Here is a 43,172-nt window from a genome sequence, read left to right on the forward strand (position 1 = left end):
CGCCTGGATGGTGACGTCGTCGTGGATGAGCGGATGGCTCTCGGGATAACCGGTGACGCCGACGTGCGCGAAGGGCCTGCCCAGCTCGCTCAGCCGACGCAGCACCGGCAGCGCCCCGTCGTAGACCCCTGCAGGCGGGTCGGCGTCGCCGGCCGGGACGAAGACGTCGTCCACGCCCGCCTCGCGCAGCCGGCCCGTGACCTCCTTCAGGTGCAGGTCGTCCCGCAGCAGCCGCGCCGGCACGTGCGGGACGACCCGGTAGCCGTGCGCCGCGAGCCGGCCGGCGAGATCGAGGGTCGGTTCCAGGCCCTTGACCGGCGACGCCGTCACGGTGACGACGACGTCGCGCGGGACATGGGCGAGGACCTTGTCCTCGGTCGCCTTTGCGGGCAGCACCTCGTAGCGGACGCTGTCCAGCAGCGCCCGGAGCCCTGCGGCGCCCAACGCCTACTCCGCCTGCTTCTGGACGTCGCGGTGGCGGTAGTACGCGGCCTTCGACGGCGCCGGCGGCTCCTTGCCGAGGATCAGATCGGCGGCCTTCTCGGCGATCATCATCACGGGCGCGTAGATGTTGCCGTTGGTGACGTAGGGCATCACCGACGCGTCCACCACGCGCAGGCCCTCCAGGCCGTGCACCCGCATGCTGGTGGGGTCGACGACGGACATCTCGTCGGTGCCCATCTTGCAGGTGCAGGACGGGTGCAGGGCGGTCTCGCCCTCCTTGGCGACCCAGGCGAGGATCTCCTCGTCCGTCTCCACCTTCGGACCGGGCGAGACCTCCCCGCCGTTGTAGGGGGCGAGCGCGGGCTGGTTGAGGAGCTTGCGGGCCACGCGGATCGCCTCGACCCATTCGCGGCGGTCCTGCTCGGTGGAGAGGTAGTTGAAACGGAGCGCCGGGTGCTCGCGCGGATCCTTGCTCTTGATCTTCACCGAGCCGATGGCGTCCGAGTACATGGGCCCGACGTGCACCTGGTAGCCGTGGTCACCCGCGGGAGAGGAGCCGTCGTAACGGACCGCGACCGGCAGGAAGTGGAACATCAGGTTGGGGTAGTCCACGTCCTCGTTGCTGCGGGCGAAGCCACCGGCCTCGAAGTGGTTGGTGGCGGCCGGGCCCTTGCGGAAGAGCCACTGCAGCCCGATGAAGGGGGCGCGCCACTTCGCCATGTACGGCTGCATGGAGACCGGCTGCTTGCAGGCGTACTGGACATAGACCTCCAGGTGGTCCTGCATGTTCTCGCCGACGCCCGGGAGGTGGTGGACGACGTCGATGCCGAGGGCGCGCAGTTCCGCGGCGTTGCCGACCCCGGAGAGCTGGAGCAGCTGCGGGGAGTTGATGGCGCCGCCGCAGAGGATGACTTCCCTTGCACGGACCTGCTGGAGGGCGCCCCGGCCGCGCTGGAACTCGACGCCGACGGCGCGCCTGCCCTCGAAGAGGACGCGCGTGACGAGCGCGCGGGTCTTGACGGTGAGGTTCGGCCGCTTCATCGCGGGCTTGAGGTAAGCCTTCGAAGCCGACAGGCGGCGTCCACGATGGACATTTCGGTCGAACTCGGCGAAACCCTCCTGCCGGTAGCCGTTGACGTCGTCCGTGGGCGCATAGCCCGCCTCCTCGGTCGCCCTGAGGAAGGCACCGAAGAGTGGGTTGGTCGCCGGACCGCGTTCGAGCACGAGAGGGCCGTCGTGGCCGCGGAACTCGTCGTCCGGATCGGCTGCCAGACAGTTCTCCATGCGCCGGAAGTAGGGCAGACAGTGCGCGTAGCCCCAGGTCTCCATGCCCGGGTCCGCCGCCCAGCGCTCATAGTCCATGGGGTTGCCGCGCTGGAAGATCATGCCGTTGATGCTGCTGGAGCCGCCCAGCACCTTGCCGCGCGCGTGGTAGATGCGCCTGCCGCCCATGTGAGGTTCGGGCTCGGACTCGTACTTCCAGTCGTAGAACCGGCTGCCGATCGGGTAGGTCAGCGCCGCCGGCATGTGGATGAAGACATCCCACGGGTAGTCCGACCGGCCTGCCTCCAGGACCAGCACCCGGTTGGCCGGGTCAGCGGAGAGTCTGTTCGCCAGTGCACTGCCGGCCGAACCGCCACCGACGATGACGAAGTCGTATTGCAGGGGAGCCATGGTGCCTCGTCTCGCTCGCGCCGTAGATATGCGAGGCATGCTAAACCCGGTCGCGTTATACGCACTAGGTTGCGAACAGCGCAACTTCCAACGTCTTCGTTTCGGTACGGTTACTTGCAAGGGCGTTGTTTACTACGCGTATAGTTTCACTGTGAGCAACTACAGCCCTGACACAGAAACGTCGAATTCGCAAGCCGGCGGCGTGCAGTCGGTGGACCGCGCCATCAGCGTCCTGGAGATCCTCGCCCAGCGTGGCGAAGCGGGCGTCAGTGAGGTGGCGGGCGAGATCGATGTGCACAAGTCCACCGCCTTCCGCCTTCTCGGCGCCCTGGAGGCGCGCGGCCTGGTGGAGCAGGCCGGCGAGCGCGGCAAGTACCGGCTCGGCTTCGGCATCGTCCGCCTGGCCGGCGCGGTCACGGGCCGTATCGACATCACACAGCAGGGCCGCCCGGTCTGCGAACGCCTCGCCGCGGAGATCGGCGAAACCGTCAACATCGCCGTCATGCAGGAGCACTACGCGATCAACCTCTACCAGGTACGCGGCCCGGGCGCGGTCACCGCGCACAACTGGGTCGGCCAGCTGACGCCGCTGCACGCCACGTCGAGCGGCAAGATCCTGCTGGCCCACCTGCCCGCGAAGGAGCGCGCCGCGCTGCTGTCCGCCGCTGGCATGAAGAAGGTCACCCCGCACACCATCACCGCGAAGACGAAGCTCGAGAAGAACCTCGCCGAGGCGCGGGAGCGGGGCTACGCCTTCACCCTGGAAGAGCTGGAGGTCGGTCTGCACGCCATGGCCGCGCCGGTCCGCAACCGGGACGGCGAGGTCATCGCGTCGCTCAGCGCCTCCGGGCCCTCCTACCGGTTCACCGAGGAGCGCCTGCACGAGCTCTCCCCGGTGCTGATCAAGGGCGCCGAGGAGATCAGCCACCGCATGGGCTACCTGGGCTGAGTCACCCCTGAGGCGTGCCCAGGCGCTCGTTCACCCAGTCGTGGAAGGCGCCGATGTGGTGCTCGCTGGGCACCAGCACGCCACCCTTGGCGTACATCCGGGAGCTCATTCCGGGCTGCGTGCGCTCGCAGGCGTCGAAGTCCTGCTGGTTGACCCGGTGGAAGAGTTCCACGGACCGGCTGACGTCCTTGCCGCTCTCGACGACGTGCGGGAGGTAGAGCCAGTCGCACTCGACGATCGTGCGGTCCACGGACACCGGATACATCCGGTGGAAGATCACGTGGTCGGGGACGAGGTTGATGAAGACCTGCGGCCGGACGGTGATGGCGTAATAGCGGCGGTCCTGGTCCTCGGCGACCCCGGGAATGCGGTCCAGGCCCTCGGAGCCGTCCACGGTGAAGCCCTGGACGTCCTCACCGAACTCGGCACCGTGGCCCACGTAGTACTGGGCGGCGTAACCGTCCGCGAACTCCGGGAGCACTTCGGTGAGTTCGGGGTGGATCGTGGCGCAGTGGTAGCACTCCATGAAGTTCTCGATGATGAGCTTCCAGTTGGCCTTCACGTCGTAGACGATCCGCTTGCCGACGGAGAGGTTCTCGATGCCGTAGCGCTCGATCGACTCGACGTCGCCGAGACGGGCGACGACCTCACCGGTGACGTCCTCCTCGAAGGAGGGCGGGTTCTCCGCCAGGCAGACCCACACATAGCCGAGCCATTCGCGCACCGCCACACTCACCAGGCCGTACTCGGTGCGGCCGACATCGGGCATCTTGGTGAGGTTGGGCGCCGCGACGAGCTTGCCGTTCAGGTCGTAGGTCCAGGCGTGGTACGGGCACTGGAAGGCACGCTTGACCTCGCCGGACTCCTCGGTGCACAGCTTGGCTCCACGGTGCCGGCACACGTTGAAGTACGCACGGATGGAGTTGTCACGCGCCCGGGTGACGAGGATGCTCTCGCGGCCCACGTCTACGGTGCGGAAGGCGCCGGGCTTCGCCAGCTCTGAGGCGCGCGCGACGCAGAACCACATGGTCTCGAATATGCGCTCCTGCTCCTGCGCAAAGATCTGCGGATCCGTGTAGGAGGAGCCGGGGAGAGTGGCGATCAGGCTGTCCGGCAGGCTGGTCGAGGTCACGGTGCACTCCTCGGGAGAACGTCGTGGAGGGGTCATTCACGCGCCGGGAAGAGCGACTCCGGACGGCGTTGTGTATGGAGCAACGATGCGTGCTATGTGAAACCGCAGCATGGGATGCCGGTGGGGCGGTGTCAAGATGCGGTGGCGGCGAGTTGCTTGCGCCAGCGCATGAACAGCCGCGGCTGGTTCATCGCGAGCACGGCGACCGGATCCCCGGCCCGCCGGTAGACGGCCAGGACGTCGTGGTCGTCCGCGGCGCCCGCCTCGATGGTCACACTGTCCGCGCCGGCCGCGTGACCGGCGAACTGGATCTTCACGCCATACTGGTCGGACCAGAAGTACGGCGGCCTGGGCACACCCGGTTCCACCGCACCCCCCGCCAGCAGCGTGGCGACCGCGGCGTCAGGGCGCTCGCGCGCACCGGTCCAGTGCTCGACACGGCGATGGAGGCCCGCGCGCGGGTCGTACCAGTTGGCGCAGTCACCGACCGCGACCACACCGGCCAGGCTGGTGCGACCGTCCGCGCCGCACTTGACGCCGTTGTCGAGAACGATGCCGGAACCTTCCAGCCACTCGACGCACGGGCGCGCGCCCACACCGACCACGACGATGTCGGCGGGGATGCTGCGGCCGTCCTCGAGCAGGACGGCGTCGACGCGGGTCTCCCCGCTCAGCCCCTTGACGCCCACGCCGCACAACAGCCGTACGCCGTGGTCGGCGTGGAGGGCGGAGACGATGGCACCCATGGTCTCGCCGAGCGGACCGGCGAGCGGTGTCGGGGCCGCCTCCACGACGGTCACCTCGAGTCCGAGGGCGTACGCGGTGGAGGCGACCTCGGCTCCGATGAAGCCTCCGCCGATCACCACCAGCCGTCCGCCGCGGGCCAGTTCGTCCCGCAGGGCGCGGGCGTCGTCCAGGGTGCGCAGGGTGTGCACTCCGGCCAGGCCTTCGGAGCCGGGGAGGCTGCGCGCTGCGGCACCGGTCGCGATGACGAAGCCGTCGGCGTGCACCTCCCGTCCGTCCGCGAGCCGGACGGCACGCTCGGTGTGGTCGAGTCCGGTGGCACGGACGCCCAGCAGCCACTCCGCCTGCAGGTCCTCGTCGTCAGTCTCCAGGGCGAGTTCGGCCTCGCCGAGAGTGCCGGACAGGAACTCCTTGGACAGCGGGGGCCTGTCGTACGGGCGGTGGAGCTCGTCGCCGATGAGGACCAGTCGACCGTCGTGGCCCCGCTTCCGCAGTGAGCGCGCCGCCGACAGGCCGGCCAGCGAGGCGCCGACCACGGCGACGGTCCTCACGCGGGACCCCCGGCGAGCCGGGCTGCGACGCAGGGCGGCAGGTTGGGCGCCTCCGTGGACAGGCGGACGTAGATCATGCCGTCCTCGACGACGGCCTCGTGCGTCCGGACCGGAAGCTTGGCCGGCGGGGCGTCGACCACACCGGTCCTCAGGTCGAACTTCGAAGCATGCAGCGGGCATTCCACCTCGCAGCCCTCCAGCCAGCCGTCGGCGAGCGAGGCGTCCTGGTGGGTGCAGGTGTCGTCGATGGCGAAGAGTTCGCCGTCGTCGGTGTGGAACACCGAGACCGGCGGATCGATGTCGAGCCGGTGGGCCTCGCCTCGCGGGAGATCCTCGAGACGGCACGCGGGAATCATCATGACACCTCGGTGCGTATAACGAAACGGATTGCGGTAAGCGCAACATCAGTCTGGGGTCGCCCAGAACCCTTGTCAAGGCATTCAGAGGGCGCCCCGAGCCGCTCATCGTGTTGCGCGATTCAGAACGTTATTCACATAGAACAACAGCAGCCCGCCGCATCGGCTCGCGATGGCAGCGAGCCGAGGGCGGGCGCGTGAGGGTCGCCGGTGGGCGTCAGAAACCTCGGTCGATCCACTCCTGGAGGTGCGGGGCCTCGGCCGCGATGCTGGTCGTCTCCCCGTGTCCGGTGTGCACGACGGTGTCGCCCGGCAGCGTCAGCAGCCGGTCCCGGATCGACTCGATGATGGTCGGGAAGTGGCTGTACGACCTTCCTGTCGCCCCCGGCCCACCGGCGAACAGCGTGTCGCCACTGAAGAGCGCCGTCAGGGCCGGCGCGTACAGGCAGACCGCGCCGGGGGCGTGGCCGGGCGTGTGCAGAACGGTCAGCTCGACGCCGGCCACCGTGAGGCCCTGGCCGTCGGTCAGTTCGGCGTCCGGCGCCTTGTCGGGGTGGGTCTGCTTCCACAGCGGCAGGTCGTCCGGGTGGAGGAGGACCGGGGCACCCGTGCGCGCCGCGAGTTGGGGCGCGGCGTCGATGTGGTCGTTGTGCGCGTGCGTGCACACGATGGCCCGCAGGGTGCGCCCGCCGACGGCCTGGGCGATCGCCTCGGCGTCATGCGCGGCGTCGATGACGATCGCCTCGGTGTCGTCGCCGACGATCCACACGTTGTTGTCGACGTCCCAGGTGCCGCCGTCCAGCGAGAACGCCCCCGAGGTGACGAGGTGTTCGATGCGGGCGGCCATCAGAGGACCACCACCGAGCGCAGCACGTCGCCGTGGTGCATCCGCTCGAAGGCCTTCTCGACCTCGTCCAGCGCGATGGTCTCGGTGACGAAGGCGTCCAGGTCCAGCCGGCCCTGCAGATACAGATCGATGAGCATCGGGAAGTCCCTGCTCGGCAGGCAGTCGCCGTACCAGGAGGACTTCAGCGCGCCACCGCGTCCGAAGACGTCCAGCAGCGGCAGTTCCAGCTTCATCTCCGGGGTCGGCACACCGACCAGGACGACCGTGCCGGCGAGGTCGCGGGCGTAGAACGCCTGCTTGTACGTCTCCGGGCGGCCGACCGCCTCGATGACGACATCGGCACCGAAGCCGCCGGTCAGCTCGCGGATCGCCTCGACCGCGTCGGCGTCCTTGGAGTTGACGGTGTGGGTCGCGCCCAGCTTCTTGGCCGTCTCCAGCTTGCGGTCGTCGATGTCCACCGCGATGACCTTCGCCGCGCCCGCCAGGTTCGACCCGGCGATCGCCGCGGCCCCGACGCCGCCGCAGCCGATGACGGCGACCGAGTCGCCCCGTCCGACGTTCCCGGTGTTGATGGCCGCGCCGATACCCGCCATCACGCCACACCCCAGCAGACCGGCGGCGGCCGCCGACGCGGTCCGGTCGACCTTCGTGCACTGCCCGGCCGCGACCAGCGTCTTCTCCGCGAACGCACCGATGCCCAGCGCCGGCGAGAGCTCGGTGCCGTCGGTCAAGGTCATCTTCTGCTTCGCGTTGTGGGTGTTGAAGCAGTACCACGGCCGTCCGCGCAGACAGGCCCGGCACTGGCCGCACACCGCACGCCAGTTGAGGATGACGAAGTCTCCGGGGGCGACGTCGGTGACCCCCTCCCCCACCGACTCCACGACACCCGCGGCCTCGTGGCCCAGCAGGAACGGGAAGTCGTCGTTGATGCCGCCCTCGCGATAGTGCAGATCGGTGTGGCAGACCCCGCAGGCCTCGATCTTCACCAGCGCCTCACCCGGACCCGGGTCGGGCACGATGATCGTTTCCAGGCTGACGGGGGCGCCCTTGCCCCGCGCGACGACAGCACGGACCTGGTGCGTCATGGCCACTCCTCGGCTGGTCGAGACTTGAATCAGATGTTGCTCATCACGGCACACATCTCATGTACCGCAACACAGCATCGTGGAGTGCCGACCGGGGGTCAAGGAGCTCGACGGGGTTCCCTCAGCCGGCCAGGAGCGCGGCGGAACAGCGCGAACGCCCGGCGGGGCCGTGGCCGCACATGTCGGTTCCACGACCCCCCGGGCACGGGTTCCTCCGGCCTCAGCGAGCGGAGGATGATGTGGACTCCCTGGGCTGCTCGGGCTCCGTGGACTCCGTGCCGTTGGTGGACGTGGCGGGTCCGATGCGGAGCTCGAAGTCGCCGTCGTACTTCTCATGGCCGGCGATGACGGCCGTTTCGATGGCTTCCTTGCATTCCCGCCCACGGATGATGAGCGGGTCGTGCCGCAGGTCGCGGGTGAGGGCGACACACAGCCCGACCATCACCACGGTGAAGGGGGCCGCCGCGAGAATGGTGAGGTTCTGCAGTCCGGTGAGCGCGTCGCCCTTGCCGCCTCCGATGAGCAGCATGATCGCCGCGACCGCACCGGTCAGCACACCCCAGAACACCACCATGGCCCGGGTCGGCTCCAGGGATCCGCGCTGCGCGAGCGTCCCCATCACGATCGAGGCGGCGTCGGCGCCGGACACGAAGAAGATCCCGACGAGGATCATCACCACAATGCTCGTCACCGTGGCGATCGGGTACTGCTGGAGCACGTCGAAGAGCTGACCCTGGGCTGTCGCGGCGTCGCTGAGGCGCCCTTCGTCCTGCAGGTGCATCGCCGAGCCGCCGAGGATCGCGAACCACAGCAGGCTGACGGTGCTGGGTACCAGGATGACCCCGCCCACGAACTGCCGGATGGTCCGGCCGCGGCTGATGCGCGCGATGAACATGCCGACGAACGGCGTCCAGGAGATCCACCAGGCCCAGTAGAAGACCGTCCAGCCGGCCAGCCAGTCGGCGACTCCCTCACCGCTCGATGCCTCGGTACGTCCTGCCATCTGAGTCAGGTCGCCAAGGAAGGCGCCGATGGAGGTGGGCAGCAGGTCAAGGATGAAGATGGTCGGCCCGACGACGAACACGAAGACCGCCAGCGTCACCGCCAGCACCATGTTGATGTTGGACAGCCACTGGATGCCCTTGGCGATCCCGGACACCGCCGAGGCGACGAACGCCGCGGTCAGCACCGCGATCACGGCGACCAGCAGGCCGGTGCCGACAGATCCCATCCATCCCAGTCCGGTGATGCCGCTGCCGATCTGCAGGGCGCCGAGCCCCAGAGAGGCCGCAGAGCCGAAGAGGGTGGCGAAAATGGCGAGGATGTCGATGACCCTGCCGCCCCAGCCGTTCGCCCGCTTCTCGCCGATCAGCGGGGTGAACACGGCGCTGATCAGCTGTCGGCGTCCGCGCCGGAAGGTGCTGTAGGCGATGGCAAGGCCGACGACCGCGTACATCGCCCACGGGTGGAGCGTCCAGTGGAAGAGGGTGGTGGCCATGGCGGTCTCCATGGCCTGGGCGGCGTCGGCCGGGTCGGTGCCCGGCGGTGGCGTGGTGAAGTGGGACAGCGGTTCGCTCACGCCGTAGAACATCAGGCCGATGCCCATGCCCGCGCTGAACATCATGGCGATCCAGGAGACGGTGCGGAACTCGGGCTGCTCGCCCTCCCCGCCCAGGGTGATCCGCCCGTAACGGCTCATCGCCAGCCAGAGGGCGAAGACGACGAAGCCCGAGGCGGCGAGGACGAATGCCCAGCCGCCGTTGCGGATGGTCCCGTCCAGCAGCTTCCCGGACACGCTCTCCAGCGTGTCGGTCGCCGTGGCTCCCCACACGACGAAGGCGAGGGTGAGGACCGCGGCGACGCCGAAGACGACAAGGTCGGTCCGGGGGCCGGCGGATGCCGGCGGGATTCCCGGCAGATCCGCCCCGACGGGATGACTTCGACTCCCGTTCCTTTCGCGGGTTTTGTTCATCAGCTCGTCCTTTCCGCAGACGGCGGTGCACTCTCTGTCGCGGACGACGGATGCGCGACCGAGCAAGAGGGGAATTCGTCGGTGATTCCGCCGTGCCCCATGGACACACCGGATCGGGTGGGAGATCGGCGAGGGAAGGGGAGGTGGAGCGGCCACCACCCGGACAGTGTTGCGAATAATGCATGACTATTCACTATGAGCAACAACAATCTGACGCCTCAGAGAGGCTGTCAAGGGACACGTCGAGGAGAGTTGCCCGACCGCGATCAACCCGTCAGCTGGTACGCAGCCGACGCCACCGCAGTACGGGCCGCGGGGCGCGGTCTCCAGCGTCGCGATGATCCGCAGCGCGCTGGACTTGGGGGCGCCCGTGACCGACCCGGGTGGGAAGGTTCCAGCCAGCAGCTCCGGCCATCCGGCGCCTTCGGCGAGCTCGCCGCGCACGGTGGGCACCAGGTGCACCGAGCCGGGGTGTTCCTCGACCGCGCACAGCTCGGGGACGGTCACGGAGCCGGTGGCGCAGACGCGTCCCAGGTCGTTGCGGACCAGGTCCACGATCATGACGTTCTCGGCGTGGTCCTTTTCGAGGAGGTCCGCGGCGGTCCGGCCGGTGCCCTTGATGGGGCCGGACTCCACCGTACGGCCGTCGCGGCGGAGGAAGAGCTCGGGCGAGGCCGTGGCGATCTCCCCACCGTGCGCGGGGAGGCGCACCGTGCCGGCGTATGGCGCCGGATTGCCGCGCACCAGCAGGGCGGTGAGGGCGTCGACGTCCGCGCGCTCCGGGTCGGGCAGCGGCGTGGACAGGACCCGGCACAGGTTCGCCTGGTACACCTCGCCGGCCGCGATGTGCTCGCGTATGCGCCGGACCCCGGTGGTGCAGGCGGCCCGGTCGAGGGAGGACGTCCAGGCGTCCGGGCCGGGCCGCGCCACGCACCGGGCTCGGCGGCGGGCACGGGTGCACGGCGTACGTCCCCGAAGCGTGCGCAGACCAGGCGCCCTCGAAGTCGGCGACCACGGCCCAGAAACCGGTGGAGTCCAGGGCAGCGGGATCACTGCTCACGTCCCGGAGGTCGGTGACGACGAGGCCGCCGCAGCGGGCCAGAGGGGCGAGGTGGTGCTCGGCTCTGCTCATCGAAGTCAAGCACTCGTGTCCGCTCCGGCGAAGACCGGTTCCAACCGAACGACGATCGACTTCGACGTGGGGGTGTTGCTGATGGCTGCGGTGGAGTCCAGGGGTACCAGGACGTTGGTCTCGGGGAAGTAAGCGGCGCAGCATCCGCGGGGCGTCGGGTACGGCACTGCCCGGAAGGCCCGCGCCCTTCGCTCCACGCCGTCCCCGTACTCACTGACGATGTCGACGAGGTCCCCATCGGCCAGACCTCGCTCGGTGAGGTCGTCGGGGTGCAGGAAGAGGACCCGGCGGCCCTGGTGGATGCCGCGGTAGCGGTCGTCCAGGCCGTAGATGGTGGTGTTGTACTGGTCGTGGGAGCGGAGCGTCTGCAGCAGCAGCCGGCCCGGCGGGACGTGGGGGCTCTCCAGCAGGTTGACGGTGAAGTTGGCCAGGCCGGTGGCGGTGGTGAACCGGCGCTCGTCGCGGGGCGGGTGGGGCAGGGCGAAGCCGCCCGGCTGCCGTACCCGGGCGTTGAAGTCCTCGAAGCCGGGGATCACGCGTTCGATGCGGTCGCGGATGCGGTCGTAGTCCGACTCGAAGTCGTCCCACGGCACCTGCGGGCCTGCTTCCCCAAGGGCGGCCCGTGCCATCCGGCAGGTGATCGCGACCTCGCTCAGCAGGTGCTCGGACGCGGGGGCCAGCCGCCCCTGCGAGAGGTGCACCATGCCCATGGAGTCCTCCACCGTGACCAGTTGGGGGCCGGTCGGCCGCAGGTCGGCCTCGGTTCGGCCGAGACACGGGAGGATGAGTGCCTGCTCCCCGGCGACGACGTGCGAGCGATTGAGCTTGGTCGAGATCTGGACGGTGAGACGGCACCTGCGCAACGCCTGCTCGGTCAGCTCGGTGTCGGGGGCCGCGGCGACGAAGTTGCCGCCCAGTGCGACGAAGACCCGTACATCGCCGTCGCGCATGGCGCGGATGCTGTCGACCGCGTCGTGACCGTGGTGCTGCGGGGGTGTGAAGGCGAACTCGGCGCCGAGCCTGTCCAGGAACGCGTCGTCCGGCTTCTCGTAGATGCCCATCGTCCGGTCGCCCTGCACGTTGGAATGGCCGCGTACCGGGCAGAGGCCGGCGCCCGGGCGGCCGATGTTGCCACGCAGCAGAAGGAAGTTGACGACGTCTCGGATGGTGGGTACCGAATGGCGGTGCTGGGTGAGTCCCATCGCCCAGCAGACGACGATCTTCTCGGCGGCCAGCACCTGGCGGAACGCGGCCCGGATCTCTTCCTCGGGCAGGCCCGCGGCTTTCAGGATGTCGTCCCACGACGCCTTGCGGGCGTGCTCGGCGAACTCCTGGAAGCCATACGTGTACTGGTCGATGAAAGACGTGTCCAGGCAGGTGCCGGGTGCTTCGTCCTCCGCCTCCAGCAGCATGCGGTTGAAGGCCTGGAACAGCGCCTGGTCTCCGCCCAGCCTGATCTGCAGGAACTGGTCCGCCAACCGGGTGCCGCCACCGACGATGCCGGAGGGCCGCTGAGGGTTCTTGAACCGGAGCAGCCCGGCCTCGGGGAGGGGGTTGACCGCGATGACGCGAGCGCCCCGACGCTTGGCCTGTTCCAGTGCGGAGAGCATGCGGGGGTGGTTGGTGCCGGGGTTCTGGCCGACGACGAGGACGAGGTCGGCCTCGTAGAGGTCGTCCAGGCTGACGCTGCCCTTGCCGATGCCGATGGTCTCCGTCAGGGCCGAACCGCTGGACTCGTGGCACATGTTGGAGCAGTCCGGCAGGTTGTTGGTGCCGAGCATCCGGACGAAGAGCTGATAGACGAACGCGGCCTCGTTGCTCGCCCGTCCGGAGGTGTAGAAGGCGGCTTGGTCCGGGTGATCGAGTGCGGCGAGTTCGCGGGCGATCACGGCGAACGCGTCGTCCCAGGAGATCGGTCGGTAGCGGTCGCTGTCGGCCGGGCGGTACATGGGGTGGGTGAGGCGTCCCTGCTGCCCGAGCCAGTAGTCGGTGCGGGGCAAGAGATCCTCGAGGGTGTGCTCGGCGAAGAAATCCGGGGTGACCCGGCGGAGGGTGGCCTCCTCGGCCACTGCCTTGGCCCCGTTCTCGCAGAACTCCGCCCGGTGCCGGTGTTCCGGCTCGGGCCAGGCGCAACCGGGGCAGTCGAAGCCCTTCTTCTGGTTGACCTGGAGGAGAGTGAGCAGGCTGCGGCGGGCCCCCATCTGCTCGCCGGCGTGCCGGAGCGAGGAGGTGACCGCTGGGATGCCGGCGGCGTATTCCTTCGGGGGGCTGACCCGCAGACGGGCGTCGCCGGGATCCTCAGCAGGTGCCTTGCGAGTCATCTGAAGCGCTACTCCGCGGTGTAGGGGAATCAGAGCCATTCCATCGCCGGGCATCGCGGCCTGTCGTACGGGGAGCCGCCACCGGAGACCAGATCAGTTGCGAATTACACAACAGTATCGCCATGCGCAACGCATCTAAAGAAGCCCGACTTGCGACCTCCTGTCAAGGCCGCTGCTCTGCCGATTCGAGGCCGGGCCCGGCCCGCGCGGTGACTCGCGGTCTCCCCGACAGCTGCGGATCAGGCGTCGGACGAGGAGGCAAGGGCCGGTCTGCTGCGCCCCCCGAAAAGGGTTACGGCGAAAGGCGGCCGACCAGGGAAGATGCCGGTCGGTCACCCTTCCTCGCACAGCCGGGACAGGCGGCCGCGTCAAGGGCACGGGATGCTGGGTGAGAAGCGACCCGGCGAGGACGGCCAGGAGATGATGGCGGTGATCGCCGTCAAAGATCGTCGGCGGGCTGCTCCGGTCGCAGAGCCTCGTCCTGGCCGGGTACACCTGGCCCGCGCCTCATGTGTCGAATGATGCCGCCACTGCTGCGGACTGACGGTGATCTTGGTGACAAGTACCCCTGTTTTGTGCCAACTTAAAGTGTGGTCGCAGCAGGCTAACGCCGTACCCGCGGCATCCCCAGACCGATCCACGAGATGATCTCCCGCTGGATCTCGTTGTTGCCGCCGCCGAAGGTGAAGATGACGGCGGAGCGGTAGCCGCGCTCCAGTTCGCCGTGGAGGACCGCGCCGGCCGAGCCCTCCTGGAGGGCTCCCGTGGCGCCCACGATCTCCATGAGCCAGGCGTAGGCGTCGCGGCGCGCCTCGGAGCCGTACACCTTGACGGCGGAGGCGTCCTGCGGGGTGAGGGTGCCGTGCTGGAGGGCGCTGACCATCTGCCAGTTGAGGAGTTTCAGGGCGTCCAGGCGGGTGTGGGTCTGCGCCAGCCGGCGGCGTACCCAGGGCAGGTCGATCACCCGGCGGCCGTCGGTGAGTTTGGTCTGCCGGGCCCAGCGCCGGACGTCGTGCAGGGCGCGGATGGCCATGGTGCCGTGCGCGGCCAGGGTGACGCGTTCGTGGTTGAGCTGGTTGGTGATCAGCCGCCAGCCCTGGTTCTCCTCGCCGACCCGGCGGGAGACGGGGACGCGGATGTTCTCGTAGTAGCTGGCCGTGGTGTCGTGCCCGGCGAGGGTGTGGATGACGGTGCAGGAGTAGCCGGGGTCGGTGGTCGGCACCAGGAGCATGGTGATGCCCTGGTGCGCGGGGGCGTTCGGGTCGGTGCGCACGGCCAGCCACACCCAGTCGGCGGTGTCGCCGTTGGTGGTCCAGATCTTGTGGCCGTTGACGACATACTCCTCGCCCTCCCGCACGGCCCGCGTCTTCAAGGAGGCCAGGTCCGTGCCTGCGTCGGGCTCGCTGTAGCCGATCGCGAAGTCGATCTCGCCGGAGAGGATCCGCGGCAGGAAGTACGCCTTCTGCTCCGACGTGCCGTACTGCATGATCGTCGGGCCGACGGTGTTCAGCGCCATCAGCGGCAACGGTAGGCCCGCCTGCGCGGCCTCGTCGAAGAAGACGAACTGCTCCGTCGGGGTCAGCCCGCGCCCGCCGTACTCCTTGGGCCAGCCCACGCCGAGCCAGCCGTCCGCGCCGAGGCGTCGGACGGTCTCGCGGTAGAACCGCTTCTGCGCGGCCCGGTCGGCGTGCCTCAGGTGGGCGTTGTCCGGCACCAGCTCGGCGAAGTAGGCGCGCAGTTCGGTGCGCAGCCGCTGCTGCTCGGGCGTGTAGTCGAGATGCACGGCGCCTCCAGGCTCCCCAAGGCCGGTCCTGACGGCGCACACGGTAGAACGTGTTTCAGTAATTGGGAATGGCGGTGGACCGTGCAGTCTTCGAAGCTCACCTCACCCCAGCGTGTTCAGGAAGTCCGTGCAGGCCCGGGCGCAGGCGCGGCAGGCCGCCGAGGCGTCCTCGGCGCCCGGTCGGCCGTCGAAGACGCGGGCGGACTCCAGGCACTGAGCCCGGCACCACTCCAGCTGGGTGCGTATCCCGGCTTCTTCGACGAGGTTCTGCTCGGCCAGCACCCGGCAGGTCGCGTCGCACACCTCCGCGCACATGATCCCTTGACGTCGTACGAGTTCCTGCTCCTCGGTTCCGTCCGGATCGACCAGGCTCACGCGCAGCGCGCACACCCGGGCACACTCCGTGCACGCCTGCGCGCAGGCGAAGCGGTCCTCCAGGAAACGGAAGAGCTCCTGCTGCGATGTCGTCACATGTCGCGGGTAGCCGTGACACACCGCACCAAACCCGGCGCGGGACGCGGGTCCGTTTTCCGCCCCCGCTCGCGGGAACCCGTCGTACCCGAGCACGGACGACCGGGAGGTGGAACAGATGCCCGGACGAGAGGAACTGCCCTCGACCCTGGAGCGCTCCTCCAAGGACGCCCAGCGCACCTGGATCAAGGCGCACGACTCGGCGGTCGAGCAGTACGGCGAGGGCGAGCGGGCGCACCGAGTGGCCTACGGCGCCCTGAAGCACATGTACGAGAAGGTCGGCGACCACTGGGAGCGCAAGGAGGGCGGCCGCAAGGGTCCTTCGGATCCGCGGTCGGCCCGGCCACGGCAGCGCGGCGGTCGCAGCGGCGAAGGCGTCGACGAGAACGCCTCCAAGGAGCATCTCTACGACGTCGCCCAGCGGCTCGACATCGAGGGCCGCTCCCGGATGACGAAGGGGGAACTGCTGGACGCGATCCGCAAGGCCAATCGTTCGCAGACCCGCACCGCCCGCTCACAGTGAGCCGGTTGGCCACCGCTTTAGGGGGTATTCGTCCGATATGAGTAACGCATCGATGCAGATCGCCGCGCCGAGCGGCCTGCTCAGTCTCGCGCTGTTCGTGATCGCTGTCGCCGTCCTGGCGCTGCTGGCGGGCAGCTTCTGGTACGGCAACCGGATCAAGCTGCGCGAGCCCCCGCGCCCACGCCCCGAGGAGCAGCCGCATCTGCCGCCGGAGGGCCCGGTCCACGAAATCCGGGAGAACCGCGAGCCCGACGAGGTCCCCAGGATCCCCAAGGGCGGTCGCCCGCTCACCCCGTACGAGCTGAGCAACATGCAGACCCGGCCGAGCGCGTCGAAGGAACGGCGCCGCTGGAGCCGCGGCAGCAGCGGATCGTTCGGCGGCGGAGGTCTCGGAGCGCACTGAGCCGCGGCGGACGCACGAAGGCGGACGTCCCGAGGAGGGGAAGATCATGGCCGACCCCGGCCGCAGCACCCTGCCGCTGCCCGACTACGACCATCTGCCGATCGGCGGGCTGGAAGCCCGGGTGCGTTCACTGACCGCCGAGGAGGTGGAGGAACTCCTCGCCTACGAGCGGACGCACGCCGATCGTGTGCCGGTGACCGAACTGCTGACCGCACGCCTCGAGCAGTTGGAGGCGGGCGCCGAGCCGACGTCCGGCGACCCGACGGCCCTGCGTCCCGAGCAGGGCGAAGGCCACACCGGCTCCCCGGTGTCGCCCGCGACCTCGCCCGAGCCGTTCAGCCCACCGCCGCACGGCACACCCGACCAGCGCGGCAAGCCGAAAGGCGACCGCACGTAGGGCACCTCGGGGCCGGCCGTCAGCGGCCGGCCTCGCGGTCGTCCATCCGTCCGATGCGGGCCACGTTCTCCCGGTCGTCGGCGTCCTCACTGGGCTCACCGGCGAACCAGGCGTCGAGGATCTCCTTCAGCAGCGGCTCCGAGGTCAGCCGCAGGCTCAGCGCCAGCACGTTGGCGTCGTTCCAGCGGCGGGCGCCGTCGGCCGTGTAGGCGTCCGTGCACAGGGCGGCCCGTACACCGGGCACCTTGTTCGCGGCGATCGAGGCGCCCGTGCCGGTCCAGCAGCACACGACCGCCTGGTCCGACGTCCCGTCGGCCACGTCCTGCGCGGCCGCCGCCGAGCACGCCGCCCACTGTGGGTCGTCGCCGGCGCGCAACGCCCCGTGCGGGCGCACCTCGTGGCCGCGCCCGCGCAGTTCCGTGACCAGCAGACGGGCCACGGGTTCGTCCATGTCCGAGGAGACGGAGATCCGCATGCCTCGGAGCGTCTCTGATTGGCTTAGCGATCCCATGGGTTGCACAGGATCAGAGTGCGGAAAACCGCTCCATGCCGCCAATCGCCTTCGTGCCCTGGTACCGATGGGCAAAGCTGTCGGCCCGCGTGACACGTCTCTCCGGACGCTGGCCGGTCAGGCAGGTTCAACACCCGACCGGGGAGGGTGCCCGACGTCGCCTGGGCGCCGAGCGTGCACGTCACACTCTGCCACAGCATCACTACGGTTGGCTAATCCAACTGGTGAGCCTACGCCGACCCGGATGGCCGGTCGTGCGGACCCGGCCCTCGTCCATGCTGATCAGCACCCGGCCGTCGTCCCACACGTACCAGGTGGGTGTGGAGACCGGCGTGCCGTCGGCGCGCAGGGTGGCCATGACGCACGGGTTGGCGCGGCGCAGCAGGGCGTCGGCCTCGGGCGGCAGTGGTGGCTTGGACATCCGAACCTCTCAGTGACGTGCTGACGTGCTGGTTTCCGGGAGTCCTGCGCTCAGGCGGACTGATCCCCGTCGAAGTCCCCGTCGAAGCTGGCGAAGTAGGCGGCGGCCATGTCCTCGTCGCCGTGTCCCTGGGCGGCGGCGCGGGTGAGGCGTTCGGCGCTCGCGGCGGCCACGTCCAGGCGGATGCCGTGCCGCTCCCCCGCCTCGACGATGAGACGGGCGTCCTTCGCGGCGGTCGCGACCGCGAACTGGGCCGGGGACAGCCGGTCGTCGAGGATGAGCCCCGCCTTGACCCGCAGATAGCCCATGTCGAGCGGGCCGCCGTCGATGGCGTCGAAGAAGCTCTGCGGGTTCACGTCGAGCGCCTTCGACAGGGCCAGGACCTCGCCGACCGCGTTGGTGGCGGCGATGACCCAGCTGTTGGCGACCAGCTTGAGGCGGGTGGCGGTGCCGGCCGCCCCGTCGTCACCGGTCCACACGGTCCGGGCGCCGACGGCGTCGAAGACCGGCGTGACCGTCTCCCGGCTCTCGCTCGGCCCCGCCGCGAGGACCAGCAGCTGTCCGGCCTCGGCGGGCTGGCGGGTGCCGAGCACCGGGGCGTCGTAGAAGACCAGCTCGTGGTCGCGGGCGAAGGCGGCCAGGTCGCCGATCGCCCCGATACCGGCGGTGGTCGACTGCACCCACGCGGTGCCGGGACGCAGTGCCGGGGCCGCCTCCCGCATGACCTCCAGGGCGGCGGCGCCGTCGTACAGCATCGTCAGGACGACGTCGGCGCCCTGGACGGCCTCGTCGGGGGTGGCCGCGACGTGCGCGCCGTCGGCGGCCAGCGGTGCGGCCTTGTCGGTGGTGCGGTTCCAGACACGGACGGTGTGTCCGGCCTTGGCCAGATTGCGGGCCATGGCGGCGCCCATGATCCCGGTGCCCAGGACGCTCACGGTGAGCGTGTCGGTCATGACGTCAACTTCCTGTCGCTCTGCGGTGCGGTGGTTGTTGCTGGGGTGGACGCGATCGGGTCCGGCCCGGTCCGACGATGCCACCGCCCGGGTGCGTCCCGCGCGTCGGGTGCACCCGGGTCTGCGGGATTTCAGCGGCCCGAGGCGGCGCGGACGAGTCCGTCGAGCCAGGCCTGATGGCCGTTGAGCATCGGGTTCGGCCTCTCCTCGGCCAGGGCTGCGGCCGGTTCGCCGATCTGGGTCTCCTGGGTCAGGATGCGCACCCGGCCGCCGGGCAGGTCCTCCACCAGCCAGGCGTGCAGCACGTCGAGCCGTTCCTCGGGCGTGCCGTCCTGTTTCGCGGTCCAGGACAGACGGCCGGGGACGTCCTCGGCAGGCGCCTGGAACTCGACGACGTGCGCGTCCAGGGGCGGGAAGCCGAATGTGCCGAACCGGAAGTGGATGCCGTCCTTCAGTACCGGGCCGGCACCGTCGGGGAAGCCGATGTCGGCGACGTTGTCGTAGTACGACTCCCAGGTGGAGGTGTCGACGAGGTGGTGCCATACGTCGGCGGCCCGCACGCCCTTGCCGATCACCTCGTTGGAGACGAAGTTGTCGCCGGTGCCGGGCAGGTACTTCTCGGGCCAGTTGATCGCGTTCTGCGTGGTCACAGGGGTGTCCTCTCGCTCTTCGCCCTGCCGCCGCCCGCTGCGGCGACGTCCTCGACGCTAGGACTGCACTCCATCGGAATACCAATAGGAGGGCCGATTCCTGCCATCGGCACTCCGATGGGGCAGGAGCTACGCTGGCCGGTATGAACAACCGGACGCTCAACGCCGACGAGGCCGCAGGCGACGACCGGCGGTTTCCGTCGCATGCCGATCTGAACCTGCTGCGCACCTTCCTGGCCGTCTACCGCTCCGGTTCCTTCACCGCGGCCGCCCCGCTGCTGGGGCTCTCCCAGCCGACCGTGACCGCACAGATCCGTACGCTGGAGCAGCAGAGCGGGCGCACACTGTTCACCCGGCTGCCGAGGGGCGTGGAGCCCACGGCGCTCGCCCATGAACTGGCCCGTCAGGTCTCCGGGCCGCTCGACGCGCTCGCCGCGCTGGAGGGCGGTGCCGGTCCTCTCTCCGGGCATACGGCGCCCGTGCACCTGGCAGGGCCGTCGGAACTGCTGTGCACCCGGGTGCTGCCCGCGCTCGCCGGCCTCGTCGCCGACGGCGTCCGGCTGCGGGTCACCCAGGGGCTGAGCGACCCGCTCCTGGAGGACCTGCGCGCCGGGCAGCACGACCTCGTGATCGCGACCCGGCGCCCCCGGGGCCGCGCGCTGGCCTCGCTCCCGCTGGCGGACGAGGAGTACGTCCTGGTCGCGACCCCGGACTGGGCGCGCCGGGTCGCCGAGCACCCGGCGGCCGGCGACGACCCCTGCGCCGCGCTGCGGGACCTGCCCCTGGTCACCTACGCGGAGGACCTGCCCATCGCCCGCCGTTACTGGCGCACCGTGTTCGGCAGACAGCTCGCCGCTCGTGCCGCGCTCACCGTGCCGAACCTGCACGCGGTGGTGGCGGCGGTCGCCGCGGGCGCCGGCTACAGCGTGCTGCCGCAGTCCCTGTGCGAGGAGCACCTGGCCGCCGGGCGCCTCGCTCTGCTGCACGATCCGCAGGAGCCGCCGCTGAACACGCTGTTCCTGGTGGAGCGGCCGGGCGCCGACGCCAACCCGGACCTGATCCGGGTCCGCGACCGCCTCCGGAGCGCCGCGCGCTCCTGGTGAGGGCGGCCGTCACTCACTCCGGGAGCATCAGCCGGCCCGTCTCGCCCGGCTCGAGGCGTACCGCGCGGTCCGGCAGTCGTACATCGACCGGGGACGCGTCGGAGGAGGGCACGGTGATCTCCAGCTGGCCGTGCCGGAGCCGCACCCGTACTCCCCAGTTGCCCTGGTAGCGCAGGTTGAAGCCGTAGGAGGACAGCTCGGGCAGCGGGACGGGGTCGAGCCACAGCGCGCCGCCGCGGGTCTCCAGGCCGGTCAGTCCGCGCTGGACCAGGTCGAGGGTGCCGGCCATCGCGCCCAGGTGGATGCCCTCGCCGGTGGTACCGCCCTGCACGTCGGCGATGTCGCCGCGCAGGGCCTCCTGACAGAACTGCCAGGCCTCGGCGCGCCGGGCGCGGGCCAGGATCCAGCCGTGCACGAGGCCGCTGAGGGTGGAGCCGTGGCTGGTGCGGTGCACGTAGTAGTCGACGGTGCGGTGCCAGGTGTCCTCGTCCAGCCGCAGCCCCAACCGGCGGAACATTCCCTGCAGTTCCGCCGGTGAGAACAGGTAGCCGAGCATCAGGACGTCGGCCTGCTTGGAGGCCTGGTAGCGGTTGACCGTGTCGCCCTCGGCCTCCAGGATCCGGTCCAGCCGCCGGATGTCGCCGTACTCCTGCCGGTAGCGGTGCCAGTCGAGTTCGGCGAGATCGCCGTAGCCGTCGAACTGGCTGATGACACCCTCGTGGAACGGCACGTGGAGAGTGCGGGACACCTCCTCCCACCGCTCGAGTTCGTCGTCGTCGAGCCCGGTGCGCTCGGCGAGTTCGCGGCGCCGCGGTTCGGGCAGGCCGTCCAGCAGCTCCAGGGTGCGGCTGAGCACCCAGGAGGCGGTGACGTTGGTGTAGGCGTTGTCGTCGAGTCCGGGCTGCTGTGCGTCGGGGTAGGCGTCGTGGTACTCGTCGGGTCCTACCACGCCCTTGATGCGGTGCCGTCCGAGTCCCTCGTCGTAGCTGGCCGCGTCCGCCCAGAAGCGGGCGATCTGGAGGAGCATCTCGGCGGCCTTGGTGTGCAGGAACTCGATGTCGCCGCTCGCCTCGCAGTACTCCCACACGTTGTACGCGATCGCCGAACCGACGTGGTACTGGAGATGGGAGTGGTCCGGCAGCCAGCGGCCCGAGCGCGGGTTGAGGTGCAGTTCCTGGGTCTCCTCCCGGCCGTCGCTGCCGCTCTGCCAGGGGTACATCGCGCCCCTGCGGCCCACGTCGCGGGCGGCGGTGCAGGCCTGTTCGAGGCGGCGGTGGCGGTAGCGCAGGAGGGCGCGGGAGACCTCGGGGAAGTGCAGGTTGAGGTAGGGCAGGACGAACAGCTCGTCCCAGAAGACATGGCCGCGGTAGGCCTCGCCGTGCAGTCCACGGGCGGGCACACCGACGTCGAGGTCGGCGGTGTGCGGGGAGAGCGTCTGCAGGACGTGGAAGAGGTGCAGCCGCAGGATGCGGCCCGCCTCACCGGGGACGTCGAGGTCGGCGCGGCGCCACAGCTGGGCCCAGGCGGTGCGGTGGGAGCGGAGCAGGTCGTCGAAGCCGGGGGCCCGGCCGACCCGGGCGACGGCGGCGTGCAGCGGGTCGCTGATGGCCGGGTCGCGGGAGGTGTGCAGGGCGACGGTCTTGTCGACGGTGGCGGTGCGGCCGGGCGCCAGCTGCAACCGGGTCCGCTGGGTGGTGCGCGGGCGGGCGTGCCGGATCGAGACGGGCGCGTCGGCGGTGAGGCGGGAGGCCATGCCGATGCGGATGTCGGAGGTGCGGGTGCGGCAGCGCAGCCAGACCGTGTCGTGTTCGGCGGTTCCGGATTGCTGGTGCGTCAGGTGGCGGTCGTCCAGGTCCCGGTAGCGCGGCACTCCGGCGTTGGTGACACCGCCGTCGAGGGCGGCCTCGACGTGGAGTTCGCCGGAGAAGCCGTCGGCGGTGAACTCGGTGCGCAGTGCGGCCAGGTGCGGGTCGGCCATGTGCACCAGCCGCTGCTGCCGCACGGTCAGCGCCCGCCCGTTGCCGAACGCGTATCGGGTCAGGCGCTCCAGCACACCCGAGGACAGGTGCAGCACCATGCGGTGTTCGAGCACGGTCGCGGTGTCGGGGGTGAGCCAGGGGCGGCCGCGCAGGCGGAAGCGCAGCGGCAGCCAGTTGGGCACGTTGACCATGTCCTCGTTCTCGACCATGCGGCCGGCCACATCGGAGGTGAGCCGGTTGTAGCACCCCGCCACATACGTCCCCGGGTAGTGCACATCGTCCGCGGCGCACTCCGGAAGGGCGCCACGGGTGGCGAAGTAGCCGTTGCCCAGCGTGCACAGCGACTCCCGCAGTCGCTCGTCCGCGGCCTCGTAGCCCTCGTACTCCCAGGTCCAGCCCGTCACGTCGGTACTCCTCCCGCAGCAGGCGGCTCGCCGGGATCTCGTACGAGGATCCCGGCACCGTCCCCCAGCAGTGTCTCCCGGGGCCGGGCCGGGCGGGGCGGAGCACGCCGCGGACGAGGGGACGCCTCGGCCTACGGCACGGGGGGTGCCACTCCGGCCGGGTCGCGGGGCAGCACCGTGACCCGGTGGAAGTTGCAGCCGCCGGCGGGTGCGAGCTCCGCCGGGGGCAGGTCCTGGTGGGCCTGGAGGGCGACGCTCACCAGGCTCAGCAGCAGGTCGACGTCCCCGTCGCAGTCGAGGTGGACGGTGACCCACCGGGAGCCGGGCACCAGGCGGATGGCCGTGGACTCCCTGAGGTCCTCGGCGAAACGTCCGATGGCCCGGTGGGTGAGATGCAGGTCCACGTCGTGGCCCGAGTGGAAGTGGGCGATCTCGCTGTGGGCGGAGCTGATTGCCCGCCCTGTCCCGCAACTGGCCGGTCCCGCCGTGAGGTCGGGCCAGGCTGCCAGTTGCTCCAGGGCGCGCTGGGCCAGAGTCATGGCCCCATCGTCACCGCATCACCCCGCTGATACCAGAGGTTGAGCCTTTTGTAACCCAGGCGTGAGGATCCTCACGCGGGCAGGCACCGGGGCGAGCGGAACCTGTGCCCGGCTGACAGGTGCGCCACACCGTGGGGTCAATGGGCCGGGGCCGGTCCCGTGCTGCGGCGGACGATGAGTTCGACGGGTACGACGGGCTCGACGCGGGGTTCGTCGATGCCGTCGATGCGGTCCAGGAGGAGGCGCAGGGCGCGGCTGCCGATCTCGGCGAAGTCGGTGCGCACGGTGGTCAGCGGCGGCAGCAGGTGGGCGGCCTCGGGGATGTCGTCGTAGCCGACCACGCTGACGTCGTCGGGCACCCGGCGTCCGGCCTCGTGCAGGGCCCGCAGCAGGCCGAGGGCCATCTGGTCGTTGGAGGCGAACACCGCGGTGACATCGGGGCGTCGGGCCAGTCGGCGGCCCAGTTCGTATCCGGAGTCGGCGCTCCAGTCGCCGACGAGGGCGTCGGGGACCTCGGCGCCGGCGGCGGTCAGGGTCTCGCGCCAGCTGTCCATGCGGACGTCGGCGGAGGTCCAGCCGGTGGGCCCGGCGATGTGGTGGACGGTGGTGTGGCCGAGGTGCAGGAGGTGGCCGGTGGCCGCGCGGGCTCCGGCCCAGGAGTCTGCGGTGATCAGGGGGGTACGTCCGCCGAGGTCGTTCTCCAGCACCACCATGGGGGTGTCGATGCGGGCCTCGGCCAGCGCCGTGCCGACCCGGCGCTGGGGGGCGATGGCGATCACGCCGTCCGCGCCCTCGGCCGAGAGCGTGTCCACGGCCCTCACCACCGTGTCGCGTTCGGCGGTGTCGAGGGCGATGGAGCTGACCAGGTAACCGGCGCCCTGCGCCGCGGTGTTGATGGCGGTCAGGATGGAGGCGGGTCCGTAGCGGGCGGCGTCGAAGGAGATCACGCCGACCATGCGGGTGCGTCCGCTGGCCAGGGAGCGGGCGCTGCGGCTGGGCCGGTAGCCGAGCGTACGCATGGCGTCCAGCACCGCGGCCCGGGTCTCGGGGCGTACGGCGGGATGGTCGTTGAGCACCCGGGACACGGTCTGCTTGGACACGCCGGCCAGCCGGGCCACGTCGTCCATCACGGGGCGCGCCCCGGCGAAGCTGCGGCGGCTGCGCCCCCTGGGAGCGGGGCCGTCGGCGGTGCTTCGGGTCATGGCGGGCGGTGCTTCCTTCGGCCTCGTTCCCCGGCGGTCCTTTCCCGCCCGGCGGATCCACAGGATAGGCCGGGCAGGAGCGTGCGGCTGCTTCCAGGGGCGTCAGCCCGTGGTGACTGCCCAGGTCCGGCTTTGGCCGGTCAGCGGTGGCGCGCCGGGCGGGGGGACGCGCAGGCGGTGCGGTCGGGTCGTCAGCGCTGCTCCGGTCCGAGATCGGGGGTGTCGGTGAGGTGGGCGCGCGGGCTGGTGGTGGCGTGCAGTTCGAGCAGGACGAGGTCATTGTTGCCGGGGCGCAGGACGGGCGCGGGAACGTACAGGGTGCGTTGGGGGCCGCGGTTCCAGTAGCGGCCGAGGTGGAAGCCGTTGATCCAGGCCTGGCCCTTGGTCCAGCCGGGCAGCGCCAGGAAGGTGTCGGCCGGTTCGGTCACCTCGAAGGTGCCGTGGTGGAATGCGGGTCCGGCGGCAGTGCCGGCCTCGAAGGTCAGTCCGCCCAGGTCGTTCAGGGGCAGCGGGAGGCAGTCCCAGCCGTGCAGCGCCGTGCCGTTGAAGGTGACGGCGCCGAGCAGGCCCTTGGGTGCGCCGATGCGGGGGCCGTAGTTGACGCCGCCCATGTTCTCCACGAGGACGTCCAGCGTGGCCCCGGCACGCGGGACGCGCACGGGCAGGGTCTCGTCGTGGCGTTCGCGTTCCAGTACGCCGACGGGGGCGCCGTCCAGGAAGACCTGGGCCCGGTCGCCCACGCCGCTCGCGAAGTGCAGCACTCCGTCGCCGGCGTCGGGGACGGTGGTGCGGTACAGCGCGTACCCGGCCCGCAGCCCGAGCTCGTCCAGGGTGAGCGGGCTCTCGGTGCGCACGGGCCGCTCGGCCTGCCTCGCCGCGTGCGGCAGCAGCGGCGCCTGCCGGTCCAACTCCACCACGGTGGGGGCGAGTTTCCGGCTCGGGGCCGGGGCGGGCTCGTCGGGGAGGGGAGCGTGGCGGGCGATCACCTCGCGGAAGGCGTGGTACTTCGGGCCGGGGTCACCGGACTCCGTCAGCGGGGCGTCGTAGTCGTACGAGGTGACGATCGGGGCGTAGGCGTGGTCGTGGTTGGCGCCGTTGGTGAAGCCGAAGTTGGTGCCGCCGTGGAACATGTAGATGTTGACCGACGCGCCGGCCGACAGCAGCCGGTCGAGGTCGGCCGCGGCGTCGGCCGCGGCGCGGACGTGGTGCGGTTCGCCCCAGTGGTCGAACCAGCCGATCCAGAACTCCGCGCACATCAGGGGCCCTTCGGGCTGGTGGGCGCGGAGCCGGGTCAGGTTCTGGTCGACCTTGCTGCCGAAGGTGCCGGTGACGAGCGTGCCGGGCAGCGAACCGGCGGCCAGGTGTTCGGGGTCGGTCTGCTCGCAGGTGAAGAGCAACTCCTCGATGCCGCGCGAGCGCAGGGACTGGTGCAGGTGCTTCAGGTACGTGGTGTCGTCGCCGTAGGCGCCGTACTCGTTCTCCACCTGCACGGCGATCACCGGGCCGCCGGCGGCCGCCATGTGCGGCAGCAGCGGGGGCAGCAGCAGGTCGAGGTAGCGGTCCACGGCGTCCGTGAAGCGCGGGTCGCTGCTGCGCAGCCGGATGTCGGGGTCGGTGGTGAGCCACGAGGGCAGCCCGCCGCCGTCCCACTCGCCGCAGATGAAGGGGCCGGGGCGCAGCAGGACGTGGAGGCCCTCCGCGCGGGCCAGGCTCAGGTAGCGCGGCAGGTCGAGGATGCCGTCGAGGACGAGGGGACCGTCGGGGTCGGGCTGGTGGAGGTTCCACGGCACGTACGTCTCCACCGTGTTGAGGCCCATCAGCCGGGCCTTGCGCAGCCGGTCGGCCCACTGGCCGGGGTGGATGCGGAAGTAGTGCATCGCTCCGGAGATGATCCGGAACGGCTCGCCGTGCAGCAGGAAACCGTCGGACGTGGTGGTCAGGGCGGGCATGCGGAACTTCCCTTCAGCTGGAGCGGGTCAGAACGGGCGCGTGGTGCGGATCAGCCAGAGGGTGGCGGCCAGGCAGAGGGCGGAGACACCGCTGAGCAGGAGCGGGACCGCGCCCGTGCCGGACAGTTCGATGGCCTTGCCGAGCGCCGGGCCGGCCGCGACACCGCCCACCATGGAGGCGGCGATGACGATCGCACCCGCCCGACGGGCCTGTGGGGCGGCCCGGTTGAGCCAGGGCAGTCCGGTCGGGAAGATCGGCGCGATGAACAGCCCGACCCCCGCGTACGCGTAGGGGGCCAGCTCCGGCACCGTGGCCAGCAGCAGGCAGACCGTCATTCCCGCGCAGGAGACGGTGACGATGGTCTGGGCGGTGCAGCGCAGCGCGATCGGCACGACCAGGAACCGGCCGACCGTCATCATCAGCCAGTACACCGAGGTGGCGGTCGCGGCGGCTCCGGCGCCGTATCCCACGCTCTCCAGATGGGTGGGTTCCCAGCCGCCGACTCCGGCCTCGATGCCGACGTGCAGGACGTAGAGCGTGACGAACACGGCCAGCACCGAGCCCAGACTCCGGGCGAGGACGGGACCTGATGTGCCGGCCCCGCCGTCGGGCAGGGGCGATCGGTCGCGTACGCCCTTCAGGCACAGCAGCAGCGGCAGGTTGGCCAGCGCGAAGCCGAGGAAGACGGCCGGGTACCGGTCGGCGCCGACCACGCCGACGAGGGCCGGGCCGAGGATGGCGCCGACGCCGAAGTGGGCGTTGAGGACGTTGAGCATCGCGGTCGACCGGTGGCCGAAGCCGGTGGCGAAGAGCTGGTTCAGGCCGTAGTCGATGCCGCCGAAGCCGAGCCCGGCGAGCAGCGCCGCGGCCAGTGCGGCCGGCCAGGTGGGGGCCAGGGCGACGCCTGCCGCGCCGACGGCCATCAGGAGGTACGAGCTGCCGAGGAGCTGCCGGTTGCCGATGCGCCCGTAGAGGCGGTCGAAGAGCAGCACCCCGGCGACACCGCCGACGAAGTGGGCGCTGAGCCCCATGCCGGCGGCGGACGGCGACAGCCCGAACTCCCGCCGGAACGCCGGGATCGCGGGCCCGTACAGGGCCTGGAGCGCCCCGATGAGCATGAAGCCCACGCAGGACGCGACGACGGCGAGCGGGCTGAAGACGGGGGCCGCGGGGACGCTGCGGGCGCCCGCGCGGGGCGGTCCGGTCGTTGGCTCGGTCACGCGGACTCCAGGGAAGGGCCCATGACGGCGTGGGCGGAGGCGGCTCTGCGACGAGGACGAGTGTTACCGGTAACATTCTGCCCGTCAAGCTCCCCTGCATGCTTCCGCGACGGTCCCTGCCCCGAACGGGCCAGCGTCCGGCAGCGGCACCACGGTCCGGGGGTACGGATGTCGCACCGTCCAGACCGAGGAGTCCGATCGTGCAGCCGCCGAACCAGCCCTTGGGCCAGCCTCAGATGTCACCGCAGACGTCGAAGGAGACGTCGAAGGAGAACGGAGGTGATCCCGCTCCGGGCGCCCGACCGCCGGGGCCGCGGGTCGACGCCTCCCGGTTGTGGGCCGGCGGGATCATGACCGCTGCGATCGCCGGACTCACCGCCGTGTTCTCCGTGCTGCTGGTCCGAGGGGTCCTGGGCTTCCCGGTGCTCGCGCCCGACGGCCACGGCGCGCTGGGAGACGCCTCGGCGGGGCTGCTGGCGGCCGGTTCGGCGGTGGTCGCGCTGGCGGCGACGGCCGTACTGCACCTGCTCATGCTGAGCACCGCGCAGGCCGGACGGTTCTTCGCGTGGATCGTCGCCCTGATCACGGCGGGAGTGGTGCTGCTGCCGTTCACGTCGTCGGTGAGCGCCGAGGCCAAGATGGGCACCGGCGTCGTCCGCCTCGCGATCGGAATCGCCATCGGGTCCTTGCTGTCCGCGGTCTGCCGGGGAGCCGGCCGGCGTGCCGCCTGACCGGGCGGCGCCGGTACGCCCTCCGCGGGCGAGTCGGCCGCTGCTTCGTCACCCGGCTCGTCGAGCGGCGCGAGCGGACCGCCCATCGACCGGTCGGCACGGGCGGCCCCGGGCCGGGTCACGCACGAGGGGCTCCCCGGCGGATGCGGGGAGCCCCTCGTGCGGTCCGTCCGTCAGTCCGCGTCGGCCGGAGCCCTGGTCCGGCCGCGCCGGTGGACGTACCAGCCCGTCGCCGTGAGCAGCGCGGCCAGCGCGGCGGCGGTGCCGACGGTGACCCCGGTGGAGGCGAGGCTGCCGCCGGAGGTCGTGGTGGTACCGGTGCCGCCGGTGCCGGTACCGGAGGTGGTGCCGGTGCCCGTGCCGCCGTCCGAGGTACCACCGTCGGAGGCGCCGCCGGATCCGGTGCCACCGGTGTCGTCGTCGGTGTCCACGGGGTCCTGGCCGACGAAGCTGACCGGGACCTTGACGTCCTGGGAGCGGTCGCCGGACAGGGTGTGGTCGGCGCGGGTGGCGAGGACGCACTTCGCCTTGAAGCAGTCGGTGAACTCGTCCTCGGCGTCCACCGTGAGCTCGACCTCGAAGGTGCCGCCGTCGCCGTACGGGATCGCCAGGCCCTCGCCGTAGTCCGGCGGGTCGGAGGAGATCCACGCCGAGGAGTGGGAGGCGCCGGTCATGTCGACGCCGCCGATGCACGGTGTGGGCAGCTCGCCGTCGCCGTTGTCGACGCACAGGGCGACGTAGATGCCCTTGTCGACGTCGTAGCCGGATCCGGTGACGGTGAGTTTCTGGTCCTCGGTGGCGAGGTTGTTGACCGGGGTGACGGTGAGTTTCTGGCCCTCGGGGCCGGTGACGGTCTTGGTGCCCGACGGTTCGGTGTCCTCGCCGCCGCCCCCGGTACCGCCGCCGTCACCGCCGGACTCGCCGACGGTCAGCGTGATCGGCGAAGTGCGGGTCGTGCCCGCGGAGTTCCTGAACTCGGCGCGGTACCCGTAGCCGTCCTGTCCTGCCTTGGCGGTGAAAGAGTACGCGTTCTCGGTCGCGCCCTCGATCGTGGACCAGGTCTGGCCGCCGTCCGGGCTGACCTGCCAGCGCACGGTCGGCTCCGGGGTGCCCTCGGCCGCCGCGACGAACGTGACCTCGTCGCCGGGAGCGACGGACTGGTCGGTCGGGGACTGGGTGACCTTGGGGGACATGCGGAGGTCGAGCTTGACGACCTTGCTCTCCGCCTGGTCGGTGAGGTGGACGGACGTGGCGCCGGGGGCGACGGCGACGCCCGCGTAGGCGCCCGCGAGGCTGCCCGGCAGGGCGACCGGCTCGGCCGCCTGCCGGAAGGTCGCGGCATCGAGGATCTGGAGGGAGCCCGTCCTGTCCGAGGTGCTGTCGGAGAGGTCCTCGCGCAGCACGAAGGCCCGTCCGGTGGTCTTGTCGAAGGCCGCCGCCGTGGGCCGGTCCGCACCCGTCAGGGTGGTCGGCAGCTTGCCGTCCTTGTCGAAGACGAGCACCGAAGTCCCGCTGCCCACCCAGACGTTGCCGGTGGCCGGGTCCGGTTCGACGAAGAAGACGGGGTCGGCGGGAAGTTCGGCCGTCGCAGTCACCTCGAAGGTGCCGGTGTCGACGCGGCGCAGCACCGGCTTGCCCTCGGCAGTGCCGACGGACCAGGCGGCGCCGTGCGCGGCGTCCACGCCGAGCTGGTTGCCGCCCTCGAGCGTGACCGTGTCCGTGACGGTACCGGTGGCGATCTCGACGCGGCGCAGCTCGGGGCCCGCCGCGACCAGAACGGTGGAGGGGTCGACGTCCTGAGCGACGCCGGTGAACGACGCACCGTTGAACCAGACGCCCTGCGCGACCGTGTCGCCGTCCTTGGCGGTGCCGATGCCGCGCAGCGGGTAGTGGAAGACCACGCCGTCACCGGCGAGCGGGGCGGCGATCCGGCGGACCACACGGGCGGCCATCGCACCGTTCGCACCGGGAGCCTGCGCGATGTGGCTGAGGACCTTGCCGTCCTTGGGGTCCAGGACGTACAGGCCCTGCTCGGCCACGTCGGAGGTGTCGGGGATGTTGTCCGAACCGACGTACAGCTTCCCGGAATCGGGGTGCAGCAGAAGGTCCAGGGGCCGGCCGGCGGTGGTGAACTCGGCCGACCGGACGTAGCTGACGGTACCCGGGGGGACGTCCACGCCGTCGCCGCCGCCGTCTCCGTCACCCGGGTCCTGGCCCTCGAAGGTGATCGGGATGCGGACGTCCTGGGAGCGGTCGCCGGTGCCGTTGTGGTCGACCCGGGTGACGACCGAGCAGGCGACCTCGAGGCAGTCCAGGCCGCTGTCCTTGGCCTTGACGTTCAGCTCGACGTCGAAGGTGCCGCCCTCGCCCCACCGTTCGGCGATCGTGCCCGCGCCCTCGTCCGAGGCGTCCCTGGGGATGATCCACACCGAGGAGCCGCTGCTGCCGCTCTGGTCGGCGCCGCCGAGGCAGGGGGTGGGGATGCGGTTGTCGCCGTTGTCCTTGCACACGGCGACGTAGATGCCCTTGGTGTCGTCGTAGGCCTCGCCGGTGACGTGCAGCGTCTCGCCGTCCGGGTCGAGGTTGGCGGAGGCGGAGACGGTGAGTTTCTGGCCGTCCTTGCCGAGCGCCGTCTTCGGGGTGTCGGCGGCCTGGGCGGGCGAGCCGACGGTCACGGCGGTGGCTCCGGCGGCCACCAGGGCAGCGGCGCCCAGGAGTGCCGCGGGGCGTCTGAGACGGAGTCCGGCCGGTCTCTCCGGCTGCTGCCGCTCGGTTGAGTCGTCTGTCATGGGGAGGTCCTATGGGAAGGTGATCGGGATGTGGACAGGACGTGCCGGAACGGGCCGGCCGGACGGCCGGCCCGTGGACCACTCGGAGCTGTGAGCGCTTACTGGAAGCTGATCGGGACGTGCACGTCGTACTTGCGGTCGTTGGTGTCGAAGTGGTCCGCGCGGGTGACGATGGCGCAGTCGACGTCCTGGCCGCAGACGCTGCCGTCGTCGAGCGTGGCCTTGACGTAGATCTGGACGTTGAAGGTGCCGCCGGAGCCGAACTTGGAGCTGTTGGCGAACATGCCGCCGAAGGTGTTGTTCACCCAGTGCGAGGCACCGGTCGAGCCGTTCTCGTCCTGGCCGCCCAGGCAGGGGGTCGGCTTGTTCTCGCCCGGCGCGCCGTTGATCACGCACAGGCCGACGTAGATGCCCTGGCCGGTGTTGAAGCCGGAGCCGGTGACGTTGATGACCTGGCCCGCCGCGGCGGCGGTGTCCGGGGCGGTCACTGACAGGTTGTAGGTGGTGCTGCCGTCGACGATGGTGCGGGTCGAGGTGGCGGCGGAGGCCGAGCCGGCCAGGCCCAGCGTCAGTGCGGCGGAGGCGGCGACGGCGATGCCGGTACGGGCGGCGATGGGGGTCCCCCCGCTCGAGCGAAGTCGAGAGTGGGGGAGGGCGGAGAGGACGGATCTCATGGTGTGCGATCACCCTTCCATTCGATTAGGTAAGGCTAACCTAAGTCGGATCTTGCTGCTCTTGTCAACGGGCGGGAAAGAAGTCCCGAACACCGCTGGGCGCAAGGGATTTGGGCATGCCGAGGAGCGGGCCGTATCCAGGCCCGCTCCTCGATCGGAGAGTCCGGTAACACGCCGGTCAGTCCGCGGCCCGCACCCCGAACCGCGCCACGGCGCTGCTTTGTTCGCCGGTCACGGTGTACAGCTCGGCCGTGTGCTCGCCCGCCGCGGCACCGGCGTACACCGGGAAGGTCCGGCTGATCCGCCCCGCGTCGTCCGCCACCACCTGGTAGCGGGTGTCGCCGTCGATCGCGACGAGCACCACTGCGCCCGGCGCGAACCCGGCGCCGGTGACCTCCTGTTGGCCGCCCGCGGTCAGGGTCGGGCGGGCGACGGCCGCGGTGGGTGCCGAGGCGCCGGCGGGCCGGTCGCCGGGGGCGGAGGTGCTCGGAGCGGGCCGGGGCGCCTCGCTTCGGCCCGCGTCGCCTTCGGGTGGCGCGGGGACCAGTGACGCCGGTACCGGTGATGCTCCCTCCCCTGTGCCCACGGTCACGTCGAGCAGGCCCAGCGCGTCCCCCGCGGCGAACTCCCGCCCGCTCCAGGCGGACAGCAGCCGGGCGCCGTCGGCGGTGAGGGAGGCGCGCAGGCCGGTCCAGGTCACCCCGCCCGCGCGTACGGCGGGTGCGGCGCCGCCCGTCTCCACGCCGGCGAGGGTCACCTCGCGCTCCTCGCCGTCGACTTCCGCGCGGGCGTACAGCGTGCCGCCGTCGTCCGCCAGGCTCAGGCGCAGGGCGTCGAGGAGGAGGGGGTGGGCGGGGTCGGCGGACCGGGTGAGGCGGGCGGTGCCGTCGAACTCGACCTCCGCGTCGCCCGTACGGGGGTAGGCTCCTCCGCCGGCGGCCGGGAACCAGGCCCGGTTCGCCGAACCCTGGGCGCCTTCACCGGCGTTCAGGGACACGCCGTGGTCGGTGAGTGCCGTGGCGGCCGTCGCCCAGCTCGCGTAGCCGCCGGACACCTCACGCGGGAACGCCGCCCCGTCCTGGGCGACCGCGACGCCCGGAGCCAGCAGTGCGACCAGGGCGCCGCCCGCCAGGAGAACGGCACCGGGTCTGTTCCTCGCCTTCACGTTCAAGCCTCTTCTCTGAAGTCGGAATACGACGCCTGTGGCCGGAGTACGACGCCTGCGGCCCAATGCCGCGTCCAGGACGGCCGTACGACGCCTGCGACGGATGTACGCCGCCGAAGTCGGCCGTCGCCCACGAGGTTGACGTCAGCCCGCGTGTCCGGCGCGCCGCCGGCGTGCCCAGAACCAGGTGCCGGTACCGGCCGCGACCAGCCCGGCAGCGGCCAGCCCGAGCGGCACCGCGAGGTCCGTACCGGTGCTCGCCAGCGGGCCGTCTGACTCTGGTCGCCGCCCCGCGTGTGGTCGTTGCGGGTGATGACGGCGCAGGTGACGCCGGACTTGGTGCAGTCGGTGTCGGCGTCCTTGGCGCGCACCTTGATCTGCACGCTGAACGAGCCCTTGTGCCCACTGCCGTCGTACGGCTCGGTCAGCCCCTCCCCGTACGGCGGCGGGTTGGAGGAGACCCACGCGGACGCCCCGGACTCGCCGGACATGTCCACCCCGCCCACGCACGGCGTGGGCGCCTTGCCGGGGCCGTTGTCCATGCAGAAGGCGGCGTAGATGCCCTTCTCGGTGTTGTAGCCGGAGCCGGACACGGTCACCGTCTAGCCCGCCGGATCGAGGCCGGACGCCTTGGAGACGGTGAGTTTCTGCCCCTCGGGGCCCGTCGCCGACGCCCCCGCGGCGACCGCCGGGGACGTCGTCAGCGCCAGCGCCACCGAGGCGGCGGCCACCGGCAGCCACCCAACTCGCATGCCGCGCAGGCCACTTGACCACGCCATGGAAACCCCTACCACACGATAACTTAGGAGAGCCTAACCTAAACTACCGATCATCTGTATGCCAGCCGAGAGGAAAGGGCCGAGCCATGCGCGCACCCAGAAGACCCCACCGCCCCCCGCGACGGCGGGCCGCCGCCGTCCTCGCTCTGGTTCTCACCCTGCTGACGGCGGCCTGCGGAGGCGGCTCGGGTTCCGCGGGGGCGGATGCGTCACCGGCGTCCGCGAGCGAGCGGGCCGCGGCGGCGCAGAAGCAGCTCGCGGGGAACTCCCTCGTACCGCTCGAAGGGGAGCCGCCCACACCGGAGTTGCCCGTCACGGTCGACTCCTCCGACGGACGGAAGGTCACCGTCAGGGACGCCTCCCGGATCCTGCCGCTCAACGGCGGCGTGGCGGAGATCGTCTTCACCCTCGGGCTCGGCGGCCGGGTGGTGGGGCGCGACATCACGGCCACGTTCGAGGAGGCGAAGGACCTGCCCCTGGTCACCAAGGCGCACGACGTGAGCGCGGAGAGCGTGCTCTCCCTGCGCCCCACCGTCGTCCTCGCCGACACCGACACGGGCCCGCAGGAGGCGATCGACCAGATCCGTGACGTCGGCATCCCCGTCGTCGTGCTCGATCCGGCCACCGAACCGGCCGACGTCTCCACCCGGACGACCCGGATCGCCGCGGCCCTCGGCGTCCCCGAGGCGGGCAAGGCCCTCGACTCCCGTATCGGCAAGGACCTCGCGGCGGCCAGGGCGGCCGTCCCCGAGGGCAGCCGTCCGACGGTGGCCTTCCTCTACATGCGCGGCAGCGCGGCCGTCTACCTCATGGGCGGGAAGGGTTCGGGGGCCGACTCGCTGATCGAGGCCGCGGGCGCGGTGGACGCGGGTGTCGCGTCCGGCCTGGACAAGCCGTTCACTCCGCTGACCAGCGAGGCCCTGGTCAAGGCCCAGCCCGAGGTGATCCTGATGATGAGCAAGGGGCTGGAATCGGTCGGGGGCATCGACGGCCTGCTGGACGTCCCCGGCATCCGCGAGACCCCGGCCGGCATGAACTGCCGCATCGTCACCCTCGAGGACGGCGTCCTCCTCAGCTTCGGCCCTCGCACTCCCCTGGTGATCGACATCCTGGTGGACCGTGTGCATCGGGGATGACCTGGGACCGCTTGAACCGGCCGGCACACGGCGCACCGACCCCTTCCGAAGATGCCGTGACTCCCCCTACGCTCAGTTATGCAACAAGTTGCATTAGTCGTTGCATCAGTCCGCGAGAAAGGCGATCACATGCACCCCTTCCGCAAGGCGGTCGAAAGCAAGGACGTCGGCGCCGTGGAGGCGCTGCTGGCCGACGACGTCGTCTTCACCAGCCCCGTCGTCTTCAAGCCGTACACCGGCAAGGCGATCACCGCCGCGATCCTGCGCGCCGTGTCCGAGGTCTTCGAGGACTTCACCTATGTACGGGAGTTCACCCACCCCGACGGCCGTGACCACGCCCTCGTCTTCACCGCCACGGTCTCCGGAAAGCAGATCCAGGGCTGCGACTTCCTGCACGTCGACGAGGACGGAAGGATCGACGACCTGATGGTCATGGTCCGCCCGCTGTCGGCCGCCAACGCCCTCGCCGCGGCAATGGGCGCCCGCTTCGAGGACATCGCCCGGGAGGCGGCGGGGCGGTGAGGGGGCCCGGGCTCGCCGACGCCGACGGCTGCCGCCGTGCGCACGTGACCTTCGCTGCCGCAAGGTCGATACTGCGGACAGCAGCATTACCGCCGGAACCTGCCGAGATCCCAGGAGGCACCCGTGAAGATGCTCATCAACGTCCCGGAGACCGTCGTCGCCGATGCACTGCGGGGCCTGGCGGCGGCACATCCCGAGCTGACCGTCGACGTGGAGAACCGGGTGATCGTACGGCGGGACGCGCCCGTCGCCGGGAAGGTGGCGCTCGTCTCCGGCGGCGGCTCGGGGCACGAGCCGCTGCACGGCGGGTTCGTCGGGCCCGGCATGCTGTCGGCGGCCTGCCCCGGGGAGGTCTTCACGTCGCCGGTGCCGGACCAGATGCTGCGGGCGGCGGCGGCCGTGGACAGCGGGGCCGGGGTGCTGTTCGTCGTGAAGAACTACACCGGTGACGTGCTCAACTTCGACATGGCGGCCGAGCTCGCCGAGGACGAGGGCATCCAGGTCGCCAAGGTGCTGGTCAACGACGACGTGGCGGTCACCGACAGCCTCTACACGGCCGGGCGGCGCGGGACGGGCGCGACGCTGTTCGTGGAGAAGATCGCCGGGGCCGCCGCCGAGGAGGGCCAGCCGCTGGAGCGGGTCGAGGCGATCGCCCGGCAGGTCAACGAGGCCTCCCGCAGCTTCGGCGTGGCGCTGAGCGCGTGCACGACGCCCGCGAAGGGCACCCCCACCTTCGATCTGCCGCCCGGCGAGCTGGAGCTGGGCATCGGCATCCACGGGGAGCCCGGGCGGGAGCGGCGGGCGATGATGACCTCGCGGGAGATCGCCGACTTCGCGGTGCACGCCGTCCTGGAGGACCTCGCGCCGCGCAATCCCGTCCTGGTCCTGGTCAACGGCATGGGGGCGACCCCGCTGCTGGAGCTGTACGGCTTCAACGCCGAGGTGCAGCGGGTGCTGGCCGAGCGCGGGGTCGCCGTCGCCCGCACCCTCGTCGGCAACTACGTCACCTCCCTCGACATGGCGGGTGCCTCGGTCACCCTCTGCCAGATCGACGAGGAACTGCTGCGGCTGTGGGACGCGCCGGTGCGGACGCCGGGCCTGCGGTGGGGTGTGTGACCGGGCGCTCCAGGTGATCAACGTACCTGCCACGCCGTACCTACCACGCAAGGAGATCCAGTGCTCGACGCCGACTTCTTCCGCCGTTGGATGACGGCGACCGCCGCATCCGTGGACCGCGAGGCGGAACGGCTCACGGCCCTCGACTCCCCCATCGGGGACGCCGACCACGGCAGCAATCTCCAGCGCGGGTTCACCGCAGTGATCGCGGCGCTGGAGAAGGAGGCCCCGGACACGCCCGGCGCGATCCTGATGCTGGCCGGGCGGCAGCTCATCTCGACGGTCGGCGGTGCCTCCGGGCCGCTGTACGGCACGCTGCTGCGGCGGACCGGCAAGGCGCTCGGGGACGCGGCCGAGGTCGGCGAGGAACAGCTCGCCGAGGCGCTGCGGGCGGGCGTGGACGCGGTGATGCAGCTCGGTGGCGCCGCGCCCGGCGACAAGACGATGATCGATGCGCTGGTGCCGGCGGTGGACGCGCTCGGTGACTCGTTCGGCGCGGCACGGGCCGCCGCCGAGCAGGGCGCCCTGGCGACGACTCCGTTGCAGGCCCGCAAGGGCCGGGCGAGCTATCTCGGTGAGCGCAGCATCGGGCACCAGGACCCGGGCGCCACCTCGTCGGCGCTGCTCATCGCGGGGCTCGTGGAGGCCGCCGATGAGTGACGCGAAGCTGGTCGGGATCGTGCTGGTGTCGCACAGCGCACAGGTGGCCGCGTCCGTTGCCGAGCTGGCGAAGGCGTTGTCGGGCGGCGGCACGGCGGTGCCCGTCGCCCCGGCCGGCGGCACCGAGGGCGGTGAGCTCGGTACCAGCGCGGAGCTGATCTCCGCCGCTGCCGCGTCCGTGGACCGCGGCGCCGGGGTCGCCGTCCTCGCCGACCTCGGCAGTGCCGTCCTCACCGTGAAGGCGCTCCTCGCCGAGGGCGACGAACTCCCCACCGGCACCCGCCTGGTGGACGCGCCGTTCGTCGAGGGTGCCATCGCCGCGGTCGTCACAGCGGCCACCGGAGCCGACCTCGACGCGGTGGAGGCGGCGGCCGGAGAGGCAGACACGGAACGGAAGGTGTGATGCGTACACGCAAGGCGCACCCCCACGCGCCCCTCCCCGCCGGCGGCAGGACGGTCAGGTGACCCCCTCCGCCGCCAACGCAACAGCCGAGCGCACGGCGCCGGCCAGTTCGGTCTGCGCCGTGCGGCGGTCGGTGTCCGCGTCGGCGGTGCGCCAGGCGTGGTGCTCGACCGCGGCGCGCAGGGCGGCGTTGAGCATCGCCGCCTGGATGGCCGGCCGCAGGTCGTCGGCGGGCAGCCCGGCCCGGTCGGCGAGGGCGCGGGCGAAGACCGGCTCGGCCTCGTCGTAGGTCTGGAGCCACACCGCGCGCAGGCCCGGCTCCGTCCGGGTCAGGCGTACCAGCGCCCCCAGCGTGGTGCCTTCGGTCCCGGTCACCCGCTCCTGCTCGGTACTGAGCGCCCGCTCCAGGGCCGCCACGAGGGGCTGCCCGGGCCGCCAGTCGCGCAGGCATTCGGCGATCAGGTCGATGCCCGCGGAGAACAGGGGACGTACGCAGTTCTCCTTGCTCGGGAAGTACCGCCACACGGTTCGCGCCGAGACGCCGACGGCCTGCCCGATCTGCTCGCCGGTGGTCGCGGTGACCCCCTGACGCACGAACAGGTCGACCGCCGCCCGGGCGATCTCCAGCCGGATCTCGGCCTTGCGTTCCTCGGTCAGGGGCGGTCGGCCCGTCCGTCCGCGGGCTGCAGTCATCTGTTCCTCCGGCGCCGGTGATCGGTCCTCCGGAATTCTCCACCAAGATTTTATGTCACTCACAGACAATAAATCGTACGGTGGACCCACATCCCCTCCCCTAACCCCTGAGGAGCACCCCCATGACCACTGGACTGGACGGCCGCAGCGTCATCGTCACCGGAGCGGGTTCGGGCATCGGGCGCGCCGCCGCCCTGGCCTTCGCCGGGGAAGGGGCCCGGGTCGTGGTGGCGGACCTCAACGCCGAGGGCGCGGACGCGACCGTCAAGGAGATCGAGCAGGCGGGCGGCATGGCGGTCGCCGTCACGGGCGACCTGAGCGAGCAGGCCGTCGTGGACCGGGTCACGCAGACCGCGGTCGAGCGCTTCGGCGGGGTGGACGTCCTGGTGAACAACGCCGGGATCATGGACCGGATGTCGGCGCTCGCGGACGTCAGTGACGCGGAGTGGGAGCGGGTCATACGGGTCAACCTCACCGCGCCCTTCCTGCTCACCCGCGCTGTGCTGCCGCACATGCTCGCGGGCGGCCGGGGCGCGATCGTCAGCACCGCGTCCGAGGCCGGTCTGCGGGGCAGCGCCGCGGGCGCCGCGTACACGGCGTCCAAGCACGGGGTGGTGGGCCTGACGAAGTCCCTCGCCGTGATGTACCGCAAGCAGGGCATCCGGGCGAACGCCATCGCGCCGGGCGGCACGCAGACCGGCATCGTCGTGGAGGCCGAGGCCGACGCCCACGGGCCCGCGGCCCTCGGCCCGCACTTCGTCAACGTCGGCCGTCTGGCCCGGCCCGAGGAGCAGGCCGCCGCGATCGTGTTCCTCGCCTCGGACGCGGCGAGCAACATCAACGGGGCGATCCTGCCCGTCGACGACGGCTGGTCGGCCGTCTGACGGCAGCTCAGGAGCTCCCGACGAACTGCCGCGCCAGCCGCTCCCCTTCCGAGACTGCGGCCTCGTGGCTCTCGATGGGCGAGGCCTGGGAGTCCTTGAAGACGATGTAGGTGACACCGGAGTCCGTGCCGCCGCCTCGCGGGTCGGGCGGGATGCCGAGCGCCGCGGCGGTGGCGTACGACGCCTCGCCGATGATGTCGGCCGGCCCGGTGTCGCCGACGACCGCGTACTGCACCTGGTCGCGGTAGACGACGGCGACCACCGATCCGCCGCGTACGCCGTGGTCGCGGTAGTTCCAGATGCCGCTCGGCATGGGCACGACGACGTAGGGCAGGTGCTCGGCGTCCAGGTAGCGTCCGTCGGACTGCTGGAAGGCCGTACTGGGAAGGAAGTACGGGTCGGTGACGCTGTTGCAGTGGGTGCCGGGGCGGCCGTCGCAGTCGATGTCCATGTCCGCCTTCCAGAAGACGGCATCGCGTGTGCCGCAGACGGGGACGGTGGCCGGGGTGTCGCGGTCGGTGCGGTAGCGGCCGTTCGAGACGGGGGTGCAGTCGCTCACCTTGGCCAGCAGGTCGGCGGCCGTCACGGCGCCTTCGTGCGGCACGGTCGTCCGCTGGTGCCGTATGGCGAAGTCCGGATCGGGGTGGACGGGGGTGGGCACGGTCGTGGCGAGCAGGGCGGCGCTTGCCGCGGCGAGCGTGAAGTACTGGACGCGCACGATAAGAGACTCTCTGCTGGGGGACAGTGAGGGACATTCGGCCCCAATCTGCTGCCGATGCGATCACACTGCCACCCGAAGAGGCCGGAAACGGCGCGCGCGCCCGAATCGTCCACCAGGGGCCGGACGGCCCGAGCCGGTGTCGGCTCCGGCCGCCCGGCCGCCCGTGCCGGCGCGGGATCAGCGACGACAGCGGTCCGCGCCATCGGCATGAACTCCCCACTCCTCAGGGAGAGTTCAGCCGCGAGGAACTTCAGCATACGTAACCGCGCGGCATGCCCGGCACCCGCCGCCCTCTTGATGTGATCGCACTAGTCACGTCATATTGGTCCGGACCATTGCTGTCACTCCGTCAGCGGAGGCCCAGAGGTGCGACGCGTCCCCGTTCCCGCTGCCCTCGTCTGCGGCACGCTGCTGCTGGTCTCCTCCTGCGGCGCGGGCGGCACGGGAGCGGCCGACGACGGCAGGCTGCCCGGGGCGCCGACGGGGGTGACCGCCACGGCGGGGAGCGCGACGAGCGTCCATGTGATGTGGAACGCGGTGTCCTCCGACATCAGCGCCTACGAGGTGTACCGGAACGCCACCAAGGTCAAGGAGGTACCCGGCTCCGAACACATGACCGACGTCACCCGCCTCACCCCGTCGACGACATACGTCTTCACCGTGCGGGCGCGCGACACGGACGGGCGGCTCGGGCCGCGCAGCCGCGAGGTACGGGCCACCACGCCCGCCGCCGGCCCGGTCGACCGCTCCGCCCCGTCGCGGCCCGGCGCGGCGCGGGGACGGGCCGTCGGCAGCCGGGCCGTCCAGTTGTCGTGGGCCGCCTCGACGGACGATCGTGGAGTGGCCTCGTACGACATCCATCAGGGCACCACGAAGATCCACAGCGTGAGCGGGGCGCAGACCGCGACCGTGGTGACCGGGCTCAGACCCGGCACCCGCTACTCCTTCACCGTCCGCGCGCGGGACGCGGCCGGCCATGTCTCGTCCGCGAGCCGGGTCGTCCGGCTCACCACCGCGCCGGGCACGGACGACGGGCGCGGCACTGCGCCCACCGGGTTCCGGGCGACGACCCGGCGCGCCGACGGGGCGTACCACATCGACCTGTCCTGGGTGCCGCCCGAGGCCGACGGGGTGATCACGGAGTACCAGGTCCACCTCGACGGCCGTCCGGCCACCTCCGTCGTCTGGGGTGGGACGGCGCCGCGCGACCGGGCGACGTACAGCTTCTACCTGGGCCGGGAGACCGGGGTGACCCATCGGGCGCGGATCCGGGCCAGGCTCCCGGACGGCACCTGGGGCGGCTTCTCGGCGGAACGGACGGTCACGACGGGCGCTGCCGCAAGGCCGTGAGCCACCCGCCTGAGCCGGATGGTGGATTACGTCACCTGCACGGGGGATGCCCGCATGCGGGACGGGCCGGGGCCACGTTGGCTGCCACTGAGGCAGCACGGGCGTTTCCCGACCCCAGGCGGCGCAAGGGATGTACCGCCAACCGTGCCGCCGGAGGACAGTCCCATGCCTACTTCTCAGCCACTTCTCCGCACCGGGCTGACCGCAGCCGCCGCCGCACTGCCGCTGGCCCTGGCTGCCGGACCGGCCGTCGCGGTCAACGGGATCTCGGTGAGCACGGCCGGCTCGACGGTCTCGGTGACGACCAGTGCGTGCACCCAGATCAACGGCAGCTGGGGCACCGCCTCGCTCCTCAACAGCAGCCAGGCGAACTTCGCCCAGGGCCGCCAGGTGTCGCTGTCGGGCTCGAGCGGTCTGCAGTCCGCGGCCTGGTCGAACGTCAGCCCCGGTACGTACACCGTCATCGTCATGTGCTCGAACAACAACACCGCCGGCACCCAGTCCGTCATCGTCTCCTCCGGCTCCACGCCCACGATCTCGACGACGTCCTCGCCGTCGCGCGGCGTGGTCGGCGGGGTCGGCGGATCGACCAGGGACTACGGCACCATCACCCTGGTGGCGGGCGGGGCGCTGGTGGGCACCGGTGTCATCGCAGCGGCCTGGTTCCTGCGCCGCCGCTCGAAGCCGTACCGGCTCTGAACCGGCTCTGAGGCTCGTCCACGCTCACTTCGCGTCGCGGCCCGGCAGTTCGGCGAACTCCGCCAGCGCGTGCTCGAGCCATTGCGTCCAGAAGGTCTCCAGGTCGATGCCCGCCCGCAGCACGAGGTGCTGGAGCCGGTCCTGGGGGCTGTCCTTGCCGGGCGGGAAGTCGCGCTGCTCGATCTTCTCGTACTCGGCCAACTGCCGCCGGTGCAGGTCGAGATGGCGGCGCAGATCGGCTTCCAGCCCTGCGGTGCCGACCATGGCCGCGGCGCGCAGCCGCAGCAGCAGTGTGTCGCGGTGCGGCTTGGGGTCCTGCGCGGCGGCGGTCCAGCGGGCCAGTTCGGCGCGGCCCGCGGGCAGAACCTCGTAACTCTTCTTCTGCCCGCGGACCGGCTGCTCGGCCGGCAGGGCCCGGATCAGACCTTCGCCCTCCAGTTTTCCCAGCTCGCGATAGATCTGCTGATGCGTCGCCGACCAGAAGTAGCCGATCGACCTGTCGAACCGGCGGGTCAGCTCCAGCCCCGAGGACGGCTTTTCGAGCAGGGCGGTGAGAATCGCGTGCGGGAGTGACATGGGGGTCATCCTAGGGACGCCCCCGGGACCTACAGCGTGGCCGCCAGCTCGGTGCCCTGCTTGATGGCGCGCTTGGCGTCCAGTTCGGCGGCCACGTCGGCACCGCCGATGAGGTGCACACTGCGACCTGCCGCGAGCAGCTCCTCGTAGAGGTCCCGCCGCGGCTCCTGGCCGGTGCACAGCACGATGGTGTCGACCTCCAGCACGGTGCTGGTGTCGCCGACGGTGATGTGCAGACCGGCGTCGTCGATGCGGTCGTAGCGCACGCCCGGGACCATGCTGACGCCGCGGTGCTTGAGCTCGGTGCGGTGGATCCAGCCGGTGGTCTTGCCCAGGCCCGCGCCGACCTTGGTGGTCTTGCGCTGGAGCAGGTGGACGGTGCGTGGCGGCGCGGGCCGCTCGGGGGCGGCGAGGCCGCCGGGCCCGTCATAGGTCATGTCGACGCACCAGTGGCGGAAGTCCGTCGCCGGGTCCTCGTGCGCCTTGTCGCCGCCGTCGGTGAGGAACTCGGCGACGTCGAAGCCGATGCCGCACGCGCCGAGGATCACGACGCGCTCG

General features: G+C 71.3%; 41 protein-coding genes and 3 pseudogenes. 14 read left to right on the forward strand and 30 right to left on the reverse strand.

The features are described 5' to 3' along the window. Positions 1-444, reverse strand: a pseudogene (locus tag ACTWQJ_RS03880) (5,10-methylenetetrahydrofolate reductase); the annotation flags it as partial. 3 nt (positions 445-447) lie between these two features. Further along, positions 448-2,118 carry a choline dehydrogenase gene (betA, locus tag ACTWQJ_RS03885; RefSeq protein WP_443305177.1) on the reverse strand — a complete coding sequence of 557 codons (1,671 nt, stop codon included), beginning with the start codon at positions 2,116-2,118 and terminating at the stop codon, positions 448-450. 202 nt (positions 2,119-2,320) lie between these two features. Between betA and ACTWQJ_RS03890 the strand changes: the two genes are divergently transcribed. Continuing rightward, entirely contained in the window at positions 2,321-3,067 is a 747-nt protein-coding gene (locus ACTWQJ_RS03890; RefSeq protein ID WP_443305217.1) for an IclR family transcriptional regulator, read from the forward strand. A 1-nt stretch (position 3,068) separates the two neighbouring features. On the opposite strand, the gene ACTWQJ_RS03895 is transcribed toward ACTWQJ_RS03890, so the two are convergent. The 10 genes and pseudogenes from ACTWQJ_RS03895 to ACTWQJ_RS03940 all read right to left on the reverse strand — a co-directional run bounded on the left by ACTWQJ_RS03895 (position 3,069) and on the right by ACTWQJ_RS03940 (position 15,461). After that, positions 3,069-4,199, reverse strand: a complete 1,131-nt coding sequence (locus ACTWQJ_RS03895; RefSeq protein WP_443305178.1) for an aromatic ring-hydroxylating oxygenase subunit alpha — start codon at positions 4,197-4,199, stop codon at positions 3,069-3,071. A 131-nt stretch (positions 4,200-4,330) separates the two neighbouring features. Next, a complete protein-coding gene (locus ACTWQJ_RS03900; RefSeq protein ID WP_443305179.1) occupies positions 4,331-5,494 on the reverse strand; it encodes an NAD(P)/FAD-dependent oxidoreductase in 1,164 nt (387 codons plus the stop codon). After that, positions 5,491-5,853, reverse strand: a complete 363-nt coding sequence (locus tag ACTWQJ_RS03905) for a bifunctional 3-phenylpropionate/cinnamic acid dioxygenase ferredoxin subunit (RefSeq protein ID WP_443305180.1) — start codon at positions 5,851-5,853, stop codon at positions 5,491-5,493. The genes ACTWQJ_RS03900 and ACTWQJ_RS03905 overlap by 4 nt, the downstream gene beginning before the upstream one ends. 214 nt (positions 5,854-6,067) lie before the next feature. Continuing rightward, positions 6,068-6,697: an MBL fold metallo-hydrolase gene (locus ACTWQJ_RS03910; RefSeq protein WP_443305181.1), complete on the reverse strand. Its 630-nt coding sequence runs from the start codon at positions 6,695-6,697 to the stop codon at positions 6,068-6,070. After that, the gene (locus ACTWQJ_RS03915; protein ID WP_443305182.1) at positions 6,697-7,782 is read right to left on the reverse strand and encodes an S-(hydroxymethyl)mycothiol dehydrogenase; all 1,086 of its coding nucleotides are present in this window, start codon (positions 7,780-7,782) and stop codon (positions 6,697-6,699) included. The genes ACTWQJ_RS03910 and ACTWQJ_RS03915 overlap by 1 nt, the downstream gene beginning before the upstream one ends. 220 nt (positions 7,783-8,002) lie before the next feature. Further along, positions 8,003-9,754 (reverse strand): BCCT family transporter, encoded by a 1,752-nt coding sequence (locus ACTWQJ_RS03920; protein WP_443305183.1) that lies wholly within the window; start codon positions 9,752-9,754, stop codon positions 8,003-8,005. Positions 9,755-10,009: 255 nt separating this feature from the next. Beyond that, positions 10,010-10,886 (reverse strand): annotated as a pseudogene (locus ACTWQJ_RS03925) (chorismate-binding protein); the annotation flags it as partial. A gap of 5 nt (positions 10,887-10,891) precedes the next feature. Further along, complete coding sequence (locus ACTWQJ_RS03930; protein ID WP_443305184.1) at positions 10,892-13,207, reverse strand: FdhF/YdeP family oxidoreductase; 2,316 nt, start codon at positions 13,205-13,207, stop codon at positions 10,892-10,894. A gap of 604 nt (positions 13,208-13,811) precedes the next feature. Then, positions 13,812-14,990 carry an acyl-CoA dehydrogenase family protein gene (locus ACTWQJ_RS03935; RefSeq protein ID WP_443305185.1) on the reverse strand — a complete coding sequence of 393 codons (1,179 nt, stop codon included), beginning with the start codon at positions 14,988-14,990 and terminating at the stop codon, positions 13,812-13,814. A 102-nt stretch (positions 14,991-15,092) separates the two neighbouring features. Next, the gene (locus ACTWQJ_RS03940) at positions 15,093-15,461 is read right to left on the reverse strand and encodes a ferredoxin (protein ID WP_443305186.1); all 369 of its coding nucleotides are present in this window, start codon (positions 15,459-15,461) and stop codon (positions 15,093-15,095) included. A gap of 118 nt (positions 15,462-15,579) precedes the next feature. Between ACTWQJ_RS03940 and ACTWQJ_RS03945 the strand changes: the two genes are divergently transcribed. From ACTWQJ_RS03945 to ACTWQJ_RS03955, 3 genes are read left to right on the forward strand one after another with little or no spacing between them, the layout of a single operon-like run. Further along, on the forward strand, positions 15,580-15,984 hold the full coding sequence (locus tag ACTWQJ_RS03945) for a ChaB family protein (RefSeq protein ID WP_443305187.1): 405 nt from the start codon (positions 15,580-15,582) through the stop codon (positions 15,982-15,984). A 37-nt stretch (positions 15,985-16,021) separates the two neighbouring features. Beyond that, complete coding sequence (locus ACTWQJ_RS03950; protein WP_385515422.1) at positions 16,022-16,387, forward strand: DUF6479 family protein; 366 nt, start codon at positions 16,022-16,024, stop codon at positions 16,385-16,387. A 46-nt stretch (positions 16,388-16,433) separates the two neighbouring features. Continuing rightward, the gene (locus ACTWQJ_RS03955) at positions 16,434-16,784 is read left to right on the forward strand and encodes a hypothetical protein (protein ID WP_443305188.1); all 351 of its coding nucleotides are present in this window, start codon (positions 16,434-16,436) and stop codon (positions 16,782-16,784) included. A gap of 19 nt (positions 16,785-16,803) precedes the next feature. Here ACTWQJ_RS03955 and ACTWQJ_RS03960 read toward each other — a convergent pair whose 3' ends face one another. The 4 genes and pseudogenes from ACTWQJ_RS03960 to ACTWQJ_RS03975 form a co-directional block, all read right to left on the reverse strand. Then, the gene (locus ACTWQJ_RS03960) at positions 16,804-17,259 is read right to left on the reverse strand and encodes an RpiB/LacA/LacB family sugar-phosphate isomerase (protein ID WP_443305189.1); all 456 of its coding nucleotides are present in this window, start codon (positions 17,257-17,259) and stop codon (positions 16,804-16,806) included. A 292-nt stretch (positions 17,260-17,551) separates the two neighbouring features. Further along, positions 17,552-17,716: pseudogene (locus ACTWQJ_RS03965) on the reverse strand (pyridoxamine 5'-phosphate oxidase family protein); the annotation flags it as partial. 50 nt (positions 17,717-17,766) lie between these two features. Next, a complete protein-coding gene (locus ACTWQJ_RS03970; protein ID WP_443305190.1) occupies positions 17,767-18,669 on the reverse strand; it encodes an NAD(P)-dependent oxidoreductase in 903 nt (300 codons plus the stop codon). 131 nt (positions 18,670-18,800) lie between these two features. After that, a complete protein-coding gene (locus tag ACTWQJ_RS03975) occupies positions 18,801-19,319 on the reverse strand; it encodes an SRPBCC domain-containing protein (protein ID WP_443305191.1) in 519 nt (172 codons plus the stop codon). Between the two features lie 143 nt (positions 19,320-19,462). Here ACTWQJ_RS03975 and ACTWQJ_RS03980 point away from each other — a divergent pair, with 143 nt between their 5' ends. Beyond that, complete coding sequence (locus ACTWQJ_RS03980; RefSeq protein WP_443305192.1) at positions 19,463-20,422, forward strand: LysR family transcriptional regulator; 960 nt, start codon at positions 19,463-19,465, stop codon at positions 20,420-20,422. A 13-nt stretch (positions 20,423-20,435) separates the two neighbouring features. Here the strand turns inward: ACTWQJ_RS03980 and ACTWQJ_RS03985 are convergent, their stop codons facing one another. The 5 genes from ACTWQJ_RS03985 to ACTWQJ_RS04005 all read right to left on the reverse strand — a co-directional run bounded on the left by ACTWQJ_RS03985 (position 20,436) and on the right by ACTWQJ_RS04005 (position 27,614). Further along, positions 20,436-22,805, reverse strand: coding sequence for a glycoside hydrolase family 65 protein (locus ACTWQJ_RS03985; protein WP_443305193.1), 2,370 nt, complete (start codon positions 22,803-22,805; stop codon positions 20,436-20,438). 131 nt (positions 22,806-22,936) lie between these two features. Continuing rightward, positions 22,937-23,344, reverse strand: a complete 408-nt coding sequence (locus ACTWQJ_RS03990) for a luciferase domain-containing protein (protein WP_443305194.1) — start codon at positions 23,342-23,344, stop codon at positions 22,937-22,939. A 137-nt stretch (positions 23,345-23,481) separates the two neighbouring features. Continuing rightward, on the reverse strand, positions 23,482-24,546 hold the full coding sequence (locus ACTWQJ_RS03995; RefSeq protein ID WP_443305195.1) for a LacI family DNA-binding transcriptional regulator: 1,065 nt from the start codon (positions 24,544-24,546) through the stop codon (positions 23,482-23,484). A 191-nt stretch (positions 24,547-24,737) separates the two neighbouring features. Continuing rightward, on the reverse strand, positions 24,738-26,495 hold the full coding sequence (locus ACTWQJ_RS04000; protein ID WP_443305196.1) for a beta-galactosidase: 1,758 nt from the start codon (positions 26,493-26,495) through the stop codon (positions 24,738-24,740). A gap of 27 nt (positions 26,496-26,522) precedes the next feature. After that, positions 26,523-27,614, reverse strand: a complete 1,092-nt coding sequence (locus ACTWQJ_RS04005; RefSeq protein WP_443305218.1) for an MFS transporter — start codon at positions 27,612-27,614, stop codon at positions 26,523-26,525. 302 nt (positions 27,615-27,916) lie between these two features. On the opposite strand from ACTWQJ_RS04005, the gene ACTWQJ_RS04010 reads away from it, so the two are divergent. Beyond that, complete coding sequence (locus ACTWQJ_RS04010) at positions 27,917-28,447, forward strand: DUF6069 family protein (protein ID WP_443305197.1); 531 nt, start codon at positions 27,917-27,919, stop codon at positions 28,445-28,447. A gap of 173 nt (positions 28,448-28,620) precedes the next feature. On the opposite strand, the gene ACTWQJ_RS04015 is transcribed toward ACTWQJ_RS04010, so the two are convergent. The 5 genes from ACTWQJ_RS04015 to ACTWQJ_RS04035 form a co-directional block, all read right to left on the reverse strand. Further along, entirely contained in the window at positions 28,621-31,236 is a 2,616-nt protein-coding gene (locus ACTWQJ_RS04015; RefSeq protein WP_443305198.1) for an immunoglobulin domain-containing protein, read from the reverse strand. 98 nt (positions 31,237-31,334) lie between these two features. After that, positions 31,335-31,910: a hypothetical protein gene (locus ACTWQJ_RS04020; RefSeq protein WP_443305199.1), complete on the reverse strand. Its 576-nt coding sequence runs from the start codon at positions 31,908-31,910 to the stop codon at positions 31,335-31,337. Positions 31,911-32,088: 178 nt separating this feature from the next. Beyond that, positions 32,089-33,075 (reverse strand): HtaA domain-containing protein, encoded by a 987-nt coding sequence (locus ACTWQJ_RS04025; protein ID WP_443305200.1) that lies wholly within the window; start codon positions 33,073-33,075, stop codon positions 32,089-32,091. 2 nt (positions 33,076-33,077) lie between these two features. Beyond that, on the reverse strand, positions 33,078-33,668 hold the full coding sequence (locus ACTWQJ_RS04030; RefSeq protein WP_443305201.1) for a hypothetical protein: 591 nt from the start codon (positions 33,666-33,668) through the stop codon (positions 33,078-33,080). A gap of 9 nt (positions 33,669-33,677) precedes the next feature. Then, positions 33,678-33,854 (reverse strand): hypothetical protein, encoded by a 177-nt coding sequence (locus tag ACTWQJ_RS04035; protein WP_443305203.1) that lies wholly within the window; start codon positions 33,852-33,854, stop codon positions 33,678-33,680. Positions 33,855-33,940: 86 nt separating this feature from the next. On the opposite strand from ACTWQJ_RS04035, the gene ACTWQJ_RS04040 reads away from it, so the two are divergent. The 5 genes from ACTWQJ_RS04040 (at position 33,941) to ACTWQJ_RS04060 (ending at position 37,691) form a co-directional block, all read left to right on the forward strand. Then, complete coding sequence (locus tag ACTWQJ_RS04040; RefSeq protein WP_443305204.1) at positions 33,941-34,990, forward strand: heme/hemin ABC transporter substrate-binding protein; 1,050 nt, start codon at positions 33,941-33,943, stop codon at positions 34,988-34,990. 129 nt (positions 34,991-35,119) lie between these two features. Further along, positions 35,120-35,512 (forward strand): nuclear transport factor 2 family protein, encoded by a 393-nt coding sequence (locus tag ACTWQJ_RS04045; RefSeq protein ID WP_443305205.1) that lies wholly within the window; start codon positions 35,120-35,122, stop codon positions 35,510-35,512. A gap of 123 nt (positions 35,513-35,635) precedes the next feature. After that, entirely contained in the window at positions 35,636-36,628 is a 993-nt protein-coding gene (gene dhaK, locus ACTWQJ_RS04050; RefSeq protein ID WP_443305206.1) for a dihydroxyacetone kinase subunit DhaK, read from the forward strand. 60 nt (positions 36,629-36,688) lie between these two features. Then, the gene (gene dhaL, locus ACTWQJ_RS04055; RefSeq protein ID WP_443305207.1) at positions 36,689-37,288 is read left to right on the forward strand and encodes a dihydroxyacetone kinase subunit DhaL; all 600 of its coding nucleotides are present in this window, start codon (positions 36,689-36,691) and stop codon (positions 37,286-37,288) included. Beyond that, positions 37,281-37,691: a PTS-dependent dihydroxyacetone kinase phosphotransferase subunit DhaM gene (locus ACTWQJ_RS04060; protein WP_443305208.1), complete on the forward strand. Its 411-nt coding sequence runs from the start codon at positions 37,281-37,283 to the stop codon at positions 37,689-37,691. Before dhaL ends, ACTWQJ_RS04060 begins: the two co-directional genes overlap by 8 nt. 54 nt (positions 37,692-37,745) lie before the next feature. On the opposite strand, the gene ACTWQJ_RS04065 is transcribed toward ACTWQJ_RS04060, so the two are convergent. Continuing rightward, positions 37,746-38,384 (reverse strand): TetR/AcrR family transcriptional regulator, encoded by a 639-nt coding sequence (locus ACTWQJ_RS04065; RefSeq protein WP_443305209.1) that lies wholly within the window; start codon positions 38,382-38,384, stop codon positions 37,746-37,748. A 122-nt stretch (positions 38,385-38,506) separates the two neighbouring features. On the opposite strand from ACTWQJ_RS04065, the gene ACTWQJ_RS04070 reads away from it, so the two are divergent. After that, positions 38,507-39,268 (forward strand): SDR family NAD(P)-dependent oxidoreductase, encoded by a 762-nt coding sequence (locus ACTWQJ_RS04070; RefSeq protein ID WP_443305210.1) that lies wholly within the window; start codon positions 38,507-38,509, stop codon positions 39,266-39,268. A 7-nt stretch (positions 39,269-39,275) separates the two neighbouring features. Here ACTWQJ_RS04070 and ACTWQJ_RS04075 read toward each other — a convergent pair whose 3' ends face one another. Further along, on the reverse strand, positions 39,276-39,986 hold the full coding sequence (locus tag ACTWQJ_RS04075; protein ID WP_443305211.1) for a glycoside hydrolase family 75 protein: 711 nt from the start codon (positions 39,984-39,986) through the stop codon (positions 39,276-39,278). A gap of 369 nt (positions 39,987-40,355) precedes the next feature. Here ACTWQJ_RS04075 and ACTWQJ_RS04080 point away from each other — a divergent pair, with 369 nt between their 5' ends. Further along, complete coding sequence (locus tag ACTWQJ_RS04080) at positions 40,356-41,339, forward strand: fibronectin type III domain-containing protein (RefSeq protein WP_443305213.1); 984 nt, start codon at positions 40,356-40,358, stop codon at positions 41,337-41,339. Between the two features lie 165 nt (positions 41,340-41,504). Next, a complete protein-coding gene (locus ACTWQJ_RS04085) occupies positions 41,505-42,038 on the forward strand; it encodes a hypothetical protein (protein ID WP_443305214.1) in 534 nt (177 codons plus the stop codon). A gap of 24 nt (positions 42,039-42,062) precedes the next feature. On the opposite strand, the gene ACTWQJ_RS04090 is transcribed toward ACTWQJ_RS04085, so the two are convergent. Both ACTWQJ_RS04090 and ACTWQJ_RS04095 read right to left on the reverse strand, forming a co-directional pair. Further along, positions 42,063-42,614, reverse strand: coding sequence for a PadR family transcriptional regulator (locus ACTWQJ_RS04090; protein WP_443305215.1), 552 nt, complete (start codon positions 42,612-42,614; stop codon positions 42,063-42,065). A 29-nt stretch (positions 42,615-42,643) separates the two neighbouring features. Further along, on the reverse strand, positions 42,644-43,172 hold a 529-nt coding region (locus tag ACTWQJ_RS04095), incomplete at its 5' end, for an FAD-dependent oxidoreductase (protein ID WP_443305216.1).

The sequence above is a fragment of the Streptomyces sp. KR55 genome (assembly GCF_052245645.1).
GTDB classification, from domain to species: Bacteria; Actinomycetota; Actinomycetes; order Streptomycetales; family Streptomycetaceae; genus Streptomyces; species Streptomyces flavusporus.

Bases quoted from the DNA above. Each gene is read 5' to 3' on its own strand.
- ACTWQJ_RS03915 (WP_443305182.1), bottom strand. From the start codon at position 7,782: ATGACGCACCAGGTCCGTGCTGTCGTCGCGCGGGGCAAGGGCGCCCCC.
- ACTWQJ_RS03905 (WP_443305180.1), bottom strand. From the start codon at position 5,853: ATGATGATTCCCGCGTGCCGTCTCGAGGATCTCCCGCGAGGCGAGGCC.
- ACTWQJ_RS03910 (WP_443305181.1), bottom strand. From the start codon at position 6,697: ATGGCCGCCCGCATCGAACACCTCGTCACCTCGGGGGCGTTCTCGCTG.
- ACTWQJ_RS03920 (WP_443305183.1), bottom strand. From the start codon at position 9,754: ATGAACAAAACCCGCGAAAGGAACGGGAGTCGAAGTCATCCCGTCGGG.
- ACTWQJ_RS03950 (WP_385515422.1), top strand. From the start codon at position 16,022: ATGAGTAACGCATCGATGCAGATCGCCGCGCCGAGCGGCCTGCTCAGT.
- ACTWQJ_RS04060 (WP_443305208.1), top strand. From the start codon at position 37,281: ATGAGTGACGCGAAGCTGGTCGGGATCGTGCTGGTGTCGCACAGCGCA.
- ACTWQJ_RS04005 (WP_443305218.1), bottom strand. From the start codon at position 27,614: ATGCTCATCGGGGCGCTCCAGGCCCTGTACGGGCCCGCGATCCCGGCG.
- betA (WP_443305177.1), bottom strand. From the start codon at position 2,118: ATGGCTCCCCTGCAATACGACTTCGTCATCGTCGGTGGCGGTTCGGCC.
- ACTWQJ_RS04035 (WP_443305203.1), bottom strand. From the start codon at position 33,854: ATGGCGTGGTCAAGTGGCCTGCGCGGCATGCGAGTTGGGTGGCTGCCG.
- ACTWQJ_RS04065 (WP_443305209.1), bottom strand. From the start codon at position 38,384: ATGACTGCAGCCCGCGGACGGACGGGCCGACCGCCCCTGACCGAGGAA.
- ACTWQJ_RS03930 (WP_443305184.1), bottom strand. From the start codon at position 13,207: ATGACTCGCAAGGCACCTGCTGAGGATCCCGGCGACGCCCGTCTGCGG.
- ACTWQJ_RS04090 (WP_443305215.1), bottom strand. From the start codon at position 42,614: ATGTCACTCCCGCACGCGATTCTCACCGCCCTGCTCGAAAAGCCGTCC.
- ACTWQJ_RS03990 (WP_443305194.1), bottom strand. From the start codon at position 23,344: ATGACTCTGGCCCAGCGCGCCCTGGAGCAACTGGCAGCCTGGCCCGAC.
- ACTWQJ_RS03955 (WP_443305188.1), top strand. From the start codon at position 16,434: ATGGCCGACCCCGGCCGCAGCACCCTGCCGCTGCCCGACTACGACCAT.
- ACTWQJ_RS03995 (WP_443305195.1), bottom strand. From the start codon at position 24,546: ATGACCCGAAGCACCGCCGACGGCCCCGCTCCCAGGGGGCGCAGCCGC.
- ACTWQJ_RS04070 (WP_443305210.1), top strand. From the start codon at position 38,507: ATGACCACTGGACTGGACGGCCGCAGCGTCATCGTCACCGGAGCGGGT.
- ACTWQJ_RS03960 (WP_443305189.1), bottom strand. From the start codon at position 17,259: ATGCGGATCTCCGTCTCCTCGGACATGGACGAACCCGTGGCCCGTCTG.
- ACTWQJ_RS04045 (WP_443305205.1), top strand. From the start codon at position 35,120: ATGCACCCCTTCCGCAAGGCGGTCGAAAGCAAGGACGTCGGCGCCGTG.
- ACTWQJ_RS04085 (WP_443305214.1), top strand. From the start codon at position 41,505: ATGCCTACTTCTCAGCCACTTCTCCGCACCGGGCTGACCGCAGCCGCC.
- ACTWQJ_RS04000 (WP_443305196.1), bottom strand. From the start codon at position 26,495: ATGCCCGCCCTGACCACCACGTCCGACGGTTTCCTGCTGCACGGCGAG.
- ACTWQJ_RS04015 (WP_443305198.1), bottom strand. From the start codon at position 31,236: ATGACAGACGACTCAACCGAGCGGCAGCAGCCGGAGAGACCGGCCGGA.
- ACTWQJ_RS03945 (WP_443305187.1), top strand. From the start codon at position 15,580: ATGCCCGGACGAGAGGAACTGCCCTCGACCCTGGAGCGCTCCTCCAAG.
- ACTWQJ_RS04020 (WP_443305199.1), bottom strand. From the start codon at position 31,910: ATGAGATCCGTCCTCTCCGCCCTCCCCCACTCTCGACTTCGCTCGAGC.
- ACTWQJ_RS03980 (WP_443305192.1), top strand. From the start codon at position 19,463: ATGAACAACCGGACGCTCAACGCCGACGAGGCCGCAGGCGACGACCGG.
- ACTWQJ_RS04040 (WP_443305204.1), top strand. From the start codon at position 33,941: ATGCGCGCACCCAGAAGACCCCACCGCCCCCCGCGACGGCGGGCCGCC.
- ACTWQJ_RS03970 (WP_443305190.1), bottom strand. From the start codon at position 18,669: ATGACCGACACGCTCACCGTGAGCGTCCTGGGCACCGGGATCATGGGC.